At 64.3% G+C, this 56,504-nt stretch carries 56 protein-coding genes (2 of these 56 cut by a window edge); 22 read left to right on the forward strand and 34 right to left on the reverse strand.

Translation table 11 applies throughout. The features are described from left to right. Nucleotides 1-390 carry the 5' portion of a prepilin peptidase gene (locus tag EJ073_RS16270; RefSeq protein ID WP_126056636.1) on the reverse strand. Its footprint begins 129 nt before the window's first position, so only the first 390 of its 519 coding nucleotides appear in the window; the start codon lies at nt 388-390; its stop codon lies beyond the left edge, outside the window. A 153-nt stretch (nt 391-543) separates the two neighbouring features. Further along, nucleotides 544-714, reverse strand: coding sequence for a Flp family type IVb pilin (locus tag EJ073_RS16275; protein ID WP_126056637.1), 171 nt, complete (start codon nt 712-714; stop codon nt 544-546). A 358-nt stretch (nt 715-1,072) separates the two neighbouring features. On the opposite strand from EJ073_RS16275, the gene EJ073_RS16280 reads away from it, so the two are divergent. From EJ073_RS16280 to EJ073_RS16290, 3 genes are all read left to right on the forward strand, one after another. Then, on the forward strand, nt 1,073-1,492 hold the full coding sequence (locus EJ073_RS16280; protein ID WP_126056638.1) for a pilus assembly protein N-terminal domain-containing protein: 420 nt from the start codon (nt 1,073-1,075) through the stop codon (nt 1,490-1,492). Nucleotides 1,493-1,643: 151 nt separating this feature from the next. After that, nucleotides 1,644-2,234 carry a TadE/TadG family type IV pilus assembly protein gene (locus EJ073_RS16285; protein WP_126056639.1) on the forward strand — a complete coding sequence of 197 codons (591 nt, stop codon included), beginning with the start codon at nt 1,644-1,646 and terminating at the stop codon, nt 2,232-2,234. 38 nt (nt 2,235-2,272) lie between these two features. Further along, the gene (locus tag EJ073_RS16290) at nt 2,273-2,893 is read left to right on the forward strand and encodes a TadE/TadG family type IV pilus assembly protein (RefSeq protein ID WP_126056640.1); all 621 of its coding nucleotides are present in this window, start codon (nt 2,273-2,275) and stop codon (nt 2,891-2,893) included. 41 nt (nt 2,894-2,934) lie between these two features. On the opposite strand, the gene EJ073_RS16295 is transcribed toward EJ073_RS16290, so the two are convergent. Further along, nucleotides 2,935-3,891, reverse strand: coding sequence for a PhnD/SsuA/transferrin family substrate-binding protein (locus tag EJ073_RS16295; RefSeq protein WP_126059249.1), 957 nt, complete (start codon nt 3,889-3,891; stop codon nt 2,935-2,937). A 181-nt stretch (nt 3,892-4,072) separates the two neighbouring features. Here EJ073_RS16295 and EJ073_RS16300 point away from each other — a divergent pair, with 181 nt between their 5' ends. The 11 genes from EJ073_RS16300 to EJ073_RS16350 all read left to right on the forward strand — a co-directional run bounded on the left by EJ073_RS16300 (nt 4,073) and on the right by EJ073_RS16350 (nt 15,460). Beyond that, nucleotides 4,073-5,323, forward strand: coding sequence for a phosphopentomutase (locus EJ073_RS16300; protein ID WP_126056641.1), 1,251 nt, complete (start codon nt 4,073-4,075; stop codon nt 5,321-5,323). Next, nucleotides 5,307-6,194: a bifunctional DNA-formamidopyrimidine glycosylase/DNA-(apurinic or apyrimidinic site) lyase gene (mutM, locus tag EJ073_RS16305; protein WP_126056642.1), complete on the forward strand. Its 888-nt coding sequence runs from the start codon at nt 5,307-5,309 to the stop codon at nt 6,192-6,194. Before EJ073_RS16300 ends, mutM begins: the two co-directional genes overlap by 17 nt. Before the next feature lie 39 nt (nt 6,195-6,233). Then, complete coding sequence (locus EJ073_RS16310; RefSeq protein ID WP_126056643.1) at nt 6,234-7,007, forward strand: enoyl-CoA hydratase; 774 nt, start codon at nt 6,234-6,236, stop codon at nt 7,005-7,007. A gap of 158 nt (nt 7,008-7,165) precedes the next feature. Beyond that, the gene (rpsT, locus tag EJ073_RS16315; protein WP_126056644.1) at nt 7,166-7,432 is read left to right on the forward strand and encodes a 30S ribosomal protein S20; all 267 of its coding nucleotides are present in this window, start codon (nt 7,166-7,168) and stop codon (nt 7,430-7,432) included. Nucleotides 7,433-8,348: 916 nt separating this feature from the next. Then, nucleotides 8,349-9,821 (forward strand): chromosomal replication initiator protein DnaA, encoded by a 1,473-nt coding sequence (dnaA, locus tag EJ073_RS16320; protein WP_245455265.1) that lies wholly within the window; start codon nt 8,349-8,351, stop codon nt 9,819-9,821. 403 nt (nt 9,822-10,224) lie between these two features. Further along, nucleotides 10,225-11,343: a DNA polymerase III subunit beta gene (dnaN, locus tag EJ073_RS16325; RefSeq protein ID WP_126056646.1), complete on the forward strand. Its 1,119-nt coding sequence runs from the start codon at nt 10,225-10,227 to the stop codon at nt 11,341-11,343. 25 nt (nt 11,344-11,368) lie between these two features. Continuing rightward, the gene (recF, locus tag EJ073_RS16330) at nt 11,369-12,526 is read left to right on the forward strand and encodes a DNA replication/repair protein RecF (protein WP_126056647.1); all 1,158 of its coding nucleotides are present in this window, start codon (nt 11,369-11,371) and stop codon (nt 12,524-12,526) included. 31 nt (nt 12,527-12,557) lie between these two features. Continuing rightward, nucleotides 12,558-13,307 carry a molybdopterin-synthase adenylyltransferase MoeB gene (locus EJ073_RS16335; RefSeq protein ID WP_126056648.1) on the forward strand — a complete coding sequence of 250 codons (750 nt, stop codon included), beginning with the start codon at nt 12,558-12,560 and terminating at the stop codon, nt 13,305-13,307. A gap of 4 nt (nt 13,308-13,311) precedes the next feature. After that, nucleotides 13,312-13,800 (forward strand): GNAT family N-acetyltransferase, encoded by a 489-nt coding sequence (locus EJ073_RS16340; RefSeq protein ID WP_126056649.1) that lies wholly within the window; start codon nt 13,312-13,314, stop codon nt 13,798-13,800. Between the two features lie 8 nt (nt 13,801-13,808). Then, the gene (locus EJ073_RS16345; protein ID WP_281032997.1) at nt 13,809-15,050 is read left to right on the forward strand and encodes an aconitase X catalytic domain-containing protein; all 1,242 of its coding nucleotides are present in this window, start codon (nt 13,809-13,811) and stop codon (nt 15,048-15,050) included. Further along, complete coding sequence (locus EJ073_RS16350) at nt 15,047-15,460, forward strand: DUF126 domain-containing protein (RefSeq protein WP_126056651.1); 414 nt, start codon at nt 15,047-15,049, stop codon at nt 15,458-15,460. Before EJ073_RS16345 ends, EJ073_RS16350 begins: the two co-directional genes overlap by 4 nt. Before the next feature lie 5 nt (nt 15,461-15,465). Here EJ073_RS16350 and EJ073_RS16355 read toward each other — a convergent pair whose 3' ends face one another. After that, a complete protein-coding gene (locus EJ073_RS16355; RefSeq protein ID WP_126056652.1) occupies nt 15,466-16,467 on the reverse strand; it encodes a D-glycerate dehydrogenase in 1,002 nt (333 codons plus the stop codon). 157 nt (nt 16,468-16,624) lie between these two features. On the opposite strand from EJ073_RS16355, the gene EJ073_RS16360 reads away from it, so the two are divergent. Next, nucleotides 16,625-17,185, forward strand: a complete 561-nt coding sequence (locus tag EJ073_RS16360) for an SH3 domain-containing protein (protein ID WP_126056653.1) — start codon at nt 16,625-16,627, stop codon at nt 17,183-17,185. Here EJ073_RS16360 and EJ073_RS16365 read toward each other — a convergent pair. Together EJ073_RS16365 and irrA are read right to left on the reverse strand one after the other, a co-directional pair. Then, nucleotides 17,182-17,571 (reverse strand): DUF4260 domain-containing protein, encoded by a 390-nt coding sequence (locus EJ073_RS16365; protein ID WP_126056654.1) that lies wholly within the window; start codon nt 17,569-17,571, stop codon nt 17,182-17,184. The two genes, EJ073_RS16360 and EJ073_RS16365, sit on opposite strands and share 4 nt — an antisense overlap. 10 nt (nt 17,572-17,581) lie before the next feature. Further along, nucleotides 17,582-18,013 (reverse strand): iron response transcriptional regulator IrrA, encoded by a 432-nt coding sequence (gene irrA / locus EJ073_RS16370; protein ID WP_126056655.1) that lies wholly within the window; start codon nt 18,011-18,013, stop codon nt 17,582-17,584. A 265-nt stretch (nt 18,014-18,278) separates the two neighbouring features. On the opposite strand from irrA, the gene fabA reads away from it, so the two are divergent. From fabA to EJ073_RS16390, 4 genes are all read left to right on the forward strand, one after another. Continuing rightward, nucleotides 18,279-18,797, forward strand: a complete 519-nt coding sequence (gene fabA / locus EJ073_RS16375; RefSeq protein ID WP_126056656.1) for a 3-hydroxyacyl-[acyl-carrier-protein] dehydratase FabA — start codon at nt 18,279-18,281, stop codon at nt 18,795-18,797. Nucleotides 18,798-18,920: 123 nt separating this feature from the next. Beyond that, on the forward strand, nt 18,921-20,141 hold the full coding sequence (fabB, locus tag EJ073_RS16380; protein ID WP_126056657.1) for a beta-ketoacyl-ACP synthase I: 1,221 nt from the start codon (nt 18,921-18,923) through the stop codon (nt 20,139-20,141). A 12-nt stretch (nt 20,142-20,153) separates the two neighbouring features. Then, a complete protein-coding gene (gene fabI / locus EJ073_RS16385) occupies nt 20,154-20,966 on the forward strand; it encodes an enoyl-ACP reductase FabI (RefSeq protein ID WP_126056658.1) in 813 nt (270 codons plus the stop codon). Nucleotides 20,967-21,067: 101 nt separating this feature from the next. Further along, nucleotides 21,068-22,612, forward strand: a complete 1,545-nt coding sequence (locus EJ073_RS16390) for a bifunctional diguanylate cyclase/phosphodiesterase (protein ID WP_126056659.1) — start codon at nt 21,068-21,070, stop codon at nt 22,610-22,612. Nucleotides 22,613-22,621: 9 nt separating this feature from the next. Here EJ073_RS16390 and EJ073_RS16395 read toward each other — a convergent pair whose 3' ends face one another. The 10 genes from EJ073_RS16395 to rimP all read right to left on the reverse strand — a co-directional run bounded on the left by EJ073_RS16395 (nt 22,622) and on the right by rimP (nt 35,022). After that, on the reverse strand, nt 22,622-23,635 hold the full coding sequence (locus tag EJ073_RS16395) for a class I SAM-dependent methyltransferase (RefSeq protein ID WP_126056660.1): 1,014 nt from the start codon (nt 23,633-23,635) through the stop codon (nt 22,622-22,624). Between the two features lie 84 nt (nt 23,636-23,719). Beyond that, entirely contained in the window at nt 23,720-25,870 is a 2,151-nt protein-coding gene (pnp, locus tag EJ073_RS16400; protein ID WP_126056661.1) for a polyribonucleotide nucleotidyltransferase, read from the reverse strand. A 417-nt stretch (nt 25,871-26,287) separates the two neighbouring features. Next, nucleotides 26,288-26,599: a 30S ribosomal protein S15 gene (gene rpsO, locus EJ073_RS16405; RefSeq protein WP_281033073.1), complete on the reverse strand. Its 312-nt coding sequence runs from the start codon at nt 26,597-26,599 to the stop codon at nt 26,288-26,290. 151 nt (nt 26,600-26,750) lie between these two features. Further along, a complete protein-coding gene (corA, locus tag EJ073_RS16410; RefSeq protein ID WP_126056663.1) occupies nt 26,751-27,845 on the reverse strand; it encodes a magnesium/cobalt transporter CorA in 1,095 nt (364 codons plus the stop codon). 146 nt (nt 27,846-27,991) lie between these two features. Beyond that, nucleotides 27,992-28,957: a tRNA pseudouridine(55) synthase TruB gene (gene truB / locus EJ073_RS16415; protein WP_126056664.1), complete on the reverse strand. Its 966-nt coding sequence runs from the start codon at nt 28,955-28,957 to the stop codon at nt 27,992-27,994. After that, nucleotides 28,957-29,382: a 30S ribosome-binding factor RbfA gene (gene rbfA / locus EJ073_RS16420; RefSeq protein WP_126056665.1), complete on the reverse strand. Its 426-nt coding sequence runs from the start codon at nt 29,380-29,382 to the stop codon at nt 28,957-28,959. The genes truB and rbfA overlap by 1 nt, the downstream gene beginning before the upstream one ends. Before the next feature lie 113 nt (nt 29,383-29,495). Then, entirely contained in the window at nt 29,496-32,060 is a 2,565-nt protein-coding gene (gene infB / locus EJ073_RS16425; protein ID WP_126056666.1) for a translation initiation factor IF-2, read from the reverse strand. Further along, the gene (locus EJ073_RS16430) at nt 32,057-32,707 is read right to left on the reverse strand and encodes an RNA-binding protein (RefSeq protein ID WP_126056667.1); all 651 of its coding nucleotides are present in this window, start codon (nt 32,705-32,707) and stop codon (nt 32,057-32,059) included. Before EJ073_RS16430 ends, infB begins: the two co-directional genes overlap by 4 nt. A gap of 38 nt (nt 32,708-32,745) precedes the next feature. After that, the gene (nusA, locus tag EJ073_RS16435; RefSeq protein WP_126056668.1) at nt 32,746-34,341 is read right to left on the reverse strand and encodes a transcription termination factor NusA; all 1,596 of its coding nucleotides are present in this window, start codon (nt 34,339-34,341) and stop codon (nt 32,746-32,748) included. A 48-nt stretch (nt 34,342-34,389) separates the two neighbouring features. Next, entirely contained in the window at nt 34,390-35,022 is a 633-nt protein-coding gene (rimP, locus tag EJ073_RS16440) for a ribosome maturation factor RimP (RefSeq protein WP_126056669.1), read from the reverse strand. Between the two features lie 330 nt (nt 35,023-35,352). Here rimP and EJ073_RS16445 point away from each other — a divergent pair, with 330 nt between their 5' ends. Continuing rightward, complete coding sequence (locus tag EJ073_RS16445; protein ID WP_126056670.1) at nt 35,353-35,517, forward strand: hypothetical protein; 165 nt, start codon at nt 35,353-35,355, stop codon at nt 35,515-35,517. Nucleotides 35,518-35,575: 58 nt separating this feature from the next. On the opposite strand, the gene EJ073_RS16450 is transcribed toward EJ073_RS16445, so the two are convergent. The 17 genes from EJ073_RS16450 to EJ073_RS16530 form a co-directional block, all read right to left on the reverse strand. After that, complete coding sequence (locus EJ073_RS16450; RefSeq protein ID WP_126056671.1) at nt 35,576-36,277, reverse strand: tRNA (guanosine(46)-N(7))-methyltransferase TrmB; 702 nt, start codon at nt 36,275-36,277, stop codon at nt 35,576-35,578. A gap of 20 nt (nt 36,278-36,297) precedes the next feature. After that, a complete protein-coding gene (metK, locus tag EJ073_RS16455) occupies nt 36,298-37,563 on the reverse strand; it encodes a methionine adenosyltransferase (RefSeq protein ID WP_126056672.1) in 1,266 nt (421 codons plus the stop codon). Nucleotides 37,564-37,731: 168 nt separating this feature from the next. Next, entirely contained in the window at nt 37,732-38,151 is a 420-nt protein-coding gene (locus tag EJ073_RS16460; RefSeq protein WP_126056673.1) for a helix-turn-helix domain-containing protein, read from the reverse strand. Between the two features lie 139 nt (nt 38,152-38,290). Next, on the reverse strand, nt 38,291-39,883 hold the full coding sequence (lnt, locus tag EJ073_RS16465) for an apolipoprotein N-acyltransferase (RefSeq protein WP_126056674.1): 1,593 nt from the start codon (nt 39,881-39,883) through the stop codon (nt 38,291-38,293). 137 nt (nt 39,884-40,020) lie between these two features. After that, nucleotides 40,021-41,094, reverse strand: a complete 1,074-nt coding sequence (locus tag EJ073_RS16470; protein WP_126056675.1) for a hemolysin family protein — start codon at nt 41,092-41,094, stop codon at nt 40,021-40,023. A gap of 27 nt (nt 41,095-41,121) precedes the next feature. After that, on the reverse strand, nt 41,122-41,616 hold the full coding sequence (gene ybeY, locus EJ073_RS16475) for an rRNA maturation RNase YbeY (RefSeq protein ID WP_126056676.1): 495 nt from the start codon (nt 41,614-41,616) through the stop codon (nt 41,122-41,124). A gap of 12 nt (nt 41,617-41,628) precedes the next feature. Further along, the gene (locus EJ073_RS16480) at nt 41,629-42,678 is read right to left on the reverse strand and encodes a PhoH family protein (protein WP_126056677.1); all 1,050 of its coding nucleotides are present in this window, start codon (nt 42,676-42,678) and stop codon (nt 41,629-41,631) included. A gap of 79 nt (nt 42,679-42,757) precedes the next feature. Next, a complete protein-coding gene (miaB, locus tag EJ073_RS16485) occupies nt 42,758-44,164 on the reverse strand; it encodes a tRNA (N6-isopentenyl adenosine(37)-C2)-methylthiotransferase MiaB (protein ID WP_126056678.1) in 1,407 nt (468 codons plus the stop codon). Between the two features lie 85 nt (nt 44,165-44,249). Then, nucleotides 44,250-45,050: a 1-acyl-sn-glycerol-3-phosphate acyltransferase gene (locus EJ073_RS16490; RefSeq protein ID WP_126056679.1), complete on the reverse strand. Its 801-nt coding sequence runs from the start codon at nt 45,048-45,050 to the stop codon at nt 44,250-44,252. A 27-nt stretch (nt 45,051-45,077) separates the two neighbouring features. After that, nucleotides 45,078-45,572, reverse strand: a complete 495-nt coding sequence (gene rimI, locus EJ073_RS16495; protein ID WP_126056680.1) for a ribosomal protein S18-alanine N-acetyltransferase — start codon at nt 45,570-45,572, stop codon at nt 45,078-45,080. Continuing rightward, nucleotides 45,572-46,309: a tRNA (adenosine(37)-N6)-threonylcarbamoyltransferase complex dimerization subunit type 1 TsaB gene (gene tsaB / locus EJ073_RS16500; RefSeq protein ID WP_126056681.1), complete on the reverse strand. Its 738-nt coding sequence runs from the start codon at nt 46,307-46,309 to the stop codon at nt 45,572-45,574. Before tsaB ends, rimI begins: the two co-directional genes overlap by 1 nt. 156 nt (nt 46,310-46,465) lie before the next feature. Beyond that, nucleotides 46,466-47,581: a DUF1513 domain-containing protein gene (locus EJ073_RS16505; RefSeq protein WP_126056682.1), complete on the reverse strand. Its 1,116-nt coding sequence runs from the start codon at nt 47,579-47,581 to the stop codon at nt 46,466-46,468. Nucleotides 47,582-47,584: 3 nt separating this feature from the next. Next, nucleotides 47,585-48,664 carry an imelysin family protein gene (locus tag EJ073_RS16510; RefSeq protein ID WP_126056683.1) on the reverse strand — a complete coding sequence of 360 codons (1,080 nt, stop codon included), beginning with the start codon at nt 48,662-48,664 and terminating at the stop codon, nt 47,585-47,587. Further along, nucleotides 48,664-50,271, reverse strand: coding sequence for a di-heme oxidoredictase family protein (locus EJ073_RS16515; RefSeq protein ID WP_126056684.1), 1,608 nt, complete (start codon nt 50,269-50,271; stop codon nt 48,664-48,666). Before EJ073_RS16515 ends, EJ073_RS16510 begins: the two co-directional genes overlap by 1 nt. A 12-nt stretch (nt 50,272-50,283) precedes the next feature. Beyond that, the gene (bfr, locus tag EJ073_RS16520) at nt 50,284-50,769 is read right to left on the reverse strand and encodes a bacterioferritin (RefSeq protein ID WP_126056685.1); all 486 of its coding nucleotides are present in this window, start codon (nt 50,767-50,769) and stop codon (nt 50,284-50,286) included. Continuing rightward, the gene (locus EJ073_RS16525) at nt 50,735-51,046 is read right to left on the reverse strand and encodes a (2Fe-2S)-binding protein (RefSeq protein WP_126056686.1); all 312 of its coding nucleotides are present in this window, start codon (nt 51,044-51,046) and stop codon (nt 50,735-50,737) included. Before EJ073_RS16525 ends, bfr begins: the two co-directional genes overlap by 35 nt. Nucleotides 51,047-51,155: 109 nt before the next feature. Then, nucleotides 51,156-52,445, reverse strand: a complete 1,290-nt coding sequence (locus EJ073_RS16530; RefSeq protein ID WP_126059250.1) for an imelysin family protein — start codon at nt 52,443-52,445, stop codon at nt 51,156-51,158. Between the two features lie 434 nt (nt 52,446-52,879). On the opposite strand from EJ073_RS16530, the gene EJ073_RS16535 reads away from it, so the two are divergent. Then, nucleotides 52,880-54,130, forward strand: a complete 1,251-nt coding sequence (locus tag EJ073_RS16535; protein WP_126056687.1) for an FAD-dependent oxidoreductase — start codon at nt 52,880-52,882, stop codon at nt 54,128-54,130. Here EJ073_RS16535 and EJ073_RS16540 read toward each other — a convergent pair. Continuing rightward, the gene (locus tag EJ073_RS16540; RefSeq protein WP_126056688.1) at nt 54,127-55,404 is read right to left on the reverse strand and encodes a 4-aminobutyrate--2-oxoglutarate transaminase; all 1,278 of its coding nucleotides are present in this window, start codon (nt 55,402-55,404) and stop codon (nt 54,127-54,129) included. The genes EJ073_RS16535 and EJ073_RS16540 overlap by 4 nt on opposite strands. A 262-nt stretch (nt 55,405-55,666) precedes the next feature. On the opposite strand from EJ073_RS16540, the gene EJ073_RS16545 reads away from it, so the two are divergent. Next, a protein-coding gene (locus tag EJ073_RS16545) for an efflux RND transporter periplasmic adaptor subunit (protein WP_126056689.1) crosses the window boundary here: on the forward strand, nt 55,667-56,504 show its 5' portion. It continues 302 nt past the right edge of the window; only the first 838 of its 1,140 coding nucleotides appear in the window; its start codon is at nt 55,667-55,669; its stop codon lies beyond the right edge, outside the window.

A 56,504-nucleotide genomic window follows, 5' to 3' on the forward strand; every position in this document is an offset into this window, starting at 1 on the left:
ATTATGGCCGGTAAAGGATGCCAGCGGCGATTTCCGGTAGGCGAGGATGGCAAGCGTCAGGAGGCCGCCGATGAACGTCGAAACCACAAGATATTCGACAAGATGGATGTTGAAGCCCATCCACAGCGACGTGGCGGCGAGCAGTTTGGCGTCGCCGCCGCCCATGCCGCCCAGCGCGAACAGGCCGAAGGTCACGGCCAACACCAGGAAGCCTGCCGCAAAATGCCAGCCACAGGTCGCCCAGTCCATTCCAGTCAGCGGCGCCACCAGGGCAAACACGGTCACCAGCAGCACCGACACGCGGTTGGCGATCGTCATCGACAATATGTCCGAGATCGCGGCAAACAGCATGCAGAACGGAAAGACGACGAAGATCAGGGCTTCAAGCATGGGTGGCGCCTGTGATCAAACCATACCTGGCGCCAGCCTAGGTAGGTTCGATTAACGAATGATGAGACCGGGACTTCAAAATCGCCGGCATGGCAAAAATAAGGGCCGCCAATGAGGCGGCCCTTATTTGAAAGCAAGCTGGTTGCTTCGATATTACGAGTTGTTGACCGTCGTGGCGATCGCGTTGAACTTGTTGTTCAGCGCGTTGCCGAGGGCGCCGGCGCCGACCATGATGGCGAGCGCGATGAGAGCGGCGATCAAGCCATATTCGATGGCGGTCGCACCGGACTCGTTCTTCACAAAACGTGCAATGAGATTAGACATTCGAGAGCTCCTACTCCACGTGTTACAGCACTTCCGTCAACTTCTCTTGCCGGTTGATCGGATGCTGCCCAATCTAGGGAGAAGCCCTTTCGATCGGCTTAATAAACAGCCTTACCGATTCCTTTCCGGTCGCGAATCCGTTGCTTGGTTAATCGTCGGCTAAAGTAGTGAAGGGCCGCCTCGCCTCGCGCAAAGCAGCGGTAAAGGCGGGGTCCCCGACGATCGCTCAAGCAGCGATCACGGCCCGCGCGGCATGCAACCGTAGCCTGGTGTTAAGCGTGACAGCCCGGGGCTTAACCGTTGGTTCACCAATCTCGTTCATGTTCCGTTGAACAGTTTGCCGCCCTGGAGCGTCCTGATGACCGGATTGAGATCGTCGTTTGCAGTTGCCGCGCTTCTCGCCGCCACTTTCGTCATGCCGGCAAAAGCTGGGCCCGGCATCGAGGTCACCATGAACCAGGCCAAGATCGTCAAGCTGTCGCGCGCCGCCGACACAATCGTCATCGGCAATCCGGCGATTGCCGATGCCTCCGTGCAGGACGCCTCGACGATCGTACTGACGGGCAAGGGATTCGGCGTCACCAACCTGGTCGTCCTCGACCAGGAAGGCAGCCCGATCATCGACGAGCAGGTCACCGTCGTGCGGCAGGATGCATCCTCGGTCAGAATCTACAGGCGTGCCGAGATCCAGACCCTGTCCTGCACGCCCTATTGCGAGAGTTCCTACAAGAGCGATAGCGAGAGAACCTCGGAAACCGAGATGAGCGCCAGCCACTGAATCGCCGGCCGCCGGCGGCGTTGCCGCGCCGCCGGCCACGGTTAGCTGCTGGTTAAGGGCTTTTCGACGACTCTAACGGTCATCCAAACCGGACCTCAATGGGTTTTGGCTAGTGTTCCGGCCGGCATCAACGGATCGGCAGGGAGGGGGCATGCGCGGGAATCCGGCACCCGAGGACGACAATCGCGGCAAAGGGCGGACAAGGCTCCGCTCCCGCTTTTCTGGCGATCGGCGCGGCAGCACGGCGATAGAGTTCGCTATGTTGGCCCTGCCTTTTGCTCTCCTCGTCTTCGCCATCCTCGAAAGCTGTATTTCATTTGCCGGCCAGGAGGTGATGGCCAATGCCACGGATGACATCGCCCGCCAACTGCGCACCGGCCAGCTAAGACCGGCCGACGTGTCCGGCACCAAGTTGAAGGACATGATCTGCGCCAAGTTGGAGATCATGGTCGCCAAGAACTGCCCGGGGTTGCTCGTCGACCTGCGCGAATATCCAACCTTTGCGGACGCCGCAACGGCAAGCTTCAAGATCGTAAACGGCGACATCGTGCTGACGCAGGGCACCAATTCGACGAGCTTCGGCGTATCACCTGGGCTGGCGGAATCGAAGAACATGCTGCGCGTCTTCTACAAATGGCCGGTCATGACCGACTTCATGGCCAGGTCGATGGCCAATCTGAAGGACGGCAACACGCTGCATTTCGCGTCGGTGACCTGGCAGAACGAACCGTTCGACAATTGAGACTTACGGGCATGCTTCGGCAAAACGGGGGTAAGGGCATGTATCGTGCGGGGGCACATCGGGGGATTTTGGCGGCCTGGGCAAGGGCGACGCGGTTTTGCGCTGATCGCCGCGGCGTCGCGGCGATCGAGTTCGCCTTCATCGTGCCGCTGCTGCTCGTCATGTATTTCGTGACCATGGAGGCCTCACAGGCCATCGAGACCAGCAAGAAGGTCAGCCGCATCGGCAGCATGGTGGCGGACCTCGTCACGCAGCAGAACACGATCAGCAAGGCGGATCTCGACGCGATCATGAAGATCGGCACATCGACCTTGAAGCCCTACAACCGGTCGACCCCCAAGATCGTCATCACGGCCATAGAGGTCACGACCGATACGACGCCGAAGGTGCAGGTCGTCTGGTCGCGCAAGCTGGACAACGGCGCCACCAGCGCCGATGCTGCGAAGACCACCACCACCACAATTCCCACCGCGCTCAACGTCAAGGGCACGTTCCTGATCCGTGTCGAAAGCGACCTCGCCTATGAGCCGATCATCACTTGGGCGGCGGACAGCCAGGAGCGGATTGGACTGACCTCGGCTTTCAGCCACATTTCGATGAGCGAGACCTATTACCTGCGGCCGCGCAGGAGCACCACGATCCCTTGTGGCGATTGCTGAGAATTCCTTTGCCGCCGCGGTGGTCGCCGCGTCGTCCGGGACTACTGCCGGCCCTCTTTGCCCGACACCAGCCGCACGATCGCCGCCGCCGTCGCATAGTCCTCTTGCGAGGTGACGGTGAAGCCGCCGGAATGCGTTGCCTCCAGGAGATCGTAGACATCGGGCGTCATCGACTTCAGGTTGGTGAGGAACACGGTGAGCCGGCGCTTGGCCTCGGGGTCGAGATCGCTGCGCACGGCATGCGGGCCATATCTCAGCAGCCCTGACGTCCACACCACCTGAACGGACGTCTTCGAAAGACCCGCCGCCTCCAGCCGCGCCAATGTCCCGTTCGGATCCGCCACCTGGTCGCCCGTGCCGGCAGGCTGGCCAGCAGGGAGAGCCGGCTGACTGTCGGGCACTGCCGTTTTGTCATTGGAGGCTACCCAGCCGAACAGGGCATCGGCCTCACCATCGACCAGCATTGTTTCGGCGGCGGCGGCCGAAGCGGCGTGTATCAGGTACGGCGAGTCCTCGCTGATTCCGACACCTGCATCCGCCAGGCCGGCAAGCGGCAGCAGCGAACCGCCGATACTGTCGGCAGGCGCCAAGGCGATCCGGTGGCTGGCCATCGCGGCCAAGTCCGGGACCTTGCCGTCGCGCGTCACAAGGACGGAGCGGATGCCGGTGGCGCCATCCACGTCGACCGGCGCCACCAGAGGTTCGACGCAGCCGCAGCGCTCGGACGCCGTCGCATAGGCAATTGCCGAATAGACGGCATATTGGATTCGTCCGTCCACCTGGGCCTCGATCAGCGCCTGGTAGTCGCGCGCGACGACGAACTCCGCCTTCATGCCCAGTGCCTTCGTATAGGCGTCGGTCAGCAGCGCCAGGCCCGGAACGGTGTTGCCACCACCCGGTTCGGCGACGATGCCGATGCGGAACGTGCCGATGTCGTCGCGCCAGTCGGCGCTGGCCGTGTCCGGCCAGGATGCGGCCAGCAACGCCAGAGCAGCCATCCATGCCTTGAAGGAAGGCTTTGCCGAAAATCCGCCGCGCCTTCTCATCCCTGCCCCGCCTGTGCCGGCATCCCACCTCGCCCGACTATCGCGCCGAGCGGTTGCCGTTTGGTTTCCGAATTGCCAATGGCGATGCGGAACCCTATGTCTGGGGCCGCAGACAGGCAACAATGACCCTTTGATGGCGCGCGCTTTCCTCTTCGTCCTCGACTCTTTCGGCATCGGCGGCGCCGCCGATGCCGCCCGCTATGGCGATGCCGGCGCCGACACGTTCGGGCACATTGCACTCGCCTGCGCCCAGGGTCGCGCGGACCGCGAAGGCTTGCGCCGCGGACCGCTCGCCGTGCCCAACATGATGTCGCTTGGGCTTGCCCGCGCGGCAGAAACCGCGACGGGGTTCCACTTCGACAATGACGGCACTGAACCGCTTGCCGCGACCCTTCACGGCGCGGCGCAGGAAATCTCCAGCGGCAAGGACACGCCGTCCGGCCACTGGGAAATTGCCGGCCTGCCGGTGCGCTTCGACTGGGGCTATTTCCCCGAGACAGTGCCCGCCTTTCCGGCTGCGTTGACCGAGGCGATGATCCGGGAGGGAAAGGTGCCCGGCATTCTGGGCGACTGCCATGCGGGCGGAATCGAGATCATCGAGCGGTTCGGTGAGGAGCATATCCGCACCGGCAAGCCGATCTGCTACACCTCGGTCGACTCCGTCCTGCAGATCGCCGCGCACGAAACGCATTTCGGCCTCGAACGGCTCTACGAGTTCTGCAAGACGGTGCGCAGGCTGGCCGATCCGCTGAACATCGGCCGGGTTATCGCCCGGCCTTTCGTCGGCGAAAGCGTCGCCACCTTCGAACGGACATATAACCGCCGCGACTATGCGGTGCCGCCGCCAGAGCCGACCCTGCTCGACCGGCTGACCGGGCGCGGCAGCAAGGTCATCGCGGTTGGCAAGATCGGCGACATCTTCGCGCATCGCGGCATCTCGGAGGTGCGCAAGGCCGCCGGCAACATGGCGATGTTCGACAAGGCGCTCGGCGCGATGGACGAAGCCGGCGACGGCGACCTGGTGTTTGCCAATTTCGTCGATTTCGACACGGAGTTCGGCCATCGGCGCGACGTCGCCGGCTATGCCGCGGCGCTCGAGGCGTTCGACCGGCGCCTGCCCGAAGCGCTGGCGAAATTGAAGCAAGGCGACCTCTTCATCCTCACCGCGGACCATGGCAACGATCCGACCTGGCGCGGCACCGACCATACGCGCGAGCGCATCCCGGTGATCGGCACCGGACCTGGGCTCGCGGGCGGCGACATCGGCCTCAGACCGACTTTCGCCGATATCGGCGAGACCGTCGCGGAGCATCTCGGGCTGGAGCCCGGCCGTCACGGCACCTCCTTTTATGCGGCGATGGGCGGCCATGCCCGAACTGCCTGAGGTCGAAACCGTCCGGCGCGGGCTGCAGCCGGTCCTGGAAGGCGCTCGCCTGGTCAGGGTCGAAGCGCGCCGGCCCGATCTCAGGTTTCCATTTCCCGCGCGCTTCTCCGAACGGCTAACCGGCAAGACCATCACCGCGCTCGGCCGGCGGGCCAAGTACCTCACCATGCATGTCGATGGCGGTCCGGTGCTGATCTGCCATCTCGGCATGTCGGGCTCCTTCCGCATCGAAACCGCCGAAGGCGAAACGCCCGGCGCGTTCCATCACGAGCGCTCGAAGAATTCGGCGCACGACCATGTCGTGTTCGACATCGAATCTCCCGCGGGTACCCGCTCGCGGGTGATCTTCAACGATCCGCGCCGTTTCGGCTTCATGCTGTTTGCGGAAGGCGCGCCAGACACTCATCCGATGCTGACCGGCCTCGGCATCGAGCCGACCGGCAATGCGCTGGACGGCGCCCTTCTCGCTTCGCTGCTCGCCGGCCGCAGATCGCCATTGAAAGCGGCGCTGCTCGACCAGCGGCTGATCGCGGGACTCGGCAATATCTATGTATCGGAAGCGCTGTGGCGCGCCGGCCTGTCGCCGCTGCGCGAGGCGGGCACCATCGCCGGAGGCGGCAAAAAGGCGAGGGAGCGAAGCGAGCGCCTGGCCGAAGCGATCCGGTCGGTCATCGCCGATGCGATCGCCGCCGGTGGCTCCTCGCTGCGCGACTATGTGCAGTCCGATGGGTCGCTCGGCTATTTCCAGCATTCCTTCGCGGCCTACGACCGCGAGGGCGAGCCATGCCAAAAGCCCGGCTGCGGCGGCCATATCGAGCGCATCGTGCAGAGCGGCCGCTCGACCTTCTATTGCCGGACCTGTCAGCGGTGAGCTAGACCGATCCCTCAATCGGAACGAGGAGGCGATGCCATGACCTATGAAACCATCATCGTGGAAACGCGCGGCAAGGTCGGGCTGATCACGCTGAACCGGCCGAAGGCGCTCAACGCGCTGAACTCCCAGGTCATGGCGGAGGTGGTCGCGGCGATGAGCGGGTTCGGCGCCGATGCCGGCATCGGCGCGATCATCATCACCGGTTCCGAGAAGGCCTTCGCGGCTGGCGCCGACATCAAGGAGATGCAATCGATCGCCTTCGTCGATGCCTACACGCAGGACTTCTTCGTCGGCTGGGAGCAACTCACGCGCGTGCGAAAGCCGATCATCGCGGCGGTTGCGGGTTACGCGCTTGGCGGCGGCTGCGAACTGGCAATGATGTGCGATTTCATCATCGCCGCGGATACCGCAAGGTTCGGCCAGCCCGAGATCACGCTTGGCGTCATGCCCGGCATGGGCGGGTCACAGCGGCTGACCCGTTTTGTCGGCAAGTCGAAGGCGATGGACATGTGCCTGACCGGGCGGATGATGGATGCGGCCGAGGCGGAGCGCTGCGGGTTGGTGTCGCGCGTCGTGCCCGCGGGCGATCTCATTGAGGAAGCTCTGAAGGCCGCGGCCAAGATCGCCGAGTTCTCGCTGCCGTCGGTGATGATGACGAAAGAGGCCGTCAACCGGGCCTATGAAACGACGCTTGCCGAGGGTTTGCGGTTCGAGCGGCGGCTGTTCCACTCGCTGTTTGCGCTGGACGACCAGAAGGAAGGCATGGCCGCCTTTGCCGAGAAGCGGAAGCCCAATTTCACCAACCGATAAGATGGTCGGGCGCCGGCGTCAAAAAGAAGGCGAAGCGGCGTTGACGCGCCGGAAAAGCTGAACTATAAGCCGCACCAACCGAGGCGGCCTGTGGCTGCCCGTTTGTTTTTTGCGCCCTGCGATACCGCTGGCGCCCACCAGATCAGAAGAGAGGCACCATGGCCAACACCTCCTCGGCCAAGAAGGCAACGCGCAAGATCGCCCGCCGGGCCGCGATCAACAAGAACCGCCGCTCGCGCGTCCGCACTTATGTGCGCCAGGTCGAAGAGGCGCTCGCCTCGGGCGACAAGGCTGCCGCGCTGGCCGCGTTCAAGGCTGCCGAGCCGGAATTGATGCGCGCCGCGACGAAGGGCGTGATCCATAAGAACACGGCGTCGCGCAAGGTTTCCAGACTGGCGCACCGGCTCAAGGTACTGACTGCCTGATAAGCCTTTACTAAACTTGCGTTCTTCGAACCCGGCGGATGACGCCGGGTTTTTTCGTTTGCCGGCAAGTACTTAAAAAGAACGCCCCGAGATCGCGTCCAGGCTGGATTTCAAAATCCGGTTTACTTTGCCGGCATATACATGCGCACTGATATTCCGTTATGCCGAAAGCGGGCGCTGACCAAAATTCGGCTGTCAGAAATTAGCTATATATTTCAAACGCCTGTGGATGGTGATCCACAGCTTGTTCACATCGCGTTCGAGCGGCGGGGGACAAGTAGCTGTCAAGCGAATTATTTCAGAAAATTTCGTGCCGAGCGGCCATTTTCATATTCGCCGGAAAAGGGTTTGAATCACAATGGCTTTGTCAAAATATGCCGTTGCGGCACCCGCTCCGAACCCGTCTCCGCTAACCAGATTCGTTAAAAATCCGTTAGTCGTGGCCTTGCCCTATCCACAGCGATTTCGGTAATGTCCATCCATCGAAGGGACGGGCTCTTGGCCTTCAACCCAGCCTGAATCGGCCACCACAAAATGGCAGAATTCATGACGTGGATCAATTCCGCGAACGGGCTTGATTTGTCTTTTCGAGGCGGTAGGGGACTGGCGTAATTGTACATGGCAGGTCGATGGAGCCGGCGTTTTCGCCGGATGGCATCGCATTGCCCTGGTGTGTCGAGAACGGCCCAGCTTGCAAGAGCTGGCACCGGTCCCTTTGTTACGAGGCGATGATCACCTGCCGGCGGCGGCGGTGGTGTCGCAGCGAAGATACGGTCGCCGGAAACATGGATGCAGGAGGCGCATCCCCGGCGGAAAAGGGTACAAAAGGACAAGGAACTCGATCATGCAGAGCGGCATCGAAAGGGAGCTAACCAGCGAACTCCCATTCCCAACAACATTCGTCGGAGGGGACAGCATGGCGGGTTCCAGCGACGCGGAACAGAAGTTCGAGCGCGTCAAGGCCCAGCTGAAGGCGCGCCTGGGAGCTGAGGTCTATTCAAGCTGGTTTGGCCGCATGAAGGTTGCCGAGGCTTCCCGCGGCATTGTCCGCATCTCGGTACCCACGGCCTTCCTGCGGTCGTGGATCAACGGCCACTATCTCGATCTGATCGCGGAATTGTGGAAGCACGAGGATCCCGAAGTCCTCAAGATCGAGATCGTGGTGCGCACCGCCACGCGCCAGACACGCAATGGCGTCGAGCCTGAGGTGACGCCGGCGCGTAAGATGACCCGACAGACGCAGACGGCGCTCGCCGCGGGCACCGCCGCGACAGGCAGGGTCGAACGGGCTCCGGCGCCGCGCCCGGGCGTGCCCGCAGAGACCGAGTTCCGGCACAATGTGCTGGGGTCGCCGCTCGATCCACGCTACACCTTCAGTTCCTTCATCGAAGGCCCGTCGAACCGGGTGGCTTTCGCCGCCGCCAAGGCCGTGGCGGAATCGCAGTCGAGCGCGGTGCGCTTCAACCCGCTTTTCCTTCATGCGACGGTCGGCCTCGGCAAGACGCATCTTCTGCAGGCGATCGCGGCGGAATCGCTGATACACAACCCGAAATCGCGCGTCGTCTACCTGACGGCCGAGTATTTCATGTGGCGCTTCGCCACCGCCATCCGCGACAACAACGCGCTAACGTTGAAGGAGCAACTGCGCGATATCGATCTCCTGATCATCGACGACATGCAGTTCCTGCAGGGCAAGTCGATCCAGCATGAGTTCTGCCACCTGATCAACATGCTGCTCGACAGCGCCAAGCAGGTGGTGGTTGCCGCCGACCGGCCGCCGTCCGAGCTGGAGTCGCTGGAGCCGCGCGTGCGCTCCCGCCTCAATGGCGGCGTGGCCCTGGAAATGTCGGCGCCGGACTTCGCAATGCGTCTCGGCATGCTGAAGCTGCGCCTCGCCACGGCCAAGGTCGACGATGCCTCGCTCGATATTTCGGACGAGATCCTCAACCATGTCGCGCGCACGGTGACCGGAAGCGGACGAGAGTTGGAAGGCGCCTTCAACCAGCTCCTGTTCAGACAGTCCTTCGAACCGCAGATCAGCATCGACCGTATCGACGAGATCCTCGGGCACATCTATCGCTCGGGCGAGCCGAAGCGAGTGCGCATCGAGGACATCCAGCGCATCGTGGCGCGCCACTACAACGTGTCGAAGACCGAGCTTCTGTCCAATCGGCGCACGCGCACCATCGTCAAGCCGCGGCAGGTGGCCATGTATCTGTCGAAGGTGATGACGCCGCGCTCGCTGCCCGAGATCGGACGGCGCTTCGGCGGCCGCGACCATACGACCGTGTTGCATGCGGTGCGCAAGATCGAGGACCTTTCGGGCGCCGACAACACGCTGGCGCAGGAACTGGAACTCTTAAGAAGACTGATCAACGACCAGGCTTGAGCGGCCGGGAAAGACCTGGAGCGGTTCAGCGTTTCATGGAATCGCCGAACCGCTCTAACTAATTGTTTCTACGCAATTCCGGACGGAAAACCGTTACACACTTTTCCTGGAATTGCCCTAAAGCGCGGCGCGCCCGTAACGGTCCATGCGACGCGCTGAGGTGTGGTTTTCATGCATGTCGTTGTTCTCGAACCGCTGCGCGCTTTTGGGTGACATGCATTAAACGGGGACTTCGCCGGCTTTATCCCCAGAAAGCCCGCGCAACCGGTCCGAACCGGTGGCGCGGGCTTGCGTTTGCAGGCTTTTTCCTGTCAGTTTAGGCAGATTCTGAGCCTGTTCAGAGCTTTCGCGGGGCGCCGCTCGCCGGAGACCCGCTCATTCATTCAAGCGAGCCTGTTTCGTCATGCGTGTTATCCTGGAACGGTCAAATCTCCTGAAGTCGCTCAACCATGTCCACCGCGTGGTCGAACGGCGCAACACCATACCGATCCTGTCTAACGTGCTGCTCAGCGCCGAGGGCGCCAGCCTCGAGATGAAGGCGACTGACCTTGACCTGGAGGTGACCGAAGCCACGCCCGCCAAGGTCGAGCGCGGCGGAGCCACAACGGTTCCGGCGCACCTGCTCTACGACATCGTGCGCAAGCTCGCCGACGGAGCGGAGGTGATGCTGAAGACCGACGAGGACGGCAATGCGATGACCGTCACCTCGGGCCGGTCGAGCTTCCGTCTGCAGTGCCTGCCGCAGTCCGATTTCCCGGAACTTTCGGCCGGCTCCTTCTCGCACATCTTCCGCCTCGATTCGGTCGACCTGAAAGGCCTGATCGAAAAGACGCAGTTCGCCATCTCCACCGAGGAGACGCGCTACTATCTGAACGGCATTTACCTGCACACGCATGAGGCCGGCGGCAAGCTGAAGCTGCGCTCGGTGGCGACCGATGGCCACCGCCTGGCGCGTGCCGAGATCGACGCGCCGGCCGGTTCGGAAGGCATGCCGGGCATCATCATCCCGCGCAAGACGGTCAGCGAGTTGCAGAAGCTGGTCGACGACCCGGATGTCGCCGTGACCACCGAACTTTCCGACACCAAAATCCGCTTCACCATCGGCAGCGTCGTTTTGACCTCGAAGCTGATCGACGGCACCTTCCCGGACTATCAGCGCGTGATTCCCACCGGCAACGACAAGAAGCTGATCATCGACCGCCAGAGCTTTGCCGCCGCAGTCGACCGTGTGTCGACAATTTCCTCGGAGCGCGGCCGGGCGGTGAAGCTGTCGATCGCCGAGGGACAGCTCACGCTCGCCGTCAACAATCCGGATTCCGGCAGCGCCACCGAGGAATTGTCGGCCGACTATTCGTCAGACCCGATCGAGATCGGCTTCAACGCCAAGTATCTGCTCGACGTCGCCGCCCAGCTCACCGGCTCGGAAGCGAAATTCATGCTTGCCGACGCCGGCTCGCCGACGCTGATCCACGACATGGCCGACGAGACCGCGCTCTACGTGCTGATGCCGATGCGGGTCTAGGCTGCGGCAGGGCCAGTTCGTTGCCGTGACGGGAGCTGCAAAACAGCAACAGACTCACATAAGTAAGCTTACACTTACCAACTTCCGCAACTATGCGGCGCTGTCCATCGATCTGTCGCCCGGGGCCGTGGTGCTGTCCGGCGACAATGGCGCCGGCAAGACCAATCTGCTGGAAGCGGTTTCGCTGCTGACGCCGGGGCGCGGCCTGCGCCGCGCGCCCTATGTCGATCTGGCGCGCGAAGGCGGCGATGGCGGTTTTGCGCTGCACGCCCGCATCGAGGGACCCGAAGGCCAGGTAGAGATCGGCACGGGCATTCCGGGTGGCGACAGCAGCGAAAGCGGCAGGCGCGTGCGGATCAACGGCGCTGCGGCGCGATCGGCCGAGGACATGCTGGAATGGCTGCGGGTCGTCTGGCTGACGCCGGCGATGGATGGCTTGTTCCCCGGGCCGGCCGCCGACCGGCGGCGCTTTCTCGACCGGCTGGTTCTGGCGATCGACCCCGGCCATGGCCAGCGCGCGCTCGACTACGAGAAGGCGATGCGAGGCCGTAACCGATTGCTTACGGAAGGATCGCGTGACGGCGGCTGGTTCGACGCCATCGAGACGCAGATGGCGGAGACCGGTGTGGCAATCGCCGCCGCCCGTGCCGAGCTGGTGCGCCTGCTTGCCGCCATGATTGAGCGGCTGCCTTCCAGCGGACCGTTTCCACAAGCCGACATCAGCCTCCACGGCGACCTGGAAAACGCGCTCGGCGCGGCGCCGGCGGTCGATGTTGAGGAGCGCTTCCGCCGTGCGCTCGCCGATGGCCGCGACCGCGACCGGGCCGCCGGACGCACGCTGGATGGCCCGCACCGTTCCGATCTCGTGGTGCGGCATAGGCCGAAGGCGATGCCGGCCGAGCTCTGCTCGACCGGCGAACAGAAGGCGCTGCTGGTGGGGATCGTGGTGTCGCATGCGCGGCTGACCGGCGAGATGTCGGGGATGACGCCGATCCTGCTGCTCGACGAGATCGCGGCACATCTCGACGCCGGCCGGCGCGCTGCCCTGTTCTCGATCCTCGAGGAGCTCAACTGCCAGGCGTTCATGACCGGAACCGACGCCGCGCTGTTTTCCAGCCTCGAAGGCCGCGCGCAATTCCTGACGGTCGACCACGGCACGGTTGGGCCAACCGAAGACCCCTGACAAGGTTTTTGCGCCGCGATAAGGTTTGGCCATGACCACACTTACCGACGAAGAACTCGAGCGCTATGCCCGCCATATCGTGCTGCCGGAGATCGGCGGCGCCGGCCAGCAGAAGCTCAAGCGCACGCGGGTGCTGGTGATCGGCGCCGGCGGGCTCGGCGCGCCAGCGCTGGAATATCTTGCCGCCGCCGGCGTCGGCACGCTCGGCATCGTCGACGACGACACCGTCTCGCTGTCCAATTTGCAACGACAGGTGATCCATGCCACGGACGCGATCGGCATGGCCAAAACCGACAGCGCGTCGGCAGCGATCACGCGCATCAACCCCAATGTCGTGGTGGAGCCGCACCGCCTCAGGCTGACGGCGGACAGCGCCCCTGCCCTCGTCGCCCGCTACGACATCGTGGTCGACGGCTCCGACAATTTCGAGACACGCTACGCGGTGGCCGATGCCTGCGCGGCGGAAGGCAAGCCCCTGGTGCACGCCGCCGTCGGCCGTTTCGACGGCTCGCTGACCGTGCTGAAGCCGTTCGAGGCCGGCGCCGACGGCAAGCCGAACCCGGGCTACCGCGATCTTTTCCCGGAAGCGCCTCCGGAGGGGCTGGTGCCGTCCTGCGCCGTTGCCGGCATTGTCGGCGCGCTGACCGGCGTCATCGGCACGCTGCAGGCGATGGAGACGATAAAGCTGATCACCGGCATCGGCGAGCCGCTGGTCGGCCGGCTTTTGCTCTACGACGCGCTCGGCGCGCGCTTCGACACGATCCGCTACAAGAGAGCCTGATCGCATGGACCGGCCGACAGGCGTCTTCGTTATGCAAATCCGACCCGATTTCGGGCGATGGGAGGAACTGCATTCGCTGATCATGCGCGCCTTCGCCTATATGGACGGCGTCATCGATCCGCCCTCCTCGGCGCATCTGCTGACCGCCGAAAGGCTCAAGGAAAAGGCACGGCAGGAAATCGGGCTCCTGGCGCTGCGGGACGGCCGGATCGCCGGCTGCGTTTTCACGCAGGAGCGCGCCGATACCCTCTATGTCGGCAAGCTCGCCGTCGAGCCAGACTTGCAGGGGCAAGGCATCGGCAGGCTGCTGATGCAGGCCGCCGAGGACCTTGCCGCTAGCCGTGGCAAGGGCGCCGTCGAATTGCAAACGCGCATCGAACTCGATGGCAACCACCGGGCTTTCGTGCGGCTCGGCTTTGACGAGACTGAACGCACCGCGCATGAAGGCTACGACCGGCCGACCTCGATCACCATGCGCAAGGTGCTGTTATGAGCCTAACCTTGAGCGCGGAAGAACAGGCGATCGCCGCCGGCCGGGACGGCACGGCAATGGCGATGCGCATCGTTGCCGAAAGCGCCCGCCTGCTCGCCGCGCCGCGGCTCATCCCAATCGCCTCGACGCATATTGACGGGGCGCTCTACCACGGCGATTCCGGCACACTGTTTGCCGAACGGCTTGTCGAGGGCGGCGCGCGCGTCGCGGTGCGCTCGACGCTCAATGTCGGCGCACTCGACCTGATGGGCTGCTCGCGCATCCGCCTCGAGGAGCCGCAGCGCGGCATGGCGCGGCGGATGATGGAAGCCTATCGCAAGCTTGGCTGCGAGCAGAGCTGGACCTGCGCTCCCTACCAGGCCGGGCACCGGCCGGCGCAGGGCAGCGACGTCGCCTGGGGCGAGTCCAACGCGGTGGTGTTCTGCAATTCGGTGCTGGGCGCGCGCACCAATCGCTATGGCGATTTCCTCGACATCGCCTGCGCCATCACAGGCCGCGCTCCCGACTATGGCCTGCACCGCCCGGACAACCGGCGGGCGCGACTTGTGTTCGATGTTTCAGGTCTCTCGCCTTCATTCCTCGTTTCCGAGTTCGCCTGGCCGGTGCTTGGCAGCCTCTATGGCCGCGAGGTGGGCAACGCAGTCGGCGTCGTCACCGGCGTGGCCAGGCACCCCGGCGAGGACGCGCTGAAGGCCTTCGGCGCCGCCGCCGCCTCGTCCGGCGCCGTCGGCCTTTTTCACATTGCCGGCGTGACGCCGGAGGCGCCCGATGCCGAGACCATTCTCGCCGGCGCCGCGCCGGAAACGGTCATCCGCGTCACGCCCGAAATGGCCGCGAATGCCCGTGCGGGGCTGTCGACGGCAGCGGCGCCAAAGACAATCGACGCAGTTGCAATCGGCAGCCCGCATCTGTCGCTGGCCGAGTTCGACATGCTGGAACGGCTGATCGCCGGGCGGCGGCTCGGCGTGCCGATCTATGCCTGCACCGGCCGCCATGCGCTGTCCGGCCTCGAACAGGGTGGCCGGCGCAAGGCGCTCGAGGCAAGCGGGGTGGTGATCGTCGCCGACACCTGCGTGGTGGTGACGCCAATCATGCCGGTGCTCAGCAACGGCGTGCTGATGACGAATTCTGGCAAGTTCGCGCATTACGCGCCAGGCAACACCCGCTACTCCGTGCTCTACGCCTCCCTGGCCGACTGCGTCGAAAGCGCCGTGCTTGGTAAGCCACGATTTACGGACATCGCGGCGTGAGCGCCGCTCCGGAAATCCTGGTGCCGGGGCGAACCGGGCAAGGCGAGGCGCTGGTGCTGACGGCGCCGATCAGCTTCTGGGGCGGCGTCGACCCGAAAACCGGCCGCATTGCCGACGTGCGCCATCCGCAGCATGGTGAGATCATCTCCGGACGGGTGCTGTTCCTGCCGGGCACGATCGGCTCATCCTCGGCCTCGGCCGTGCTGATGGAGCTTGTCCACAACGGCCGGGCGCCAGCCGCGCTGGTGCTGCACGAGCCGGACGCGATCCTCCTGCTCGGACTCATCGTCGCCAGGGAAATGGGCTGGGAGACGCCGATCGCGGTCCAGCTTGCTCGAAACGTGTTCGAGACCTATCGCGGCAGCACTGTGAACGTCGCCGGCGATGGCGCCCTCACCATCGCTGGCTGACGGCCTCAGGTCCTGAGCGGCAGCACGCGGTCCGGCGGACGGTGGCCGTCGAAGAAGGCGCGGATGTTGATGATCACCTTCTCGCCCATGTCGATGCGGCCTTCGAGCGTCGCCGAACCCATATGCGGCAGAAGCACGACCTTGCCCTTGGCGGCGAGCTTCAGCAGCTTGCTGTTCAGCGCCGGCTCGTGCTCGTAGACGTCGAGACCGGCGCCGGCGATCTTGCCGTCATGGATCAGCTTGATCAGCGATTCCTCGTCGATGATGTCGCCGCGCGCGGTGTTGACGATGTAGGCCGAGGGCTGCATCAGCGCCAGGCGCCGCGCCGAAAGCAGATGGAAGGTCGCCGGTGTCGAGGGGCAGTTGACCGAGATGATGTCCATACGGGCCAGCATCTGGTCGAGGCTTTCCCAATAGGTCGCTTCCAACTCTTCCTCGACCGCCGGCAGCACGCGGTGGCGGTTGTGGTAGTGGATCGACAGGCCGAAGGCCTTGGCGCGCCGGGCGACAGCGGTGCCGATGCGGCCCATGCCGACGATGCCGAGACGTTTTCCCCAGATGCGGCGGCCAAGCATCCAGGTCGGTGACCAGCCGGCCCATTTCTTGTCGCTGGTCAGCACGTTGGCGCCTTCCGCCAGCCGCCGCGGCACAGCCAGCATCAGCGCCATGGTCATGTCGGCGGTATCCTCGGTCAGCACGTTCGGCGTGTTGGTGACGGTGATGCCCTTCTTTGCCGCCGCCGCCACGTCTATCTTGTCGACGCCATTGCCGAAATTGGCGATCAGCTTGAGATTGTCGCCGGCCTGGTCGATGAGTGCGGCGTCGATGTTGTCGGTGATCGTCGGCACCAGCACATCGGCTTCCTTGACCGCGGCGACAAGCTCCGGCTGCGTCATCGGCCGATCCTCGACATTCAGCCGCGCGTCGAACAGCTCGCGCATGCGGGTTTCGACGGGATCGGGCAGCTTGCGCGTGATGACGACGAGGGGCCTTTTCTTGCCTGCCATTGTTTCCTCGAACCCGATCTCGTTGAGACCTCTTTAACCAAGACAGGCGAAACTTGAAGCCGGTCGCGGTGCCAGCCACTCCTGTAACAAGCGGTGCCGCCGAAGACAAAGAAAAAGGGGCGCCGGTGCCAAAGGGCAGGCGCCGAAAGGAATGAAAGTGTCTGGTTTCGCGTCGCTTCGCCTGGCTCTCAGCGCGGCCGTTCTTGGCGCTCTTCTTTTTTCCCCGCAACAGGTGGCGGCGCAGAGCGCGGCCGGCCCGGCGCAGACGGTCACGCTGGGCCCCAGCGGCCTTCCCTTGCCGCGTTTCGTCAGCCTGAAATCGGGCCGCGTCAATTCACGCGTCGGCCCCGGCGCCAACTATTCGGTCGATTGGATGTATATGAAGGCGGGCCTGCCTATGGAAATCATCCAGGAATTCGACACCTGGCGCCGCGTGCGGGATGCCGACGGCTCGGAAGGCTGGATCAACCAGTCGCTGCTTTCGGGCCGCCGCACCGCGATCGTCGCGCCTTGGCAGCGCAGCAAGGGCGGCCGAATCAACCTGCTTGACGATCCCGATAAGGATGCAGGCGTCGTCGCCATCCTCGAGCCGGGCGTCATGGGCTCAATCAAGAAGTGCGACGGTCAATGGTGCGAGATGACCTTCGAAGGCCACACCGGCTGGCTGCAGCAGTCAGTCGTCTGGGGCGCCTATCCGGGTGAACGGGTCAAGAACTAATCCGGCCTGACAGGCGCAGGGACCTCGCGGCGGCCGATGCGGCCAAGATGGGTGTCCTGGAAACCGCTGGGCAGCTTGAGGCCGTAGCCGAGCGCGCGGTCGATGGCGATGTGGGAGATCCAGATCAGCGCGACTGCCGTCGCCATGGAACTACCGAGGACATATCCGGCCAGCGCCAGGGCAAGCGGGACGATCAGTATGTGCAGGGCGTTATAGGCGATGGCACCTACGCGCGGTCCGGCGAGGTAGCCCAGCATCGACAGGTCCGGCGCCAGGATGAGCAGCGCGAACAGCCACCATGACGTGCCCGTCATCGCATAGAGGACGACGGCCGCCGCCGCAGCGACACACCATTCGAGCCTGATTGCGAGATCGACAGGCCGCATCGGAAGCGGATCAGTCGCGCCGCTTCGGGCGCAGCCTCACCACGATATCGACATTGGCAATTTCCATGCCCTGCGGGGGCTCCGGCAGGTTGGAGACAGTCACCGGGCCGCTGGCGATATCGAATATCCTGTTTTCGCCTTCGATATAGAAATGGTGGTGGTCGGAAGTATTGGTGTCGAAATAGGTCTTCGACCCCTCGACGGCGAGGATGCGCAGCAGGCCCGCCTGGGTGAACTGGTGCAGGGCGTTGTAGACGGTGGCGAGCGAAACCGGCACGCCGGCTGCGATCGCCTCCTCATGCAGTTCCTCGGCCGACAGATGGCGGTCGCCCTTGGCAAACAGCAGATCGGCCAGCGCAACGCGCTGGCGTGTAGGCCTCAGGCCGGCCTCGCGAACCCGCTTGTCCACAGCGACATTATCCTTCCGGCAGCCCTGATCCATCTATCCCGTCGAAGCTCGCGCTTTCGGCCCAAAAACATGCCCAGAGTGGCGAAAAAACGTCATCGGCCGAAACTGGACACGTTTCGACATATATTCTGTCGGCCGAATGCGATCAATAGAGCAAGACGCTTGTGCTCCCGCGCGCATTGACCCGGGCAGACGGGCAGGTTAAGCGCAAACGCCGGTTTCCGGCCTTGGAAAGATTGTGTTAGGAAGCCAACGACAAGGGCGCCCACCGCCCGGGACGATCACGGGGACGAAATTGATGGCGGGTTCGAAGTCCAGCTACGAATATGAAGAACTGCTTGCCTGCGCCCGCGGCGAGCTGTTCGGACCGGGCAACGCGCAGCTGCCGTATCCGCCGATGCTGATGTTCGACCGCATCACCGAGATCAGCGAGACCGGCGGCGCCTTCGACAAGGGGTTCATCCGCGCCGAATTCGACATCAAGCCGGACCTGTGGTTCTTCGCCTGCCATTTCATCGGCAATCCGATCATGCCTGGCTGCCTCGGCCTCGACGCCATGTGGCAGCTGACCGGCTTTTATCTCGGCTGGCTCGGCGAGCCGGGCAAGGGCATGGCCCTGTCGACCGGCGAGGTGAAGTTCAAGGGCATGGTGACGCCGTCGGTCAAGAAGGTGGAATACGGGATCGACTTCAAGCGCGTGATGCGCGGGCGCCTGGTGCTCGGCATCGCCGATGGCTGGCTGAAGGCGGACGGCGAACCCATATACGCGGCGACGGATTTGAAAGTGGGTCTGTCCAAGCAATCGGCGGCGGTTTGACCGGCGCCACCACCCCGCCATGCGCCCTTTGAATGTGGGACCGCATAGCGCTTTTATTTTGCGTATGATCCTCTGCGAATTCCGATTGCGGTTTTCGAAATCATGCGCCGGAAGGAGTTGCGAATGAGACGGGTCGTAGTGACGGGCCTCGGCATCGTGTCGTCGATCGGCAACAATGCCAATGAAGTCCAGGCCTCGCTGCATGATGCCAAATCGGGCATCAGCTTTTCCAATTCCTTCGCCGAACACGGTTTCCGCTGCCAGGTCTGGGGCGCCCCAACGCTCGACCCGTCGGCAATGATCGACCGACGCGCGATGCGCTTCCTGTCGCAGGGCGCGGCCTGGAACCACGTGGCCATGGACCAGGCGATTGCCGACGCCGGGCTTGGCGAGAGTGACATCACCAACGAGCGCACCGGCATCGTCATGGGTTCGGGCGGCCCCTCCACCCGGACCATCGTCGAGGCGGCCGAAACTACGCTGAAGAACGGCAGCCCCAAGCGCATCGGCCCGTTCGCTGTGCCGAAAGCGATGTCGTCGACCGCATCGGCGACGCTTGCCACCTGGTTCAAGATCCACGGCGTCAACTACTCGATTTCGTCCGCCTGCTCGACTTCGGCGCATTGCATCGGCAATGGCTACGAGCTGATCCAGTGGGGCAAGCAGGACATGGTCTTTGCCGGCGGCCACGAGGATCTCGACTGGACGATGTCGGACCTGTTCGACGCCATGGGCGCCATGTCGTCGAAGTACAACGACAAGGCATCGACCGCTTCCCGCGCCTATGACGTCAACCGCGACGGCTTCGTCATCGCCGGTGGCGCGGGCGTGCTGGTGCTGGAGGAACTCGAGCACGCCAAGGCGCGCGGCGCCAAGATCTATGCCGAGATCGTCGGCTATGGCGCGACCTCGGACGGCTACGACATGGTGGCGCCCTCGGGCGAAGGCGCGGTGCGCTGCATGCGCCAGGCGCTCTCCACGGTGTCTACGCCGGTCGACTACATCAACACGCACGGCACCTCGACGCCGGTCGGCGATTCCAAGGAAATGGGCGCCATCCGCGAGGTGTTCGGCGACAAGATGCCGTTCATCACCTCGACCAAGTCGCTGACCGGCCATTCGCTGGGCGCCGCCGGCGTGCAGGAATCCATCTACTCCATCCTGATGATGCAGGGCGGCTTCATCGGCGAGAGCGCCCATATCGAAGAGCTCGATCCGGAATTCGAAGGCATGCCGATCGTGCGCAAGCGCATCGACAACGCCAGGATCGACACTGTTTTGTCCAATTCCTTCGGTTTCGGTGGCACTAACGCAACGCTGATTTTCCAGCGCTATTCCGCATAAGGATCGCCAGTCATGGACGGACTGATGAAGGGCAAGCGCGGGCTTGTCATGGGTGTCGCCAACGACCATTCGATCGCCTGGGGCATTGCCAAGAAACTGTCCGAGCACGGCGCCGAGCTCGCCTTCACCTATCAGGGCGACGCCTTCGGGCGGCGGGTCAAGCCCTTGGCGGAAAAGCTCGGCGCATCGCTGGTGGTGCCTTGCGACGTCGAGGACAGCGCCTCGGTGAGCGCCACGTTCGAAACGCTCGGCAAGGCCTGGGGCGGACTGGACTTCGTCGTCCATGCCATCGGCTTTTCCGACAAGAACGAGCTCAAGGGCCTCTACGCCGACACCAGCCGCGACAATTTCGTCCGTACCATGGTGATCTCCTGCTATTCCTTCACCGAGGTCGCCCGCAACGCCGCGCCGCTGATGACGGATGGCGGTTCGATGATCACGCTGACCTATGCCGGTTCGGTCCGGGTGATGCCGAACTACAATGTCATGGGCGTCGCCAAGGCCGGACTGGAAGCCAGTGTGCGCTATCTCGCCAACGACTACGGCCCGCGCGGCATCCGGGTGAACGGCATCTCGGCTGGACCGGTGCGCACGCTCGCCGGCGCCGGAATTTCGGACGCCCGACACATGTTCTCCTACCAGCAGCGCAACTCGCCGCTGCGCCGCACGGTGACCATCGACGAGGTCGGCGGCTCGGCACTCTATCTGTTGTCTGATCTCTCGTCCGGCGTCACCGGCGAGATCCACTATGTCGATTCCGGCTATCACATCGTTTCCATGCCAACGCTCGATGAATTGAAGCAGAGCGACGGCGCCCGGGAATAATCCCGCCGGAAATACTCAGCTTCTGGTAAAATTGGATTCATTGGCGGAAACTCATTTTAAGGAGATTTCCGCTAGAACGTCCCGCACCTTGGGGACTCTGCATGTCTGCTGTCAGCAACCCGAAGCGAACTCCGCTGTTCCGACTGCTGACCATAGGCAGTTCGGGCATGGGCAGTTTTATCCTCGGCATCTGGGGGCTGAAGTTCGGTTTTGGCGACGGCCTTGCCGGCATGCCGGCAGGAACAATGGCCGGCATCATCGCGGCTCTCTGCGCGCTGGCCGCGGCGGGCGCCGCCCTGTCCTTCTTCGCCGGCGTCGATGAATCCGAGCAGTATGTCTTCAGCGAAACCAATTTCGACAAGCTGACGGGCCTGCTCGCGCGTCCGGCAATGGTCGGCAAGATCGCCGAGGCGGCATCGGCGACGATCCGCACAGGCGAACCGGTTTTCCTAGTCGACATCGACATCGATCGCTTCAAACACATCAACGACGCCATCGGCTACAGCCATGGCGACGATCTGATCCGGGCCTTCGCCGAGCGGCTCAAGGCCCGCATGCCGGAGGGCACGGTGATCGGGCGCCTCGGCGCCGGCGAGTTCGGTGTTCTGCTGGCCGACCGCGCGCTGAAGGGCCCGGTCGAGGAGGCGATCGAGAAGCTCATCGACGAGATGATGGAGCCCTACCAGCTCAATTCGCATCAGCAGTCGGTCAGCCTGTCGGTGGGCATTGCCGCAATGCCCAAGGACGGCGTCGACCCCGTGCTGGTGCTGCGCCGCTCCAACCTTGCGCTGCAGAACGCGCGCGCCGGCGGCGTGGGCAATTGGTCAGTCTTCCATGCCGACATGGGGCGGGTCGCCGACTATCGCCAATGGATCGAGTCCGAGCTGCATACCGCTTTCGAGCGTGGCGATTTCGACCTCCACTACCAGCCGCAGCTCGACCTGCCGAGCGGCCGCGTTATCGGCTATGAGGCGCTGATCCGCTGGAAGCATCCCGAGCGCGGCATGATCCCGCCAATGGAGTTCATCCCGATCGCGGAAGAGACCGGCATGATCAACCCGATCGGCGAATGGGTGCTGCGCAAGGCCTGCAGCGACGCCCAGTACCTGCCCGAGGACTGCTTCGTCGCCGTCAACATCTCGCCGGTCCAGTTCATGACCAAGGATTTCGTCGGCAATGTGCGCGAGACGATGGCCGCCACCGGCATCAAGCCGTCGCGGCTGGAGCTGGAGGTCACCGAGACGGCGATGATGCAGGACCGAGAGCGCGCGGCCATCATCCTGCAGCAGCTTGCCGAGATGGGCATCTCAGTGGCCGTCGACGATTTCGGCACCGGTTATTCCAATTTGAGCTACCTCATCGATTTCTCGTTCGGCAAGCTCAAGATCGACCGTTCGTTCGTCAGCCGCATCGACACCGATTCCAACTCCGGCGCGGTCGTCTCGACCATCGTCGGACTTTCGCGCGCGCTCGGCGTCGGTATCATTGCCGAAGGCGTCGAAACCGAGAACCAGGCGACGCTGCTCAGGGCCGCCGGCTGCGAGGTGGTGCAGGGCTATCTGTTCGGCCGGCCGGCGCCGCTCAAGATCGAGCTTGGTGCGGCGCGCTTCGAAAAGCGCGAGGCGCGCATTGTCAGCATGCACTGACGGCGAAGATTACAGGCGCGCCGAAAGCACCTTGAACATGCCGTCGCGGGCGACTTCGACATGGCTCGAAAAGGCCGCCGCCAGCACCGCTTCGTAAGGCAACTGGCGGTTCGCCACCATGAACAGCCGCCCTCCAGGCTTCAGCGCCTTGCCCGCCGCCCGGATGATGCCGGCGCCGACCTCGGGCTCGGCCGCCCGGCCGCGGTGGAATGGCGGGTTCATGAGGATGGCGTCATAGCGCCGCTCGACCGGCTCGCCGAGCAGATCGGCCCAGAAAAAACGCGGCGCTGCGGACGTGTTGTTCACATTGGCCTTCGCCGCTTCCAGCGCCTCGAAGTCCGCCTCGAAGAGATCGAGCGCGGTGAGGCCCGGGAACCGGGGCGCGACCTCGGCGGCCACATAACCCCAGCCGGCGCAGAAGTCGGCAACGATGCCCTTGAGGTCGCCCGGCAGGCTTTCCACCAACAGTTTCGAGCCGGTGTCGACGCGATCGAAGGAGAACATGCCCGGCGCGGTGTGGAAGCGGCCCTCGACCAGAACGGCCGGATTGGCCGCGCGCAGCACCGCCGCCGCTCCTGCGTCGACGGGCCGGCGGAACCAGAAGGCAACGCCGTGATGCTTGGGAAGGTGGCCGTCGAGCGGCACGAGCTCATCGATGCGTTTGCGCAGGGACGCGATGCCGTCCTCCTTGCCACCCGCGACCACGATCAATCCGCCCGCTGCCACGCGCTCGATCGCCTCGGCGACACGCAGCTCGTTCTGGCCGCGATGGCGCCCGGCGAGCACGAGTGCGGTGTCGAAGCTCGCGCCTTCCGCTCGCGGCAGGACATCGAAGCCTGCCGCCTGCAGCGCACGGAAATGCGACCGGAAGCCCTGCACGAGATGGAGCGCGGCAGCAAACCCTTCGGGCAAGCGGAAACCGGGCTCGGCGCCAAGAAAAAGCGCGCGTTCGCCCATCCCGGGCAAGGGCAGGGCCTCGGCCTCATAGGGATGGAACAGCGTCTTCAGCGGCTCTGCCGACATTTCCTTGCCCCGTGGGAAACAAGCCCCCTAAACGAAAACGGGCGCGACATCGCCGCGCCCGTCTCAACTATCCGGTCAGACCGATCAGGCTGCGTCTTCCTCGCCGCCTTCGGCCTTCTTCTCGCGCACGATTTCCTTGCCGGTAGCCTGGTCGACGACCTTCATCGACAGGCGGACCTTACCGCGCTCGTCGAAGCCCATCAGCTTGACCCATACCTTGTCGCCTTCCTTGACGACGTCGGAGGTCTTGGCGACGCGCTCGTTGGCCAGCTGCGAAATGTGGACGAGGCCGTCGCGCGGACCGAAGAAGTTGACGAAAGCGCCGAAGTCGGCGGTCTTGACGACCGTGCCTTCGTAGATCTCGCCGACTTCCGGTTCGGCAACGATGGTGTGAATCCACTTCCTGGCCGCCTCGATCTCCTTGGCGTTGGATGAAGCGATCTTGACCGTGCCGTCGTCCTCGATGTTGATCTTTGCGCCGGTCTTCTCGACGATCTCGCGGATGACCTTGCCGCCGGAGCCGATGACATCGCGGATCTTGTCGGTCGGGATGTGCATGACCTCGATGCGCGGCGCAAATTCACCGAGCTCGGCGCGGGCACCGGACAGCGCGTGGGCCATCTCGCCGAGGATGTGCAGGCGGCCGTCCTTGGCCTGGCCGAGCGCGATCTGCATGATCTCCTCGGTGATGCCGTCGATCTTGATGTCCATCTGCAGCGAGGTGACGCCGCTGGCGGTACCGGCAACCTTGAAGTCCATGTCGCCGAGGTGGTCCTCGTCGCCGAGGATGTCGGAGAGCACCGCGAAGCGCTCGCCTTCCTTGATCAGCCCCATGGCGATGCCGGCAACCGGCTTGGCGATCGGCACGCCGGCATCCATCAGCGCCAGCGAGGTGCCGCAGACGGTGGCCATCGAGGACGAGCCGTTGGACTCGGTGATCTCCGAGACGACGCGCAGCGTGTAGGGGAACTGGTCGGCGGAGGGCAGCATCGGCCGGATGGCGCGCCAGGCGAGCTTGCCGTGACCGATTTCGCGCCGGCCCGGCGAACCCATGCGGCCGGTCTCACCGACCGAATAGGGCGGGAAGTTGTAGTGAAGGAGGAACTTCTCCTTGTACATGCCGGTCAGCGAGTCGACATACTGCTCGTCCTCGCCGGTGCCGAGCGTGGCGACGACCAGCGCCTGGGTCTCGCCACGGGTGAACAGCGCCGAACCGTGGGTGCGCGGCAGGACGCCGACTTCGGAGACGATCTTGCGCACTGTCTTGAGGTCGCGGCCGTCGATGCGCGAGCCGGTGTCGAGGATATTCCAGCGCACGACCTTGGCCTGGAGTTCCTTGAACACGGTGCCGATCTGCTCGGACGTGTACCTGGCTTCCTCACCTTCGGCCGGGGCGAACGCCGCCTTGACCTTGGCCTTGACAGCGTCGACGGCGGCGTAGCGGGCCTGCTTGTCGGTGATCTTGTAGGCATCGCGAAGTTCATCGCCGACGATCTTCAGCATCTCGCCTTCGAGCTCGGAATAGTCCGGCGCGGTGAAGTCGCGCGGATCCTTGGCGGCAACCTCGGCCAGCTTGATGATGGCGTCGATCACCGGCTGGAAGCCCTTGTGGCCGAACATCACGGCGCCGAGCATCAGCTCCTCGCTGAGCTCCTTGGCTTCCGATTCGACCATCAGCACGGCTTCCGACGTGCCGGCGACGACGAGATCGAGCTTGGATTCCTCCATCTCGTCAATATGCGGGTTGAGCACATATTCGCCGTTGATGTAGCCGACGCGGGCGCCGCCGATCGGGCCCATGAAGGGGACGCCCGACAGCGTCAGCGCTGCCGAGGTGGCAACGATCGACAGGATGTCCGGATCGTTCTCGAGGTCGTGCTGGACGACGGTGACGACGATCTGGGTGTCGTTCTTGTAGCCGTCGGCGAAGAGCGGGCGGATGGGGCGGTCGATCAGGCGGGAAACCAGCGTTTCCTTCTCGCTAGGACGGCCCTCGCGCTTGAAGTAGCCGCCCGGGATCTTGCCGGCGGCATAGGTCTTTTCCTGGTAGTTGACGGTCAGCGGGAAGAAATCGAGGCCGGGCTTCGGTTCCTTCATAGAAACGACGGTGGCGAGGACGACGGTCTCGCCGTAGGTGGCGAGCACGGCGCCGTCAGCCTGGCGGGCGATCTTGCCGGTTTCCAGAACGAGCGGACGGCCGCCCCACTCGATTTCCACTTTGTGGTAGTTGAACATATCTTGTCCTTCATATGCGGAAAGGGTCGCGCTGCTTGATCATGCGCGGATGCCCTTTCCCCTGGCTTCTTTTCTCGGGCAGCCACGGGCAAGACAACGGGAAGCTCATGTCAATCTCGGCACGATGGCCGCACGAGCGTCCTGCAATCCTGCCCCATGACCGTCCATGGGCGGTTCCGAGTGGCCCTCTGCTTTCTCGAAACCGGGTGGCCGATCGATCCGAACGGCCTTGCGCATGACCCCGAAAGCCTCGGCTCTCGAAACGCGCCCTGCGCAAATGCGAACTTTGCGAAGCGTCCATTTGCGCATCCAAACCGATGCGCGGCGCTTCATTTCCCTCATTGGCGCACTGGAGAGATCCGATGCGCCAATGCGCGACCGGCGGGCTCTCCCGAGGAAAGCCCGCCGGTCAATTCGTCAACGGCGCAGACCGAGCTTCTCGATCAGCGTCTGATAGCGCGCGTCGTCCTTGCGCTTGAGATAGTCAAGCAGGCTGCGGCGCTGGGAGACGAGAGCGAGCAGACCACGGCGGGAATGGTTATCCTTCTTGTGGTCCTTGAAGTGGTCGGTCAGGTTCTTGATGCGCTCGGAAAGAATGGCCACCTGGACTTCCGGAGACCCGGTATCGCCCTTGGCGGTCGCGAATTCAGTCATCAATTCCTTCTTGCGCTCGGCAGTAATCGACATCGTGTTTTTCCTTATCTGTTGGAGGAAACGGGACGCCCTCAGCCGGGATGTCGTCCAGCAGGGGCCGGTGCAAGCAACGCGTCAGGGCGCGAAGCTGCCGGGCATATAGTGCAATTCCCCAGAAAACGCCAGCCCATTTCACGAGCCGGCTTGTCGCAGGCCTTTTGCAGTCAAACCGAAGATTTGCGTTCGACTACAACCACTTCTTCCATTTGAAGAAGGCAATGAGCCCGACAGCAACGAGGCCCATGAACACCAGTGCGGTGGGATAGCCGTAATAGGCTTTCAGCTCCGGCATGTTCCATGGCGATGTGTCAGGATCGAAATTCATGCCCCAGACGCCGACCAGGAAGGTAAGCGGCATGAAGATCACCGAGACGATGGTCAGATAGGAGATGACGTCATTGGTGCGCGCCTGGCTAAGCGACAGATGCATCTCGATCAGCCCAGTCAGCATGTCGCGCTGGGTTTCGACCAATTCGATCAGCCGCAGCGAATGATCAAGCGTATCGTTGAAGAAGACCTTGGTCTCCGCTTTCACGTAAGGCACGTCGTTGCGGATCAGCGTCGCCAGCGCATCGCGCATCGGCCAAAGCACGCCCTTCAACACATTGGCGTCGCGCCGCAACTCGTGCAACTGCCGCATCTGCTGCTTGTGCGGCGCGTGCAGCATCTCGTCCTCGATGCTGTCGACCAGTTCACTGGCGGCCTCGATCGGCGGGAAATAGCTGTCGACGATGGCGTCGATCAGCGCATAGGCGAGATAGTCGGCGCCGCGCGCGCGCAGCCGATTCGGCACCGAGCTGGCGATGCGCTTGCGCACCGGATTGAACGGGTCGCCCTCGCGCTCCTGGAAGGTGACGACGAAGTTGTTGCCGAAGAAGACCGCGATCTGCTCGTAGCGATGGGCCGTGACGTCGTCGATCATGCGCATGACGACAAAGGCGTGGTCCTCGAAGAAATCCACCTTCGGCCGCTGGCCGCTGTTGACGACATCCTCCAGCGCCAGCGGATGCAGGCTGAAGATGCGGCCGATCTCCTCGATCAGCGGGATGTTGGCAAGACCGGTGCAATCCAGCCAGACGACCGGCCACTGGTCGCAATGCGTAGTAAGATCGTCGATGCTGGCGTTCTCGATGGTTTTGAATTTCTCCGGCGAGATCAGCGTCAGCCGGAGCTCGCTGCGCCGCGCCGCGGGGTCGGCGATCAGCGTGCCCGGCGAAGCGCCGACCGGCGGCCGCCTTGTTTTCAGCGGCGCGCGCTTCCTGATCGTCTCAGCCTTTGCCATGTCCCCCTCAAGCGCAGTGTCGCCGCGAAATTAGAGCAATTCCAAGAAAAGTGTGAAACGGTTTTCCGTCCGGAATTGCCCCAAAACAAGGAGATAGAGCGGTTTGGCGTTTCCGTGAAACGATGAATCGCTCCAGCCGAACGCCGTTACCCGGCAAAGACCCGCTTGGGCTTGAACATGCCTTGCTCGATGGCGCCGATGGCGACCAGCCTGCCACGCACGGTTGCGCAGGCCTCCTCGGCCTCGACCGGCGCGTCGCGGCCACGGATGATAACCGGATTGCCGAGCCGGATCCTGGTCGCCGCGTCGTCGCTGACCACGACCTGCGGCAAGCAATCGAGCGCCGCCGCGGTCTCGACCAGCAGCGCGTCGATCGCGCCGAAGTCGATGGGTGTTTCGGGGGCGTCGGCATCGCCCTGCGCCGCATCGGGTTCGCCGAAACGCGCGGCTTCCAGTTCGGCGATGGTGACGAAGTCTTCCGGCGTGAAAGGCTCGACCTCGACGCGGCGCAGTTCCGCGATATGGCCGAAGCAGCCGAGGTCGCGGCCCATGTCGCGGGCGAGCGAGCGTACATAGGTGCCCTTGCCGCACTCGACCTCGAAAACTGTGCGGTCGGCGCCGTGCTCGACGATGTCGAGGCGGCCGATCTCGATCTCGCGCGCCGGTATGTCGACCGTCTCGCCCTCGCGGGCAAGGTCGTAGGCGCGCTCGCCCGCGATCTTGATGGCTGAGAATTGCGGCGGCGTCTGCATGATGACGCCGGTGTACTTCGGCAATAGCGCCCTCACCTCGGCCTCGGCCGGACGGCGCACCGAACTGTTGGTCACCGGGCCTTCGAGGTCGTCGGTCGATCGCTCCTCGCCCCAGGCGACCGTGAAGCGGTAGACCTTGGCGCCGTCCTGCACGTAAGGCACTGTCTTGGTCGCTTCGCCGAGCGCGATTGGCAGCATGCCGGACGCCAGCGGGTCGAGCGTGCCGGCATGGCCGGCCTTTTCAGCCTGGAACAGCCATTTGATCTTGGAGACGGCCTCGGTCGAACCCATGCCGACGGGTTTGTCCAGCACCACCCAGCCGGAAACCGGCCTGCCCTTCTTCTTGCCGCGGCGTGCCACTATTTCCCGTCCTTGTCGTTGTCGTCTTTCTTGTCTTCGGTGCGCAGATCGCGCGCCACTTCGGGCGATTTCAGCAATTCATTGATCCTGGCGAAATTGTCGAAGGATGTGTCGAGCCGGAAGCGAAACTCCGGCATGTACTTCATCTGCCTGAGCGCGCCCGAGACCCGGCCACGGATGAACTTCGCATGCTTGTTGAGCGCCTCGATTACGGCATTGGTGTCGCTGGCGCCGAGCGGCGAGACGAAAGCGGTGGCGATCTTGAGGTCCGGCGACATGCGCACCTCGGAGACCGAGACCACCGCGTTCTCGATCAGCGGATCGATGATCTCGCCGCGCTGCAAGGTTTCCGACAGCGCGTGGCGCACCTGCTCGCCGACACGCAGCATGCGCTGGGACGGGCCTGACGTGGTTGAACGGGACATTTTCCTCGGTCCTGAAATCGTGATGCGCGGGATGGGACCGCACCGCATGTCTCATGTGATGTGGGCGGCGGCCTTGCGACCACCGCCCGGTCTTCTCGACGCGTTACTCGAACTCAGAGCGTCCGGGTCACCATCTCGATGCGGAAGCACTCGATGACGTCGCCGACGCGCATGTCCTCGTAGTTCTGGAAGGCCATGCCGCACTCCTGGCCGCCCGGCACTTCCGAAACCTCGTCCTTGAAACGCTTCAGCGTCTTCAGCGTCCCTTCGTGGATGACGACGTTGTCGCGGATCAGGCGCACGCCGGCGCCACGCTCGACCTTGCCTTCGGTGACACGGCAGCCGGCGATCTTGCCAACCTTGGTGATGTCGAAGATCTCGAGGATCTCGGCATTGCCGATGAAGGTCTCGCGACGCTCCGGCGAGAGCATGCCCGAGAGGGCCGCCTTCACGTCGTCGACGAGGTTGTAGATGATCGAGTAGTAGCGGATCTCGATACCGGCGGCCGCGGCGGCGTTGCGCGCCTGCGCATTGGCGCGGACGTTGAAGCCAATGATCGCGGCACCGGAGGTCTCCGCCAGCGAGACGTCGCTCTCGGTGATGCCGCCGGCACCGGCATGGACGATGCGCGCCCGTACTTCGTCGTTGCCGAGCTTCTCGAGCGCGGCGCTGATGGCCTCGATCGAGCCCTGCACATCGCCCTTGATGACCAGCGGGAATTCCTTCAGCCCGCTCGTCTGCAACTGCGACATCATCTGCTCCAGCGAGCCGCGCTGGCCGGCATGCTTGGCCACCGCCTTCTCGCGCGCCAGGCGCTGACGGTACTCGGTGATCTCTCTCGCGCGCGCCTCGTTGTTGACGACGGCAAAGCGGTCGCCGGCCTGCGGCGTGCCCTGCAGGCCCAGCACCTCCACCGGCATCGCCGGCGGCGCTTCCTTGACGTGCTCGGCACGATCATTGACCAGCGCGCGCACCCGGCCCCACTCGTTGCCGGCGACGAGGATGTCGCCCGGCATCAGCGTGCCGGTCTGCACCAGAACGGTGGCGACGGGACCGCGGCCCTTGTCGAGCTGCGCCTCGATGACCACACCTTCGGCGGTGCGGTCCGGATTGGCCTTCAGGTCGAGGATCTCGGCCTGCAGCAGGATCGCTTCGAGCAGCTTGTCGAGATTGGTGCCCTTGGTCGCCGACACTTCGACGTCCAGCACCTCGCCCCCCATCGATTCGACGAACACTTCATGGCGCAGCAGTTCGGAGCGCACCTTCTGCGGGTCGGCGTCACGCTTGTCGATCTTGTTGATCGCCACGATGATCGGCACGCCGGCCGCCTTGGCATGGCTGATCGATTCGATCGTCTGCGGCATCACGCTGTCGTCGGCAGCAACCACCAGAACGGCGATGTCGGTCGCTTGGGCGCCGCGGGCGCGCATCGCCGTGAAGGCGGCGTGGCCGGGCGTGTCGATGAAGGTGATCTTCTGGCCGTTCTTTTCGACCTGGTAGGCGCCGATGTGCTGGGTGATGCCGCCGGCTTCGCCGGAAACGACATTGGCGTTGCGGATAGCATCGAGCAGCGAGGTCTTGCCGTGGTCGACATGGCCCATGATCGTCACCACCGGCGGACGCGACACCAGGTCTTCCGGACGGTCGGCGATGTTGAACAGGCCTTCCTCGATGTCGGACTCGGCGACGCGGCGCACCGTGTGGCCGAATTCGGTGGCGACCAATTCGGCCGTGTCGGCGTCGATGACGTCGCCCGGCTTCATGATCTGGCCCTGCTTCATGAAGAACTTGACCACGTCGACGGCGCGCTCGGACATGCGCTGCGCCAGTTCCTGGATGGTGATGGTTTCGGGCAGGATCACTTCGCGCATGACCTTCTCGCGCGGCTCGTTGTGCATCGCGCGCTTGAACTTCTCTTGACGGCGGCGCATCGACGACAGCGAACGGCCGCGCGCATCCTCGTCGGAGAGCGCCGAATTCAGTGTCAGCTTGCCGCGGCGGCGGTCTTCCTCGCCCTTGGTGGGCTTGGCCGGACGCGCCACTTCAGGCGTGACCAGGCGGCGCACGGGAGCGCCGGCGCCGGCACGCTTCGGCTTGACGTCCTCTTCATCGTCCGGCGTCGCCAATTCGGCGGCCAGCGGTGCACGCCGGCGAGCCTCTTCCTCGGCACGGCGCCGGGATTCGGCCTCGGTCTGTAGCCGCGCCTCTTCCTCGGCCTGGCGGCGCGCGGAGTCCTCACGCTCGCGCTTGCGGCGCTCTTCTTCCTCGGCGCGGCGCTTGGCCTCTTCCTGGGCGCGCTGGCGGTCTTCGATCTCGCGCGCCTTGGAGCCTTCCAGCGCCTTGCGGCGGGCTTCCATCTCGCTACGCGACAATTCGTTGAGCACCATGCCGCCACGCTCGGGCGGCGGCGGAGGCGCCTTGGGGGCTTCCTGGACGGCAGGCGCCGCCGCGGCGACGGGCTTCGGCGTGAAGACGGACACGGGAGCGGCCGCCGGCTCCGGCTTGTCGCCGGGTAGCGAGAACTTGCGCTTCTTGGTCTCGACGACGACCGCCTTAGTGCGGCCGTGCGAGAAGTTCTGGCGCACAGTGCCCTGTTCCATGCCGGGCCGCTTCAGCGTCAAGGTCTTCTTCGGCGTAACGCTCAACGTCTTGTCGTCGCCCGATTTCGTATCGCTCATTCCATATCCTCTGCGGCATCATCTTCGTCAGCAACGTCCGCAATCATTGCCAGATCGTCCGGGGAACCGCCCCGATACCGGTCGAGCGCAACCATGCGCTTCTCAACCGCCTTGCCCGCGTCTTGCGCGAGGACGGCAGCATGTATCACATTTGTACCCCCCAATGCCAAGCTCAACTCGGCCTCGGGGAAAAGTTTGTAGGCAGGGATGGCCGGCCCGCCGAGATGAACAGTTGCCCGCCGGGCCTGACTGATCTTGCGGACGCCGTCATCCGACGCTTCTGTCGCATGAAGCACCAGCAAGGCCTGGCCCTCGCGCACCGCGTTCTCGACCTTGGCGGCGCCGAGAACGACCGCGCCGGCCTTGCGGGCGAGGCCAAGCATGCCCAGCGCGGATCGGGAAAGCAGGGTGTCGACCATGCCGCCGATGTCGGCGGGAACATTCACCTGCGCCTTGAAGGCGCGGGCGAACAGGTTCTTCGCCGCGGCCTTGTCGACATGTAGGCGCTCGGCGCTGACCCAGCAACCGCGGCCGGGCAGATTTCTCTTGAGGTCCGGGACGACGGCCGAATCCGGGCCGACGACGAACCGGATCAATTCATCCGGTTCGGCCTGCTTGCGGGTGACGATGCAGGTGCGATCGTTCATCTCGTCCAGGGGCGGGTTCGGTGCGATAGGGTTTCACCTCACGCACCGACGGTTTCGTCAACCGCCGCTTCCGGCGCGGCAAGCTCGTCTTCGGTGATCCAGCCGGCCTTGAGGCGGGCAGCCAGAACCATCTGCTCGGCATCGGCGCGCGACACGCCGTGGCTGGCGAGTACGCCCGGATAGACCTTGGTCTCGCCGTCCTTGCGTTCCTTCCAGCCGGTCAGGTCGTCGGCGGCATAGCCGGCGAAATCCTCGATCGTCTTCACGCCGTCCTCGCCGAGCGTCACCATCATGGCGGTGGTGATGCCGGGGATTTCGCGCAGCTCGTCCTCGACGCCGAGCGCCTTGCGCTTGTCGTCATGCTCGGCTTCGATCTTCTCCAGATACTCGCGGGCGCGGGTCTGGATTTCCGAAGCGGTGTCCTCGTCGAAGCCGTCGATCGAAGCGATCTCGCCGGCGTCGACATAGGCGACTTCCTCGACGCTGGTGAAGCCTTCGGAGGCCAGCACCTGGCCGACCATCTCGTCGACGTCGAGGGCCTCCATGAACAGCGCCGAACGCTCGACGAATTCCTTCTGGCGGCGCTCGCTCTCTTCCTGCTCGGTCAGGATGTCGATGTCCCAGCCGGTAAGCTGCGAGGCGAGCCGGACGTTCTGGCCGCGGCGGCCGATGGCCAGCGACAGCTGGTCGTCCGGCACCACGACCTCGATGCGCTCGGCGTCCTCGTCGAGCACCACCTTGGCGACCTCGGCCGGCTGCAGCGCGTTGACGATGAAGGAAGCGGCCGACGGCGACCACGGGATGATGTCGATCTTCTCACCCTGCAATTCGCCGACCACCGCCTGGACGCGGCTGCCGCGCATGCCGACGCAGGCGCCGACCGGATCGATCGACGAATCACGCGAGATGACGGCGATCTTGGCGCGCGAGCCCGGATCGCGGGCCACCGACTTGATCTCGATGATGCCGTCGTAGATTTCCGGCACTTCCATGGTGAACAGCTTGGCCATGAACTGCGGATGGGTACGCGACAGGAATATCTGCGGGCCGCGCTGCTCGCGGCGCACGTCGTAGACATAGGCGCGGACGCGATCGCCATATTTGTAATTCTCGCGCGGGATCAGCTCGTCGCGGCGAATGATCGCCTCGCCGCGGCCGAGATCGACGATGACGTTGCCGTATTCGACGCGCTTGACGGTTCCGTTGACGATCTCGCCGATGCGATCCTTGTATTCGTCATACTGGCGGTCACGCTCGGCCTCGCGCACTTTCTGCACGATGACCTGCTTGGCCGACTGGGCGGCGATGCGGCCGAAATCCATCGGCGGCAGCTGTTCGGCGATGAAATCGCCGAGCTGGGCGTCGGGGTTGCGCTCGCGGGCCGAGGAAATGGCGATCTGGGTAGCGTAATCCTCGACCTTCTCAACCACTTCCATCAGCCGCTGCAGCTTCATCTCGCCGGTGTTGGCGTTGATGTCGGCGCGGATGTTGGTCTCCTGGCCGTAGCGCGAGCGCGCCGCTTTCTGGATCGCATCGGCCATGGCGGCGATGACGATCGACTTGTCGATCGACTTTTCACGCGCGACCGCATCGGCGATCTGCAGCAGTTCCAGTCTGTTGGCGCTTACAACCATTGTCTTTCTCCCGAGCCTGTTGCCGGACCTTTCGCCGGGCGGCTCAAATCAATTGTCCTGTTCGGTTTCGTTTTCCGTATCCACGGCTGCGTCTTCCGCTTCGCCGCGACGCTTCCTGGCTTCCTTGCGCGCCCTGTTGTCCTTCGACAGAGCGTCGCGGATGAGATCATCGGTCAGCACCAGCCGAACATCGGCGATCGCATCGTAAGGCACGCGCACCGTCGGCTCCTCGCCATAGGCCGCCTTGTCGCGGGCGATCAGCACGCCATCGGCGTCGCTCTCGGCGATCTTGCCCTTGAAGCGCTTGCGGTCGCCGACGAGGACCGATGTCTCCATCTTGACCAGATGGCCGGTCCAGGTGGCGAAATCCGACTTGCGCACCAGCGGCCGGTCGATGCCGGGCGAAGAGACCTCGAGATGATACGCCTTTTCGATCGGATCTTCGACATCGAGCGCCGGAGAAACGGCGCGGCTGACCTCTTCGCAATCCTCGACGGTCATGGTGCCGTCCTCGCGTTCGGCCATGATCTGCAGCGTCAGCCCGTTCTGGCCCGACAAATGCACCCGCACCAGGCGGAAGCCTATGCCGCGCAGCACCGGCTGCACAATCAGCGCGATGCGGGCATCGATGCCGCTTTCGCGGATGATACGGTCGTCGGCGTCGATTGCCGCTGCGCTCATCAGGTCCCTGTCGCTCTTTCTTCGTGACTGACCGGCAGGTAATAAAAAAGAGCGGGACCGGGTGGACCCACTCTTCGTCATACCGACCAAGAATTTGACGCTGATATAGACGATCCCGGCCGGCGTTTCAAGTCTACCGTGAGGACCGTGGCAAACGCGGCGGTCTTGCTGCGGACCACCAGCAAATGGAGGCCGGCCCAGGCAGCCTTGCGCCCGGCGCATGGCGTCCATGCGGTAACGCCTCTGTGATCGCTGGCGCGCCACGCCTATCTATGTTGCATCGCACAACAAGAGAAATTGCGCGCGGTGGCGCGCGAAAGGTTGAAAATCATGGGTAGCCGCAAGCTGTTTTCCGCCATCGGCGACATCTTCACCACATTCGGCAGCGCCGTTGCCGCGTCGCGCGCCGTCGAGGCCGGCCGCAGGCCTCGCACCAACGATCTGCGCAAACTTGGAATGGACCCGGCCGCCTTCGACAGGATGGGTCGCTTCTGAAAGATCGGGCGCTTCTGATGCAACTGCCCCTGGCGCGGTTAGCCGTATCGCGCCGGGCCTATGTTCTGACGAAAGTCAGATAGGCGGGCTGCCGGCCCTCACGCAGGGCCTTGGCCTCATAGCGCGTGCCTGGCCAGGCATCGTAAGGCCGATGCCAGTCGGCCGCGTCCCGCGCCTGCCATGTGAAGGCGCCGTGCGCCCGGCAGTGCAACAGTGTCCAATTCACATAAGTGTCGATGTCGGAGGCAAAACGGAATCTTCCGCTCGGCTTCAGCACCCGGGCGAAACGGTCGAGATTGACCGGACCGACAAAGCGCCGCTTCCAGTGCTTCTTCTTCGGCCAGGGATCAGGATACAGCAGGTCGATGCCGTCCAGCGAAGCTGGCGGCAGCCAGTCGAGCAGCCGTGTGGCGTCGTCGTCATAGACCCTGAGATTGGCCAGCGGCTTTTCCCTGACCGCCATCATCAGCTTGGCCATGCCGTTGACGAACGGCTCGACGCCGATAAAGCCGGTTTGCGGGGCCGCCGTCGCGCGATGCAGCAGGTGCTCGCCACCGCCGAAACCGATTTCAAGCTGAATAGCGGAAACATCGGCGGCAAACAGCTGGCGCAACTCGGCTGGCGGCTCGGCCGCCAGATCAAGCCGATAGGTCTGAAAACCGCTTTCCAGCGCCGCGGCCTGCTGCGGACGGATGGTCTTGCCGCGCCGGCGGCCGAAGAAAGCTTCGGTCGCGCGGCTCGGCCTGTCTTTTGTATCCATGGACAGGTTTGCAGTCGCCGTCAGGCGGCGACCGCATCCTTCAGCGCCTTGGCGAGATCGGTCTTCTCCCAGGAGAAGGAACCGTCGCGGCCGGCCTTGCGGCCGAAATGGCCATAGGACGAGGTTTTCGCGTAGATTGGCCGGTTGAGGTCGAGGTGGCGGCGGATGCCGGAGGGCGACAGGTCCATGACCGAGCGCAGCGCGTCCTCCAGCCTTGCCTCGTCGACCTTGCCGGTGCCGTGCAGGTCGACATAGACCGACAGCGGCTGGGCGACGCCGATGGCGTACGACAGCTGGATGGTGCAGCGGTCGGCGAGCTTGGCGGCGACCACGTTCTTGGCGAGGTAGCGCGCCGCATAGGCTGCCGAGCGGTCGACCTTGGTGGTGTCCTTGCCGGAGAAGGCGCCGCCGCCATGCGGCGCCGCGCCACCATAGGTGTCGACGATGATCTTGCGCCCGGTAAGGCCGGCGTCACCATCCGGACCGCCGATGACGAACTTGCCGGTCGGATTGATGTACCAGTTGCAGTCCTCGGCGATCTTGAGATCGCCCAGCGCCTCGCGGATATAGGGCTCGACGACCTTGCGGACTTTCTTGGAATCCCAGGTCGCATCGAGATGCTGGGTCGACAGCACGATCTGCGTCGCTTCCGCGGCCTTGCCGTCGACATAGCGCACGGTGACCTGGCTCTTGGCGTCCGGCCCGAGCTTGCCGGCCTCGCCGTCACCATCATGGCGCGCGGCGGCCAGGAGCTCGAGAATCTTGTGGCTGTAGTAGATCGGCGCCGGCATCAGGTCCGGAGTCTCGCGGCAGGCGTAGCCGAACATGATGCCCTGGTCGCCGGCACCTTCCTCGCCCTGGCGGTCGGCGGCGTTGTCGACGCCCTGGCCGATGTCGGGCGACTGGCCGTGCAGCAGGACATCGATCTTCGCCGTCTTCCAGTGGAAGCCGGCCTGCTCGTAGCCGATCTCGCGGATCGCCTTGCGGGCTACCGACTTGAACTTTGCCGGATTGACGACCGGATGACCTGCGGCGTCCTTGAGGATGTTGCCGGCCTTGTCTTTCCTCAGCAGCGTCTCTGGAACCCGGACCTCGCCGGCGATGACGACACGATTGGTCGTGGCCAGGGTCTCGCAGGCGACACGGACCTTCCAGGGATCCATGCCGGTTTTCTTGGCCTCGCGATAGACCAGATCGACGATCTCGTCGGAGATACGGTCGCAAACTTTGTCGGGATGGCCCTCGGCAACGGATTCCGAGGTGAAGAAGTAGTTCAGCCGCGTCACGGGTGTCCCCTCTTGAAAAAAATCGACAGGTTGCCGATTTTGGCGCGCCACGTGTTAGCGGTGCCGGGCGCCGCTCGTCAAGCGCCGCCGCGGTTCTGGCATGAATGTGAGCACAGTTTGTCTTGTGCCACCACCGACGGGGCGCCGTCGGTGGCACAAGCCCCTGGATCAGTCGGCGTCGTCGGTAGAAAGCGATTTCACCAGATCGATGATCCTGCGACGCACCTTGACGTCGGCAATCTTGACGAAGGCGCGGTTGAGTTGAAGCCCTTCCGGACTGCCGCAGAATTCGACGGCGAAAGCCATCGACGCGTCTTCGGCAAATCCTCGGTTGCCCACGGCCTCCTGACCCGGGGCATCCTCGAAAAAGAAGGCTACGGGCACGCTGAGGATGGACGCTATGGCCTGCAAGCGGCTGGCGCCGACCCGGTTGGTGCCTTTCTCGTACTTCTGGATCTGTTGAAACGTGATGCCGAGATTCTCACCCAGCTTCTCCTGGCTCATTCCAAGCATATTTCGCCGAAGCCTGATGCGACTTCCGACATGGATGTCGATCGGATTCGGCTTTTTCTTGTTTTCTTCTGTCATTTTCTCCTCGCCGAATTTTTCCGGCTTTTTCTATTTTTTCTTGCCCAAACGAAGCCGGAGCCAACTGCCCCAACAGAACCTCCAACCGACTTCGAGAAATTTCAGGCGCTTACAGTATGAGTTTCTAATGTGTCGGCTGTCAATTCACCCGTAGCCGCTGCCTTACATTCCATGCGAGGGCTCCCAGCGCGAACAGGAACATGATCAGCAATCCGTTAATGCGCCGCCGATCGGCAGAAATGAGGGCGCGCCCAGAGATCGGTACGCGTGCGTCGATGGCACCGCGCGTGTTGACTGCGAGCGCGTCGACAATGCGGCCGCGCGAGTCGACAATGGCGGAAATGCCATTGTTAGCCGCGCGCAACAAAGGCAATCCATTCTCCACCGCGCGAATCTGGGCCTGCCTGAAGTGCTGGTATGGTCCCGGCGTGTCGCCGAACCACGCATCGTTCGTGACGTTCACAATAAGCTGAGATGACGCTGCGTCAACCGTCACAAGGTCGGGGAAAATGACTTCATAGCAAATGAAGGGGAGCGCCCGCACGCCGTCCGGCAGCGCGATCGGATGGCGCACGTTGCCGGGCGCGAAATTCATCGGGCCGGCGACCAGTTGTTCGACCCCGAAGCGGTCGAACAGGTCGGCGAAAGGCAGATATTCGCCGAAGGGCACCAGATGGATCTTGTCGACGGCGTCGGTGATCTCGCCCTTGTCGTTGATCGCCACCACGGAATTGTAATAGCGGCTGCCGGCGCCCGCCGCCGAGCCGCCCTCTTCGCGGACGACGCCGGCGATCAGCATCTGGCCCTCGCCGAGCATGTCGCCCAGCGCGGTCAGCGCGTCCGGACGCTCGGTGAAGAGGAACGGCACCGAGGTCTCCGGCCACAGGATCAGCTGCGGCTTGGCATGGCCGGATTCTGGCGCCTTTCCCGACAGGCCGAGCAAGGTGGCGAAGATGCGGTCGCGAACCGAAGCGTCCCATTTTTCGCTGAGGTCGACATCCGGCTGCACGATTCGGACATCGACCGAACGGGTCGCCGGCTCGACCCGGGCGGCGAGCCTGGCATAGCCGAAGCCGACATGGGCGGCGACAAGCAGTATGAGCAGCGCGAAACCCAGGCGAAGCTGGCGGCGCGCCGCGACGAGAGCGGGCAGCGAAAAGACGAAGACGGCGAGCGTGTTCATGCCGATCATGCCGGTCACCGAGACGCTCTGCATCAGCAACGGCACCGGCATCGCCGCATAGCCGATGGCATTCCACGGAAAGCCGGTGAACAGGAAGTCGCGCAGCCATTCCGTCAGGCCGAAGCCGAAGGCGAGCGCGGCGATGCGGCCGATGTCGTTGCTCCAGAGCAGCCGCGCCACGACCGTGGCGAAACCGTAGAAGAATGCGAGCGCGAAGGGGATGCCGACCACCGCGAAGGGCAAGGCCCAGGCGAAGCTGTCGGCTTCGACCAGCAACGCCTGGCCGATCCACCACAGGCCGGCGAGGAAATAGCCGAAACCGAACCACCAACCGATGGCGAAGGCTGGTTTCAGCCGCCCCAGCCAGCCATCGGAGGCTTCGCCGGTCGCGCCATCGATCAGCCAGACCAGCAGCGGAAACGAGATGAAGCAGACGGCGAAGAAATCGTAGGGCGCCTGGGCGAGGACCGCCAGCGCTCCGGCGAGAAACGCCACCAGCGCCCGCCGCCACCCCCACAGCAGAATTATCCGGCCGGCCAGGCGCTGCATACAGGCTTCCGAGTCGCGCGAATCACGGCAAAAGATTTATCAGGCCGCGGTCCGCGCTCCAAACATCGATAAGCGCAATCTGATGTTATCTGTGTTACCGGTGCCAGCCCTCGATGCTGAGATCATGGGGGCAGATTTCAGGCCTGCTCGGCGCGGGCGGTGCGGCGGCGGCGCTCGCCCTTCTGGATCTGCACGATGCGCACGCGCTTGACACGGCGCGGATCGGCGTCGAGCACGTGGAATTCGAAGCCGGGGATGGCCTGCACCACCTCGCCGCGGGCAGGCACCCGGCCCAGCGTGTTGAAGATCATGCCACCGATGGTGTCGACATATTCGCCATGCTCGCCGGCAGTGAAATCCTCGCCGATCATCTTGGCGACCTCGTCGATCTCGGCCTTGCCATCGACGATGAAGTTGCCCTCGCCGGTCTGGGTGATCATCGGCTCGTCGTCGTCATGTTCGTCCTCGATGTCGCCGACCACCATCTCGACGATGTCTTCCAGAGAGGCGAGACCGTCGGTGCCGCCATACTCGTCGATCACCAGCGCCATCTGGGTGCGCGTTGTCTGCATCCTCCCCATCAGGTCGGAAGCGAGCATGGAGGGCGGTACGAACAGCACCGGGCGGATCAGGTTGAGCTCGCCGATGGTGCGGGCGAGATCGACCTGGGCGAGGTCGAGAAGCGTCGCCGCCGGGGTCTTGCGGCTGGTGCGTCCCTTCTTGACGCGAGCCAGCTTGGTGATGTGGGCCAGCACGTCGCGGATATGGACCATGCCGCGCGGGTCGTCGAGCGTCTCCGAATAGACCGGCATACGGGAATGGCCGGACTGTTCGAAAAGGCCGAGAAGATCGCCCAGCGTCGTCGTGATCTCGACCGCCTCGATGTCGGCGCGAGGCACCATGACGTCCTCGACGCGCACCTCGCGCAGGCGCAGGATGTTGTTGAGCATGGCGCGCTCGCCGGGCGAGAAGGCGCCGGCGTCGCTCGCCGTTTCGGCCAGCGCGTCCGCTATCTCCTCGCGCAGGCTGGTTCCGTTACGCTGCCTGAACAGGCCAAGCACGCGATCGAACAGGGAAGGACCGGCAGGCGATGGCTCGCTGGCGATGCTGCCGGTCGTGGTACTCGGACTCGAGCCCTCTTCCGTCTTTTCGGAAGGCTTGGCCGCACTGCCGGCGTCGGGGCGGGCGGCAGTCTCTGGTTTGTCGTTCATCGTCGTCCGGTCAATTGGTCTTTTTAGTTACGCGTAGGGATCGGGAATGGCAAGCCTCGCAAGCGCGGCGCGCTCGATCGCTTCCATCTCCTCGGCCTCGGCGTCGGTCTCGTGATCGTAGCCCAGCAAATGCAGCAGGCCATGGATGACGAGATGGGTGATATGGTTCGCCACGGGCTTGTCTTCCAGTGCCGCTTCCCGTGCGACTGTCTCGGCGGCGAGCACGATATCGCCCAGCATCGGCGGCAGCGGACCGTCCTTCGATAGCGGAAAGGCAGGGAAAGACAAGACGTTGGTCGGGTTGTCCTTGCCGCGCCAGCCGGCGTTGAGCTCGCGGATATGAGCGTCGTCGGCAAAGACGATGCTCAGCTCGGAAGCGCCCTCGATGCCGGTTTCGGCAAAGGCGGCAGCTGCGGCGCGATCGACCAGGCGCGTCAGCGCCATCTCATCGGGCCAGTCGCCGGCCTCAATCGAAATATCGATGTCGACGGGCAGGCCGCCGGGTTTCCTGTCTTCAGCCATGCGGCTTTTTCGTCAGCTTTCCGCGCCCAGGCCCCTGGCCAGTTTGCCGTCCCGGTCATAGGCCTTGACGATCTCGGCGACCAGCGGATGCCTGACGACGTCGCCCTCGTTGAAGCGTACCGTCACCATGCCGGTTACGCCGTCGAGGATGCGGAGCGCCTCCACAAGGCCGGACTTGGTGTTCGGCGGTAGGTCGATCTGGGTCGGATCGCCGGTGACGATCATGCGCGAATTCTCGCCGAGACGGGTGAGGAACATCTTCATCTGCATCGGCGTGGTGTTCTGCGCTTCGTCGAGGATGACAGCGGCGTGCGCCAAGGTGCGGCCGCGCATGAAGGCCAGCGGCGCGATCTCGATCACTTCGGCAGCGATCGCCCGCTCGACCTTGTCGGCCGGCATCATGTCGTAAAGCGCGTCGTAGAGCGGCCGCAGATATGGATCGACCTTCTCCTTCATGTCGCCGGGCAGGAAGCCCAGCCGCTCGCCGGCTTCGACCGCCGGCCGCGACAGCACGATGCGCTCGACCATGCCGCGTTCGAGCAGCATGGCGGCATGCGCCACCGCCAGATAAGTCTTGCCGGTGCCGGCCGGGCCGATGCCGAAGACGAGCTCGGAGCGCTCCAGCGCGCGCATATAGGCGTCCTGGTTGAGCGAGCGGGCATAGATCGTCTTCTTGCGCGTCGCTATCTGAGCGGCGGACATCTTGCCCTTGCGCTCCAGCGTCGGCAACGTCAGTTGGTCGTCGGCGGCGATCGCCATGCGCACGGCGCCGTCGACGTCGGACTGACCGATGTCGACGCCCTTCTGGAGAATGCCGTAGAGGTTGTCGAGCGCGCGGCGCGCCTGCTCGGCGGCAGAGGCCGAGCCCTTGATGGTCAGCTGATTGCCGCGCGAGCGGATGTCAACGCCCAACTTCTGCTCGAGCCTGGCCAAGTTTTCGTCGAACTGGCCATACAGGGCGCTGGCAAGCTTGTTGTTGTCGAAGGTCAGAACGATGTGCGCCATGTCGGAAGCCCCAGATGCCTGGTTCGGGGGCAAGTTCTTCAGTTCAGCAGCGCTCAACCGTCTCTCCTCATCTGCCGAGGCTTGTGGCTATGCATGTCGTTGTCCCAAACCCGCGGGCACTTTTGGGCGACATGCATCAGGCCAACTCGGCGAACAGGCTATTGTAGCCCGTCCTTGTGATTCGTACCTCGATAATGTCACCGATTTCGCCGGCCTTTTCATCAACAATAACCGGCTGCAGCCAGGGCGAGCGGCCGACCTTCTGGCCGGCCTGGCGGCCCGGCTTCTCGATCAGCGTATCGATGGTCCTGCCGACAAGGCTCGCGCCGAAACCCTGCTGCTGCTCCAGGAGTAGCGCCTGCAGGCGCTGCAGGCGCTCGTCCTTGACGGATTCCGGCAGGTGGCCGGCCATTTCGGCGCCTGGCGTGCCTGGACGCGGCGAATATTTGAATGAGAAGGCCGAGGCATAGTTGACCTCGCGCACCAGCTGCATGGTCGCTTCGAAATCGGCTTCCGTCTCGCCGGGAAAGCCGACGATGAAATCGCCGGACATGGCGATGTCGCCGCGCGCGGCGCGGATGCGATCGATGAGCGCCAGATAGTCGCGCGCCGTATGCCTGCGGTTCATCGCCTTCAGGATGCGGTCCGAACCCGACTGCACCGGCAGATGCAGATAGGGCATCAGCGCCGGCAGGTCTCGGTGGGCGGCGATCAATTCATCATCCATGTCGCGCGGATGGCTGGTGGTGTAGCGCAACCGCGCCAGGCCAGGAATCTCGGCCAACCTAGACAGCAGGCGGCCAAGCCCCCACTCCTCGCCGCCTTCGCCCTCGCCGTGCCAGGCGTTGACGTTCTGGCCAAGCAGCGTCACTTCACGCACGCCGGCTTCCGCCAGGCGCTCGGCCTCGGCGACGATCTGCGCCACCGGCCGCGAGACTTCCGAGCCGCGCGTGTAGGGCACGACGCAGAAGGTGCAGAACTTGTCGCAACCTTCCTGCACCGTGAGAAAGGCGGTGACGCCGCGCTTGGCGACCTCGGCGCGCTTCGGCTGCGGCAGGTGCTCGAACTTGTCCTCGACGGCATAGTCGGTCTCGACGATCTTCTCGCCGCCACGCACCCTTGCCAACACGTCGGGCAGCCGGTGGTAGGTCTGCGGACCGATGACCAGATCGACGGCCGGCGCGCGGCGGATGATCTCGGCGCCTTCGGCCTGCGCCACGCAGCCGGCGACGCCGATCAGCAGCTCACGTCCCATCCCGGCCCGTTCAGCTTTCATGTCGCGAATGCGGCCAAGCTCGGAATAGACTTTTTCCGCCGCCTTTTCCCGGATGTGGCAGGTGTTGAGCAGGACCAGGTCGGCATCATCGACAATATCGGTCGCGACATAGCCGTCCGTCGCCAGCGCATCGGCCATGCGCTGCGAGTCGTAGACATTCATCTGACAGCCATAGGTCTTGACGAAGACTTTCTTCGTCGCAGCAGGCGCCGCCAGGCTGTCGGGCGCGATGCCGATATCGTTCCGTTCTGTCGTGTTCAGGTCCATCGGGCGGCTTCTAACGCCTTTCGGTGACAAAAAACAGACGATTCTGCGCCGTGGCGCCGCGCCCCTCGAACGCGCAACGGCGGCGTCAGCGGCTCGGGCGTGGCTCGGCGAGCGCCGCCTGCACCATCTCGCGCACCCGGCTTTCCATCAGCCTTGCCGTCTCCTTGCGGTTCGAGCCCTTGGAAAAGGCGATCGGCTCGCCGAAATGCAGCTCGACATCGAGCGCGCCCTCGGCGAGCAGCACCTTGAGATGCGGCATCAGGTCCTCGTCGCCGATCCAGGCGGCGATCGGCCGGTGGCGGCGTCCGAGCGGCACGCCATGCAGCCTGGTGTAGACGATCGCCACCGGCTGGATGAACACTGCCTCCGTCGCCCCTTCCGAAATCGCCATCGAGGCGGCGCCGAACAGCGTGCTCTTGAAGGGCAGCAGCAGATTGCCGTCGCCGGTCGAGCCCTCGGCGAACAGGACCATGGCGTCGCCATTGGCCATGCGGCTGGCGATTTCGCTGGCCTGGTCGCCCGAGCTGCGCTTGCGCTCGCGCTCGATGAAGACGGTGCGCTGCAGCTTCGAAAGCATGCCGATCATCGGCCAGTTCGCCATGTCGGCGCGGGCGATGAACTTCACGTCGACCCTGGAGCCGAGCACCATGATGTCGGTCCAGGAGATGTGGTTGGACGCGACCAGCAGTGGGCGCCTGGCCGACAGCGCGCCCTTGACGTGGATGCGCAGGCCGAGCGCCCTGGCGATCATCCGGTGCCAGATCTTGAGGATGAGGGTTTCCGGCCACAGCCCGGTCTTCATCGACAGGATCTGCAGCGGCACCAGGACCAGAGAGCCGGCGACGACGAGGCTAAGCGCCAGGAAAATCCTGATTTTCTTGATCATTCGCTCCGGCCCTGACCCGCGCCTTGGCTAGCGAAGATCGCGGCGCATGACAAGCGCGCCGGTCGGGCCGCGCTCGGGGGATCTGTAGTAGTTGGCGCGCTTGCCGACCTCGCGGAAGCCGAGGCGCCGATAGAGCGCGATGGCCGCGACATTGGTCTCGTCGACCTCGAGGAACAGCGCCTCGGCGCGTTGCGCGTGCAATTCGCGCAGCAGCGCGTCCATCAATTGCCAGCCAAGCCCCTGGCGGCGGTGGGAGCGGGCGACGGCTACGGTGAGAATCTCGCCCTCGCCCGCCGCCAGCCGCGCCAGCACGAAGCCGACCGGCGGCTTGCCGCCCTGTCCGGTTTCGCGCGCGGCATAGCCGAACACGGTGTGCTGTTCGAGCAAAGCCGCGAACTCGCCGTCGGTCCACGGCCGCACAAAGTCCTCGTGATGCAGCGCCGAGATCGCCTCGCTGTCGGCAACTGTCAGCGGCTGAAGCGCATAGTCCCTACGGCGCGGCTGAAAGAAGGGAATGCGCATCAACTCTTTTTTCCTTCTGGACCATGATCTTGCCCAAAAACCGGGTTCCACTTTTTGGGATCATGGTCCTGTCTTGGAAGAATGAAGCCGGCCTGCGGCTTGGCATCGGCGCCGCGCAGATAGAGCGGTTTCGGCTTTTCGCCCGCGCCTTTTTCAGCGGCTAGGCGGGCATAGACCGCTATGTCGGCGGTGGCGCCGGTCGGGCCGATGTCGAAAGCGCGCCCGCCCGAGGCGGCGATCTCTTCCGCGGCTGTGCCGGCAAGCACAGCGGACGTCTCCACCGCTATCGCAGTGGCTTGCGCAAGCGTGGCCACCACCGGACCGTAAGTCAATACTAACGCTTTGTCGAAGGCGGCGGCATGGATCTCCTCGCGCCCGGCGTCAAGGGCGGCAAGCACGGCGCGGCCGGGAAAGGATGCGGCCGCTTCCGCAGCCAGGGCTTCGAGCGTGGTCACGCCAATTGCCGGGATCTTCAGCGCCAGCGCCAGGCCGCGCGCCGTAGCGACGCCGACGCGCAGGCCGGTGAAGGAACCCGTGCCGACGGAGACGGCAATGGCGTCGAGGCCTGCGTAGCGGGTCTTCGCCGCTTTAAGCGCCGCGTCGATGACCGCCATCAGATGCTCGGCATGACCCTTGCCGAGGTCGAGCACCTGGCGGCCAAGCTCGCTCTCCGCCGCCGTGTCATAGACGCAGGCGGCGCAGAGAGTGGCGGCACAGTCGATGGCAAGCAGCTTCATGGTGGCCAGTTAATGCCTTGGGTCGAAAAAACAATTCCCTGTGCCCAACACGGCCCGTCCCTGCAAGGGGCAAGCTCGACATTTGTTAAGCGGCTTAACCTCGGCCGGCCGGAAAATGATCCTATTGAGGACAGCGCCGACCAGGGGTCTTGAGATTCAGGCCGCCTGCTCGATGCGCAGCATGTGGTTGTCCCAGATATAGTCGGGCTCGGAGCGCATCGTGCCATTGCCCTCGACGATCTCCCCGGTGCCGGTCGTGGCCATGAAGCCCGAACCGTCAGGCGCCAGGCCGCAGACCTCGACCAGCGCCCTGGTGGCGACGATGCGGCCGCTGGCGGCGTCAATGACGGCGAGCGAATTGCCCTCCGGCGATGTGACGGCGACGGTGCCGGCGGCCGGATTGGCGGCGACCGAGCCGATATAGTTGCGGAAGCCCGCGAGCACATCCTGCGGCACGTCGAGCAACTGTAGGTCCTTGCCGCGCGCCGCGCGACCGATCAGCAGCGGCCGGTCGGTCGCCGGGCCGCGATACTGGCAGCCGAACCAGACCGTGCCGGACTGGTCGCAATCCATGTGCCGGATAGACAGCTGGTGCAGCGCCGAGGGCAATTCGTGCTTTTCGATCAGATCGCCGGTGATGCGGTCGACCAGAACGTAGGACGGCTTCATGGTGGCGATGTTGAGCTCGGCGCGGCCGTAATCCGGATGGGTCTCGATGCCGCCATTGGCGACCGCGATCGTCCGGCCATCGCCGAGCAAATGCAACTCATGCGGCCCCATGCCGTAGGTCGGGAATTCGCCAACGCGCCCGAAACCTGAGCGCGCGTCATAGACGCCGACGACGCCGGCGGCGTTGTCGAAGTCATTCTCGGTGGCATAGAGCAGCGCGCCGTCGGTCGAGAAGACGCCGTGGCCGAAGAAATGTCGTCCGGTGACGCTTGCGATGGTCAGCGGCTTGTCGCGACGGGTGTGATCGAAAACCACGGCAAAGGTGCCGGGCTGCCGGGCAAAGACCACGGACCGCTTCGAGATCGGATCGAAGGTGACATCGTGGCCACGGTCGGGCAGATCGATCGCATGCAGCACATTGCCTGCCTCGGACAGCACGGCGGCGCCATAGCTGCCGTCGCGCTTGACGAAGGCGGTGGCGAAGACCGCGTCGGCATCAAGCGTCTTTGCCCAGGCCCGCGGCGCCATCCCGGCGATGAAGCCGGCGCCGGCGGCCCGCAGGAAATCGCGGCGGTCGATCAGCGGCGTGCGGGGCAAGATCATCGCTCAGTCCCCATCCAGCGAGGAGAAGCCGGCGGTCAGGCCGAATTCGGCGGTCAGCCTAGTGCCGATCAAGGTCGTCAGGCTCGAGGTGATCAGCGCGAAATGATCAAGCTTGTCTCGCAGCTCCGGATCGGCGAGCGCCTTGTCGATCGGACCGGTGACGGATTTGGCGGTCGCAACACCATTGGCGAGCTGGATGTGGATGGACTCGGCCATCCATTGCGCATCGGCCGGAAGCGCATCGCCAAGCTTCGAAGCCACGAACAGCGCATCGATACCGGAGAGATTGCCGGCCAGGGAATTCGTCGTGTTTTGCGAGCGCCAATAGATCGCCTGCCTGGGCTTGTCGCCGTCCGGCTTGCCGCCCAGGAACCCTTTGAGGCGCACGTCGCGGACCATCTCCAGCTCGTTGATGAAGACGCCGACCAGCTCGGTCACCGCTTCGGTGCCGTCGCGGTAGAGCGCGTTCTGCGGTCCCGGGTTGGCCCAGAGCGCGGCAAATCCGTCCGGCTTCTTCCACGCCACATCAACCTCGGCGGCCATCGTTTCGATATTGCCGGCGACGGCCGCGCCGTAGCCGCAGCGATAGGGATCGTCCTTGCCGGCAAGGGCGTCGGCGCCGTCGCCGTAAAGCACGAACTCGAGCGCGCCGAGCCCTTGCATGGCGACGCTCTTGTCCGCCAGTTGCGCCGGATCGGTGGCGGTCGGGTCCTTGCCGGCCAATGCCGCCTGCACCTGCTTCAGGCCGATACCCTTGCGGTCCGGCCAGTAGAGCATGCGCTCCAGCCGGTTGTTCTCCTTGATCGGCCCGAAAGCGATGATTTCAGCCGATGACCAGGCCTCGACCGTGGCCGAGAACTCGACACGCGCCGCCTCGAGGCTGCCTTGCGACGGCGCATTGCACAGCGTCCGCATGGCCTTGGTCAAGCTGCCGGCATGGTCGTGCAGGCTGGCATAGGCAGGGCGGATAAAGCCATCGATCGCCCGCTGGATGACAGCGGAAGCCTTCACCTCAGCCGATGCCGGGGAAACGCCAAACAGCGCCAGGGGAAAGAGGAGAGCAAACGCAAGACGCTTCGACATCACAGGGACTCCAGGAATTTGACCAGCGCATCGCGATCGGCAGCATCGGCGGCGGCAAAGCGGTCGCGCGCCTTCTGCCCCTCGCCGCCATGCCACAGGATCGCCTCGGCGAGGGTGCGGGCGCGCCCGTCATGCAGGAAGAACATATTGCCGTTGACCGTCCCGGTCAGGCCGATGCCCCACAGCGGCGGCGTGCGCCATTCGCTGCCGGTCGCGTCGCCGACAGACTGTCCATCGGCGAGGCCCGGCCCCATGTCATGCAGCAGGAAGTCGGAATAGGGCCAGATCAACTGGAAGGCCTGCGCCTTGTTGGGCGTGCCGCGCAAGGTGACGAATTTCGGCGTATGGCAGGAAATGCAGCCCATCTCGTAGAACTGCTTCTTGCCTGCCAGCACCTGGCGGTTATCGATGTCACGCCGGGCCGGCACGGCAAGGTTCTGCGAATAGAAGGTGACGAGATCCATGACCGGCGGCGGCGCCTCGACCGGGCCGAGCCGCTGCTGCACGCCGTTCGGCATGGCAAGGCAGGCCTTTTCGGCCTCCGTGCAGTCGCCCCAATGTTTCGGCGCCTCCGGCGTCGAGATGCCGATGTCGCCGGCAAAGGCCTCCGCCGCCTGCTCGCGGATCGACGCGGTCTGCGCCTTCCAGCCGAAGCGGCCCAAAGTCACCTCGCCGCTCAACTCATCACGCACAATATTCGGCCGACCGAAGATGCCGTCGCCGTCGCGATCGTCCGGATCGACATGGGCGAGGATGTCGGCGGGCGCGATCTGCTCGATCAGGCCAAGGCCGATCATCGGCGGCGTCAGCCGCGGCGACAGCGTGGTGCGCGGATCGAGCGGACCATACGCCAGCCCTTCGACGGAATAGCTCGGCTTGCGCAGCGAGACGACGGAGCCGTCGGCGAGCGTCACTTTCTCTTCCTGGTAGCCAACGCGCATGCGGCCTTCGCCCTTGAGGCCAGGAACCGCCAGCTCCTGCAATTGCGAGCCGTAGACCGGATCGGGGAAGTTCAGCAGCTTGTGACCGGCAAGCTCGGCTTTCTCTTGCTCGCTGCTTGCATCGCGCGCCAGGCGCAGGAACATCGAGGTGGCGCCGGCGCCACCTGCCGGCGGGCGGCCGCGGCCGTCCTTCAGATGGCAATTCTGGCAGGCGCGCTCGTTGAACAGCGGCCCAAGACCGTCCGATGCCTGCGTCGAGGACGGCGAGGAGACCCAGTTCTTGCGGAAAAGCGCATTGCCGAGCTTGAAGTTGCCCTCCTCCTCGAAGGTGATGTTGGCGGCGGGCTGGGAGAAGGCGTCGCGGCTGACGTCCTTGCGCGAGGTGCCGGCGCCACCCTGTATCAGCTCGAATGACTCGGGTTTGGAGAAGTCCGCGGTTGGCCTGGTGACGGCGATGACGCGCGCCAGGTCCTTTGGCGTCAGATCGCTGCGCGTGGCGGCAAGGTCTGCGGGCAGCGGGTCTCCAGCCAGCGCTGAAGCGGTGGCCATCACGGAAATGAGAGAAAGCCCGCGAACCAGCCAGGCCAGCGAGCTTTCCCTGGAAGGCGAGGAAGGCGAGCCTTCGGCCCGCCGCGAGCGGCGCAGGAAATCTAGGCGGCGCCGCATTCCCGCATGTCCTTACTCCGCCTCGTTGGCCGAGTCGGCATTGAGCTGGCCGTATTTCTCCTCGCCGATCGAGGCGAGCAGGTCGAGCTGCGTCTCGAGGAAGTCGATGTGACCTTCCTCGTCGGCAAGCAGTTCCTCGAACAGTTTCATCGACACGTAGTCGCCGGCCTCCTGGCAGATCTCGCGCGAGCGCTTATAGGCGGTGCGCGCGTCATACTCGCCGGCAAGATCGGATTCGAGCACTTCCTTCACGTTCTGGCCGATGCGCAGCGGCGCCACGGACTGCAGGTTCGGATGCCCCTCAAGGAAGATGATGCGGGCAACGAGCCGGTCTGCATGCTGCATTTCCTCGATCGATTCCGCCCGTTCCTTCTTCGCCAGCTTGGTGTAGCCCCAGTCTTCGAGCAGGCGATAGTGGACCCAGTACTGATTGACGGCCCCCAGCTCCAGAAACAGGGCCTCGTTAAGCCGCTCGATGACCTGCGGTTCGCCTTTCATGGGTTCTGCTCCCGTATTGGCCGCGCAAGCCTCTGACGCGGTCCAGGTGTGAAACGATGTCGGCGCCGCTCGCCTCAGAGCGGGCGTGGTAGTGCTCGGTGACCCGAATGATCGTTTCCACCACATTTGGGAAGCAGCCGCAACAGCGACCGCGCTTGCGCATGGCATGATAGACCTTGGCCGGCACGATGAGCTGCCAGGGATCCTCATCCAGCAGCCCTACGATCGTCTGCTCGATCTCCTTCTCGGTGATGATGTTGCAATGGCAGATCAGCATTCACTTGCCCTGGCTGACGGCGCCGCTCCGGCGCCGTTTGGCTTGTTTCTCATTCGAGCACGATCTTGTCCAAAAATCGGCTTCCACTTTTTGGGAGTATGCTCGCGCCTTACTTGAATACCTTGTCCGGCGCGTCGAGGCTGTCGGAGCCTTCGAAGGCGATGCTGTTGAGCTTCAGCGAGCCGACGGCGCGCTCGATCGACTTGGTCTGGTCGATCAGCGCATCGATCGCCGCCTGCACGGTGGCGTTGCCTTCGGTGTTGCCCTCGGCGATCTGCTGGTCATAGGCCTCGCCGGCCAGCGCGCGCGCCTTGATCGCTTCCATCTTGGCGACGGAGGCATCGAGCTTATCAGACAGCTCCTTGTCGATCGCCGGGTCGGCGACCTTGACCATGTCCGATACCGAAGGTCCGGAAACGACCGTGCCGTCGAGGCGCGTGTAGCTGGCGTGGTAGGCGGCGCGGATGCCGACGGCGTCATAGAGGTGCGAGTTGTAGGTGTTGTCCGAAAAGCAGTCGTGCTCCTCTTCCGGATCATGCAGCAGCAGGCCGAGCTTCATGCGCTCGCCGGCGAGTTCGCCATAGGACAGGGAACCCATGCCGGTGAAGATGGTCGAAATGCCGGCGTTGGCGTCGCCATCGACCAAGTTCTTGCGGGCGGCGCCGTCTTCCTTCCAGTTGTTGACCATCTCCCGCAGGTCGGAAACCAAAAGGTCGCTCGCCGACTTCAGATATTCGGCGCGGCGGTCGCAATTGCCGCCGGTGCAGTTGGCGAGGTCATAGTCCGTGTAGGGCCGCTCGCCGGCGCCGGGACCGGTGCCGTGCAGGTCCTGGCCCCAGAGCAGGAACTCGATGGCGTGATAGCCGGTCGCGACATTGGCCTCGACGCCGCCGGCCTCCTGCAGCGTGCCGGAAAGGAATTCTGGCGACAGCTTCGAGGCGTCGACCTTCTTGCCGTTGATCTCGATCTCCTTGTTGGCGATCACATTGGCGGTGTAGAGCGAATTGGTGTCGGACTCACTGCCGTAGCTCTTGGCGACATAGTCGATCAGGCCTTCGTCCAGCGGCCAGGAATTCACCTTGCCTTCCCAGTCGTCGACGATCTTGTTGCCGAAGCGGTAGACCTCGGTCTGCTGGTAGGGAACGCGCGATGCCTTCCAGGCTTCCCGAGCGGCGTTCAGCGTGTCCGCCGAGGGCTTGGCGAGCAGCGCGTCGACGGCCTTGTCGAGGGCCTGCGCCGTGGTTAGCGAATCCTCGTATTTGGCGAGTGCGATGTCGGCATAGGTCTTGATGACCGCCTTGGCGTCGGTTTCGGCCTTGGCCGGCAGCACAAACACCGCCGCCGTCAGCGCGGCAGTCGCGCAGATCGCAGCGAGCCTGCCGCCATTACGTGCTGTCATCATCGTTCTCCAGTTCCTTGGGAATTCGCTAAAAGGCGCGCGTGCCAGACCGTGACGAGGCATGGGTATGCCGCCGGGCACAACATAGACCGCGCCGTCGCGCGGTTCGTGGAAGACAGACACCGAAATGCCTCCAATCGAAAGGGTTCAAGGCCCAGACATCAAAGGATGCGCTTGCCGCGCGAGCCTCCATAAAGCGGCGAAGGGGTTGGAAGTCAACAGGTCCACCCAAGAAAATTCAATTGAAACAACTGTTTAGAATAATTCTAAACTACAACTATCAACTTTAAGCCTTTGCCGATGCGACGTAATCATGGAATGCGGCGATTGACAGGCGACCATTCCGGGTGCGACCCGGACCGGGGCTCTTGCGACGGCGGCAGACAATCGCCACGTGGCGGAAGATCCTAGATTTGGGCGCAAAAAGGGCTGCGATGAAGAACGGGGTGGTCATTGTCGGTGCGGGTCACGCTGGCGTGCAGGCGGCGGCGAGCCTGCGCGAGGAGGGTTACAACGGCCCGGTCATCCTGATTGGCGACGAGAGCGAACTGCCCTACCACAAGCCGCCGCTTTCGAAGACCTTCATCAAGGACCCGGACGCAAAGCCGCAGCCCCTGCGCGGCGAAGCCTTCTATTCAGGCAGCGCCATCGACTACCGGCCGGGCGTCCGCATCGAGGCCATCGAAGCCGGCGCCCACAGGCTGAGGGTATCGGGCGGCGGATCGCTCGCCTTCGATCACCTTGTCCTGGCGACCGGCGCCCGGCCGCGCCTGCTCAAGCTGCAGGGCTCGGAGCTCTCCGGCGTGGTGTCGCTGCGATCGCTCGCCGATGCGCGGCTGATCCGCGAGCTCAGCGCCCAATGCGAGGATGTCGTCATCCTCGGCGGCGGCTTCATCGGGCTCGAGATCGCCGCGACGCTGCGCGCGGCCGGGCGCAATGTCGCTGTGGTCGAAGCCGTCGACCGGCTGCTCGGGCGGGCGGTGGCGCCGGTCATCGCCAGCCATGTCAGGCAGCGCCTGGAAGCGATCGGCGTGCGGATCCATACCGGCACCACCGTTGTCGGCCTGGAGGGCAAAGGCGGCCGGGTCTCGGCCGCGATCACCTCCGGCGGCGAAAGGCTGCCGGCACAGATGGTCATCATCGGCATCGGCGTGGTGCCCAATGTCGAACTGGCCGAGACCGCCGGCATCACGGTCGCCAACGGCATCCGCGTCGACCAGCAGATGCGCAGCTCGGCGCCGGATATCCTCGCCATCGGCGATGCGGCGTCCTACCGGCACTGGTTCACCGGCGCCGATGTGCGGCTGGAATCGGTGCAGAACGCCACCGACCAGGCGCGGCTCGCCGCGCGCACCATCCTTGGCCATGCCGACGCCTATTCGGCAGTGCCGTGGTTCTGGTCGGATATCGGCGACATGAAGCTGCAGATGGTCGGACTGACCTCGGGCGGCGACAGCCATGTCGTGGCGGGCGACCTCACCGAGAACAAGTTCTCGATCTATCACTATGCGGGCAGCCGGCTGCTCGGCATCGAATCCGTCAACCGCCCCGGCGATCATATGCTCGGCCGCAAGATGCTCGGCGCCGGCTTCTCGCCGACGCCGCAGGCCGTTGCCGGCGGGCCCGATGCGCTGAAGGCGGCGCTGGCCGCGTTTCAGGAAGAGCCCGCCAGGGCAACCGGTTAGGCGACACGTGCCTCGCGGATCGAGCTTTCCAGAATGTCCAGTGCCTCGTTCATGACGCTGTCCTGGATGGTGATCGGCGACAGGAAGCGGATGACGTTGCCGTAGACGCCGCAGGTCAGCAGGACCAGGCCCTTGTCGAGCGCCTTGAGGCGCACGGCATTGGCGATTTCCGCCGAGGGCAGGCCCTTTTTCACATCGTTGAACTCGACCGCGTTCATGAAGCCGGGACCCCTGATGTCGACGATCTCCGGCACGTCCTCGCGGATCGACTGCAGTCGCTGTTTCAGCCTGCTGCCCAGCGCATTGGCGCGGTCGCAGAGCTTTTCCTCCTCGATGACGTCGAGCACGGCGTTGGCCGCGGCGACGCCGATCGGGCTGCCGCCATAGGTGCCGCCAAGTCCGCCAGGGCCGGGCGCATCCATGATCTCGGCGCGTCCAGTGACCGCCGACAGCGGGAAGCCACCGGCCAGGCTCTTGGCCATGGTGGTAAGGTCGGGCGCGACGTCATGATGCTCCATGGCGAACATCTTGCCGGTGCGGGCAAAGCCGGTCTGCACCTCGTCGGCGATCAGCAAAATGCCATGCTGGTCGCAGACCTTGCGCAGCGCAGTCATGAAATCGCGCGGCGCCTCATAGAAGCCGCCCTCGCCCTGCACCGGTTCGACGATGATGGCGGCGACGCGGGCGGGATCGACGTCGGCCTTGAACAGCCTGTCGAGGGCGGCGAGCGAATCGGCGACCGTTACGCCATGCAGCGCCACCGGGAACGGCGCGTGGAAGACATCGGCCGGCATGGCGCCGAAGCCGACCTTATAGGGCACCACCTTGCCGGTCAGCGCCATGCCCATGAAGGTGCGGCCGTGGAAGCCGCCGGAAAAGGCGATGACGGCCGGGCGGCCGGTGGCGTTGCGGGCAATCTTGACGGCGTTCTCCACCGCCTCTGCGCCGGTGGTGACGAAGATCGTCTTCTTGTCGAACTTGCCGGGCAGCAGGCCATTCAGACGCTCGGCCAGCCTGACATAGCTCTCATAGGGCACGACCTGATGGCAGGTGTGGGTGAAGCGATCGAGTTGCGCCTTGACCGCCTCGATCACCTTGGGATGGCGGTGGCCGGTGTTGACGACGGCGATGCCGGACGCGAAGTCGATGTAGCGGCGGCCCTCGACATCCCAGATTTCCGAGTTCTCGGCGCGATCGGCATAGATCTGCGTGGTCATGCCGACGCCGCGCGAGATCGACTGGTTCTTGCGTTCGGAAATGGCTGAATTCTTCATCTCGTCCCTCATCGGGCCATCCCTCATCGAGATAGGGGCCCGTTCTCGTTTGATGCCGTTGAAATCCGTTCTGGCCCCATTTCAGCTTTTCCTCAAGCCCACACCAGTGCCGGTCGATTGGGCCTGCCGTCACGCGGTTCCCCTAATTTGACCAGTCCGCCCATACGCGTACGACAGAGGTTTCCTTTTTGGGGGGATCGATTATCCTCGCGATTGTCCGCGGCATCCGTCGCAGGGAGCGGCCCGCGCGGTTGAGGGAACCATGAGCAGGAACGCGACACCTTCCGCCCCGACGCTTCCGGTCAACGCCTTCAATCTGTTGTCTTTTCCTGGCTCCACGATGCTCGTCTGCGCCTTGGCGGGACTGGCGCTCGCCGGGTGCCAGAAACAAGAGGCGGCGGCAAAGAAGTTGCCGATCATGGTGCGCGCCGAAACGGTCAGGATCGCCGACTACGCGCCACGGACCTCGCTGACCGGCGTGATCGCCGCGCGCACGCTGAACAACCTATCTTTCCGGGTCGGCGGCCGGATCGCCGAGCGGCTCGTCGATGTCGGCCAGCATGTCGACAAGGACGCGGTGCTGGCCCGCATCGATCCGCAGGAGCAGGAATCCGACCTGCGCTCGGCACAGGCCGACCTCGATGCGGCGCAGGCGCAGTTGACGCAGGCCGCCGCAGCCTTCGAGCGCCAGAAGATCTTGCTCGGCCAGGGTTTCACCACGCGACGCGACTATGACACGGCGGATCAGACGCTTAAGGTGGCGCAAGGCAGCGTCAATGCCGCGCAAAGCGCGTTCGCGAATGCCAAGGAGAACTTGTCCTTCACCGAGCTCAAGGCCGGTGCGGCGGGCTTCATCACCGCCCGCCAGGTCGAAGCCGGGCAAGTGGTGCAGGCGGCGCAGACCGTCTTCACCATCGCCGAGGACGGCGATCGCGACGCGGTGTTCAACGTCCAGGAAACGCTGGTCGCGCGGACGCCGCAAACGCCGGCGGTGACGATCACGCTCTTGTCCGACCCGCAGGTCAGGGCGATGGGCAAGGTGCGCGAGATCTCGCCGGCGGTCGATCCGGCTTCGGGATCGATCCGGGTCAAGGTCGCCA

Source organism: Mesorhizobium sp. M4B.F.Ca.ET.058.02.1.1 (assembly GCF_003952505.1).
GTDB lineage: Bacteria > Pseudomonadota > Alphaproteobacteria > Rhizobiales > Rhizobiaceae > Mesorhizobium.

Coding starts and splice junctions, on each gene's coding strand:
- EJ073_RS16295 (WP_126059249.1), bottom strand. CDS start 3,891: ATGGCTGCTCTGGCGTTGCTGGCCGCATCCTGGCCGGACACGGCCAGC.
- EJ073_RS16450 (WP_126056671.1), bottom strand. CDS start 36,277: ATGGATACAAAAGACAGGCCGAGCCGCGCGACCGAAGCTTTCTTCGGC.
- tsaB (WP_126056681.1), bottom strand. CDS start 46,309: ATGAAGCTGCTTGCCATCGACTGTGCCGCCACTCTCTGCGCCGCCTGC.
- rimI (WP_126056680.1), bottom strand. CDS start 45,572: ATGCGCATTCCCTTCTTTCAGCCGCGCCGTAGGGACTATGCGCTTCAG.
- EJ073_RS16390 (WP_126056659.1), top strand. CDS start 21,068: ATGTCTGCTGTCAGCAACCCGAAGCGAACTCCGCTGTTCCGACTGCTG.
- pnp (WP_126056661.1), bottom strand. CDS start 25,870: ATGTTCAACTACCACAAAGTGGAAATCGAGTGGGGCGGCCGTCCGCTC.
- EJ073_RS16530 (WP_126059250.1), bottom strand. CDS start 52,445: ATGACAGCACGTAATGGCGGCAGGCTCGCTGCGATCTGCGCGACTGCC.
- EJ073_RS16285 (WP_126056639.1), top strand. CDS start 1,644: ATGCGCGGGAATCCGGCACCCGAGGACGACAATCGCGGCAAAGGGCGG.
- fabI (WP_126056658.1), top strand. CDS start 20,154: ATGGACGGACTGATGAAGGGCAAGCGCGGGCTTGTCATGGGTGTCGCC.
- EJ073_RS16395 (WP_126056660.1), bottom strand. CDS start 23,635: ATGTCGGCAGAGCCGCTGAAGACGCTGTTCCATCCCTATGAGGCCGAG.
- EJ073_RS16445 (WP_126056670.1), top strand. CDS start 35,353: ATGGGTAGCCGCAAGCTGTTTTCCGCCATCGGCGACATCTTCACCACA.
- corA (WP_126056663.1), bottom strand. CDS start 27,845: ATGGCAAAGGCTGAGACGATCAGGAAGCGCGCGCCGCTGAAAACAAGG.
- EJ073_RS16355 (WP_126056652.1), bottom strand. CDS start 16,467: ATGGCAGGCAAGAAAAGGCCCCTCGTCGTCATCACGCGCAAGCTGCCC.
- EJ073_RS16310 (WP_126056643.1), top strand. CDS start 6,234: ATGACCTATGAAACCATCATCGTGGAAACGCGCGGCAAGGTCGGGCTG.
- lnt (WP_126056674.1), bottom strand. CDS start 39,883: ATGCAGCGCCTGGCCGGCCGGATAATTCTGCTGTGGGGGTGGCGGCGG.
- EJ073_RS16275 (WP_126056637.1), bottom strand. CDS start 714: ATGTCTAATCTCATTGCACGTTTTGTGAAGAACGAGTCCGGTGCGACC.
- rpsT (WP_126056644.1), top strand. CDS start 7,166: ATGGCCAACACCTCCTCGGCCAAGAAGGCAACGCGCAAGATCGCCCGC.
- dnaN (WP_126056646.1), top strand. CDS start 10,225: ATGCGTGTTATCCTGGAACGGTCAAATCTCCTGAAGTCGCTCAACCAT.
- miaB (WP_126056678.1), bottom strand. CDS start 44,164: ATGGACCTGAACACGACAGAACGGAACGATATCGGCATCGCGCCCGAC.
- dnaA (WP_245455265.1), top strand. CDS start 8,349: ATGGCGGGTTCCAGCGACGCGGAACAGAAGTTCGAGCGCGTCAAGGCC.
- EJ073_RS16300 (WP_126056641.1), top strand. CDS start 4,073: ATGGCGCGCGCTTTCCTCTTCGTCCTCGACTCTTTCGGCATCGGCGGC.
- EJ073_RS16505 (WP_126056682.1), bottom strand. CDS start 47,581: ATGATCTTGCCCCGCACGCCGCTGATCGACCGCCGCGATTTCCTGCGG.
- nusA (WP_126056668.1), bottom strand. CDS start 34,341: ATGGTTGTAAGCGCCAACAGACTGGAACTGCTGCAGATCGCCGATGCG.
- EJ073_RS16290 (WP_126056640.1), top strand. CDS start 2,273: ATGTATCGTGCGGGGGCACATCGGGGGATTTTGGCGGCCTGGGCAAGG.
- EJ073_RS16460 (WP_126056673.1), bottom strand. CDS start 38,151: ATGACAGAAGAAAACAAGAAAAAGCCGAATCCGATCGACATCCATGTC.
- fabA (WP_126056656.1), top strand. CDS start 18,279: ATGGCGGGTTCGAAGTCCAGCTACGAATATGAAGAACTGCTTGCCTGC.
- EJ073_RS16515 (WP_126056684.1), bottom strand. CDS start 50,271: ATGCGGCGCCGCCTAGATTTCCTGCGCCGCTCGCGGCGGGCCGAAGGC.
- EJ073_RS16335 (WP_126056648.1), top strand. CDS start 12,558: ATGACCACACTTACCGACGAAGAACTCGAGCGCTATGCCCGCCATATC.
- EJ073_RS16340 (WP_126056649.1), top strand. CDS start 13,312: ATGGACCGGCCGACAGGCGTCTTCGTTATGCAAATCCGACCCGATTTC.
- EJ073_RS16525 (WP_126056686.1), bottom strand. CDS start 51,046: ATGCTGATCTGCCATTGCAACATCATCACCGAGAAGGAGATCGAGCAG.
- fabB (WP_126056657.1), top strand. CDS start 18,921: ATGAGACGGGTCGTAGTGACGGGCCTCGGCATCGTGTCGTCGATCGGC.
- bfr (WP_126056685.1), bottom strand. CDS start 50,769: ATGAAAGGCGAACCGCAGGTCATCGAGCGGCTTAACGAGGCCCTGTTT.
- EJ073_RS16430 (WP_126056667.1), bottom strand. CDS start 32,707: ATGAACGATCGCACCTGCATCGTCACCCGCAAGCAGGCCGAACCGGAT.
- EJ073_RS16470 (WP_126056675.1), bottom strand. CDS start 41,094: ATGAACGACAAACCAGAGACTGCCGCCCGCCCCGACGCCGGCAGTGCG.
- EJ073_RS16540 (WP_126056688.1), bottom strand. CDS start 55,404: ATGAAGAATTCAGCCATTTCCGAACGCAAGAACCAGTCGATCTCGCGC.
- infB (WP_126056666.1), bottom strand. CDS start 32,060: ATGAGCGATACGAAATCGGGCGACGACAAGACGTTGAGCGTTACGCCG.
- irrA (WP_126056655.1), bottom strand. CDS start 18,013: ATGGATCAGGGCTGCCGGAAGGATAATGTCGCTGTGGACAAGCGGGTT.
- rbfA (WP_126056665.1), bottom strand. CDS start 29,382: ATGTCCCGTTCAACCACGTCAGGCCCGTCCCAGCGCATGCTGCGTGTC.
- EJ073_RS16365 (WP_126056654.1), bottom strand. CDS start 17,571: ATGCGGCCTGTCGATCTCGCAATCAGGCTCGAATGGTGTGTCGCTGCG.
- EJ073_RS16280 (WP_126056638.1), top strand. CDS start 1,073: ATGACCGGATTGAGATCGTCGTTTGCAGTTGCCGCGCTTCTCGCCGCC.
- mutM (WP_126056642.1), top strand. CDS start 5,307: ATGCCCGAACTGCCTGAGGTCGAAACCGTCCGGCGCGGGCTGCAGCCG.
- ybeY (WP_126056676.1), bottom strand. CDS start 41,616: ATGGCTGAAGACAGGAAACCCGGCGGCCTGCCCGTCGACATCGATATT.
- EJ073_RS16510 (WP_126056683.1), bottom strand. CDS start 48,664: ATGTCGAAGCGTCTTGCGTTTGCTCTCCTCTTTCCCCTGGCGCTGTTT.
- rimP (WP_126056669.1), bottom strand. CDS start 35,022: ATGAGCGCAGCGGCAATCGACGCCGACGACCGTATCATCCGCGAAAGC.
- EJ073_RS16490 (WP_126056679.1), bottom strand. CDS start 45,050: ATGATCAAGAAAATCAGGATTTTCCTGGCGCTTAGCCTCGTCGTCGCC.
- EJ073_RS16535 (WP_126056687.1), top strand. CDS start 52,880: ATGAAGAACGGGGTGGTCATTGTCGGTGCGGGTCACGCTGGCGTGCAG.